This window comes from Pseudomonas arsenicoxydans (genome assembly GCF_006438915.1).
Lineage (GTDB): Bacteria > Pseudomonadota > Gammaproteobacteria > Pseudomonadales > Pseudomonadaceae > Aquipseudomonas > Aquipseudomonas arsenicoxydans_A.
On sequence record NZ_RCZE01000017.1, the window covers coordinates 55,586 to 113,256 of the forward strand.

The window sequence follows — 57,671 nt, forward strand, 5'->3', positions numbered from 1 at the left end:
GCCATCAGTGGAGCGGCCAGCACACTGCAAAGGGTCAACAGGGCGAGCGGTGAAAGAAATTTCATAAAAGCTCCATGTGCAAAGGCAAGCGGGTCGGTGTGGCAATGGGCGTTGGAGCGCATCGGCCCTTGGGGGTTCCCGGTTGCCGTGGATTGCCGGTATCTAGAAACCGTCAATCCCGGCAACACGCAATGTTTCACTCAAGGCCAGGACCTGCGGGTCGCGGAAAAACGCGCTCAATTGCGCCGCGCGCCCGGGGCCGATACCGGCTTCAGCCTGCCATTGTTCGGTGTTTCGGTTCACAAGTGCCTGCCATGAATCGGCAAGCTGCGCCTGCCCCGTCGGTGGTAAACCCAAGGCTTTCAGCCAAAGACTGAAGGGGCGCTGTCGAGCACTGTTGAAACTGTTTAAAAGACGAGCACTGCTGCGTTCGCCGAAGCCGTTAATGGTAGCAAGCTCTTGAGCGTCGAAGGTCAACCAATCCAGAAGGCTATTCAGACGGCCTGTTTCTAAAAGTTTCTCCCAGGTGCCGGGGCCGACATGAGGCAAGGCCAGACCCTGCTTGCCGCTGAGCCAGGTTAGTCGTGCGAGGAATTGGCTCTCGCACCCCGGCGTCGGCTGCCAGCAACTCAAAGTATGGAAGTCGGCTGCCAGCGGAATCTTCAGCTCGGGGCGTTCGGTGCTGCGATGCACAACGCTGTCGAGTCTGGGAATGGTCAGTCCGGCCAGGCTGATGGACACCTGATCGCCGGGGCGGATGTCCAGTTTCTCCCAGCGTTGCAGGGAGCTGACGCTTACGCGTTTGACCTGCCGGTCATCGAGCGTCACCGGTTTCAGGTTCAGCACCGGTGTGATTCGTCCGGTACGTCCTACCTTGAAGTCGACTTTTCGGACCTCGGCCAGTACCTGCGCGAAAGGGTATTTCCAGGCGACGGCCCAGTAGGGTGACTTCGCCTGCCAGCGTTCGGCCGAGGGGCGCAGGCTTTGGCGAAGGACGACCCCGTCACTGGCAAACGGCAGCGGCGAGCGATACCAGTGATCGCGCCAGCGTTGGGCGTCGGCCAATGTCTGTATAGGTTGGCTGTAAGGCGCAGCGCTCGGGAAACCCAGCTCATCCAGGGCAGCGATACGTTCGGGCAGATCGGCGGGGCCTTCTGGCCAGTCCCAGGCAAATAGCCTGATGTTGGTGGCGTGTTCAGGGGCGAGCGTTTTGCGGCCCATTAGACCGGCCACGGTGGAACGGGCATTTTGGCTCCCGGCTTTGGCTTGTACGTGGTCGGTCAACTGCCAATAAAGTTCGCCTTGCACCAGCATGTCTACAGGTTGCACAAGTTTTTGGGGGATGCCGGGGATCAGTCGCGCCGAGGCCGTCCAGTCCTGGCCATTGATGCCATCGCCACGGCTGATCGCCTGATGCAGCAAGCCGTTGCGATAAGTCAGCGTCACGGCCACCCCATCGATTTTGGGTTGTATCCAGATGTCCTTGCGATCGCGCAGCCAGTTTTCCACAGCCTGACCATCGCGCAGTTTGTCGAGGCCGGTGTGGGCGATCGGGTGGGCGATCTTGCCGCCGGCAGTGCGCAAGGGTTCGGGGGCGAGACCCAAGTCAAAGCACTTGCGCCATTCGATCAGTTGCGCGCGGGACTGATCGTAGATTTCGTCGGCGACCAGTGAGCGTCCTCCCCTGTGGTAGTGGTCGTCCCAGAGGTCGATCTGTTTTTGCAGCGAGTTGATTTCGTCCAGGGCGCGGGCGGATGGCCAGTCGGGGCAGTCTGTTGCGTTCGAGTTCAGGCTGAACAAGGCCAGGAGGAAAACGGAAAACAGGCGCAGAAGCATCGTGAGCGTCCTTGCTCAAGTGGGGTGTTTGAAGGCTAGTCAAAATTTTCGGGCGGGAAGGGTGGGTGTTTTGCCTGGTGTTTCCGGGTGACAAGGCGGGCCCCTTCGCGAGCAGGCTCGCTCCCACAGGTACGCGGTGCAAAGCAAAACCCAATAAAAAGCCCCGCACGGCGAACCGTGCAGGGCTTTGGGTACCGCCGGGGAAGTCTTACAGGCCAGCAGCCAGACGCAGGTCGTCGGCGCGGTCGGTTTTTTCCCAGGTGAACGTGGTGAAGGTGTCTTCGCCCACGGTCTTGGTGGCCGGGGTGCGACCGAAGTGGCCGTACGCAGCGGTTTCCTGGTACATCGGGTGCAGCAGGTCGAGCATGGTGGTGATTGCGTATGGACGCAGGTCGAACACTTCGCGAACCAGTTTGACGATTTTGTCGTCGCTGATTTTGCCGGTGCCAAAGGTGTTCAACGAGATCGACGTAGGCTCGGCAACACCGATTGCGTAGGAAACCTGAATCTCGCAGCGCTCGGCCAGGCCGGCAGCGACGATGTTCTTGGCCACGTAACGACCGGCGTAGGCGGCCGAACGGTCAACCTTCGATGGATCTTTACCGGAGAACGCGCCGCCGCCGTGACGGGCCATGCCGCCGTAGCTGTCGACGATGATCTTGCGACCGGTCAGGCCGCAGTCGCCAACCGGGCCACCGATGATGAACTGGCCAGTCGGGTTGATGTGGAACTGGGTGTCTTTGGTCAGCAACTCGGCAGGCAGCACGTGCTTGACGATCAGCTCCATCACGCCTTCGCGCAGGTCTTTGTACGACACTTCCGGGTTGTGCTGGGTCGACAGTACAACGGCGTCGATACCAACAACCTTGCCGCCTTCGTAACGGCAAGTCACTTGCGACTTGGCGTCCGGGCGCAGCCAAGGCAGCAGGCCGGATTTACGGGCTTCGGCTTGGCGTTGCACAAGCTGGTGGGAGAAGGTGATCGGTGCTGGCATCAGCACGTCGGTTTCGTTGCTCGCGTAGCCGAACATCAGACCCTGGTCGCCGGCGCCCTGATCTTCAGGCTTGGCACGGTCAACACCCTGGTTGATGTCTGGGGATTGCTTGCCGATGATGTTCATCACACCGCAAGTGGCGCCGTCGAAGCCGACATCGGAGCTGTTGTAGCCGATGTCCAGAATGACGTTACGGACGATTTCTTCCAGATCGACCCAGGCCGACGTGGTCACTTCACCGGCGATGATTGCAACGCCGGTTTTTACCAGAGTCTCGCACGCCACACGGGCGAACTTGTCTTCAGCAATGATGGCGTCCAGCACCGCATCGGAAATCTGGTCGGCGATTTTGTCCGGATGTCCTTCAGACACGGACTCGGAGGTGAAGAGGGAGTATTCGCTCATCTCGATGTTTTCCTGAATTTACCGATGGTGAGTGTCGCCAGCCGGTCGCTGAAAATGGCGGACCTGGATCTGGAAACCATTGCGTAAGCCTACATAGAGGCTTTCCCCGGGAACGAGTCCCGCAGCGGTGGCCCAACGGGCCAAATCGTCCTGTTCAAACCCCAACCAGAGATCACCGCAGGCCTCCCTGGCCCAACTCTGGTTGTGGCTACATAACTCTGTCACGAGCAGGCTACCGCCCGGTTGCAGCAAGTCGGCCATGTGCTTGAGTGCTTCGGCCGGCGCAGCAAAATGGTGCAATACCATGTTCAGTACAACGCAATCGGCCTGAAGGCTTACACCGTTCAATGCATCGGCCAATTGCAGGCTGACGTTAGCCAGCTTTTCACGTTCGCAGACCTGGCGTGCCAGTTCGAGCATCGCCGGGCTGTTGTCCAGCGCGGTGACTTCCGTGAAGCGGCGCGCCAGTTCCGGCAGAAACTCGCCGTCACCGGGGCCGACTTCAATAGCCGTGGCGCCTTTGCCGAAACTCAACTTGTCGAGCAAGGCCACCACGCTTTCGCGGTACTGCGGCAGGCCGGCGATCAGGTCTTGCTGGGCGCGAAATTTCTCCGCAACCCGTGAGAAAAAGTCCTGGCTGGCCGCCGCTCGCTGCCCGTGCACCTGACCGATCCGCGACTGCACATCGGCAGGCAGGGTCAGGTTGTCCACTTCTTCCAGCAGGGCGGCGTGCAGCTTGCCGCCCAGCAGGTCGGTGTGAGGCAGGGCGCGACGGTAGAAAATCGCGTTGCCTTCACGGCGGGTCGCCACCAGGGCGGCCTGGGCCAATACCTTGAGGTGATGACTCATGCCGGATTGGCCGATGCCGAAGATCTGCGCCAGTTCCAGTACGCCGAACGAATCGTTGGCCAGGGCGCGCAATACATTCAGACGCAGAGGGTCGCCGCCGGCCTTGCAGAGGGCCGCCAGCTCGTCGCAATCGTCATGTTGAATGGAAGGCACGCGTAAATTCATAAGGCCAGCAGTCTAGTGACGGGTCGAAATCACTGCAAGAGCAATATCAAAAAGTTTTGATATTGCTCGATAGATGGCACTTCTTGACGTTAGGTTCAGTCAACAATCGGACAGCGGAAAGGTTTCACCCGTCGAAACCGCCGTTATCACATGGAAAAACGCCTCCAGATGACTATCTGTCATTGCCCCGAGGCGGCCCGGTGAGGGAAAATGCTCGCCTTTTTTCCGATTCGTTTTATTCACTCTCGATTCAATATCCGCAGGAGAACAGCGATGCCCAGCCGTCGTGAGCGTGCCAACGCCATTCGTGCCCTCAGCATGGATGCCGTGCAAAAAGCCAACAGCGGCCATCCCGGTGCCCCTATGGGTATGGCGGATATCGCCGAAGTACTTTGGCGTGACTACCTGAAGCACAACCCGAGTAATCCATCGTTCGCTGACCGTGACCGCTTCGTGCTGTCCAACGGCCACGGCTCGATGTTGATCTACTCGCTGCTGCACTTGACCGGCTACGACCTGTCGATTGATGACCTGAAAAACTTCCGCCAGCTGCACAGCCGCACCCCGGGTCACCCGGAATTCGGCTACACCCCAGGCGTTGAAACCACCACCGGTCCACTGGGCCAAGGCCTGGCGAACGCCGTCGGTTTTGCCCTGGCAGAAAAAGTCCTGGCGGCGCAGTTCAACCGTCCTGGCCACAACGTTGTCGACCATCACACCTACGTGTTCCTGGGTGATGGCTGCATGATGGAAGGCATTTCCCACGAAGTCGGCTCCCTGGCCGGTACGTTGGGCCTGGGCAAGCTAATCGCTTTCTACGATGACAACGGTATCTCCATCGACGGCGAAGTCGAAGGCTGGTTCACCGACGACACCCCGAAGCGTTTCGAAGCCTACAACTGGCAAGTGATCCGCAATGTCGACGGTCATGATCCTGAAGAGATCAAGACCGCCATCGAGACGGCGCGCAAAAGCCCGCTGCCAACCTTGATCTGCTGCAAGACCACCATCGGTTTCGGTTCGCCGAACAAGCAGGGTAAAGAAGACTGCCACGGCGCCCCGTTGGGTGATGCGGAAATCGCCTTGACCCGCAAGGCGCTGAACTGGAACCACGGTCCGTTCGAAATCCCGGCTGACATCTACGCCGAGTGGGACGCCAAGGAAGCCGGCAAAGCGGCCGAAGCCGAGTGGGATCAGCGTTTCGCTGCTTACTCCGCTGCGTTCCCTGAGCTGGCCAATGAACTGGTCCGTCGCCTGAGCGGCGAGCTGCCGGCTGACTTCGCGGAAAAAGCGTCGGCTTATATCGCTGAAGTCGCGGCCAAGGGCGAAACCATCGCCAGCCGTAAAGCCAGCCAGAACGCACTGAATGCCTACGGCCCGCTGTTGCCTGAATTGCTGGGCGGCTCCGCTGACCTCGCCGGTTCCAACCTGACCCTGTGGAAAGGTTGCAAAGGTGTGTCGGCTGAAGACGCCAGCGGCAACTACATGTACTACGGCGTTCGCGAGTTCGGCATGAGCGCGATCATGAACGGCGTGGCGCTGCACGGCGGTCTGGTGCCTTACGGCGCGACTTTCCTGATGTTCATGGAATACGCGCGCAACGCAGTACGCATGGCTTCGCTGATGAAGAAGCGCGTGGTGTTCGTCTACACCCACGACTCCATCGGTCTGGGCGAAGACGGCCCGACTCACCAGCCAATCGAGCAACTGACCAGCCTGCGCAGCACGCCGAACCTCGACACCTGGCGCCCAGCCGACGCCGTTGAATCGGCCGTGTGCTGGAAGCTGGCTCTGGAACGCAAGGACGGCCCTTCGGCGCTGATCTTCTCGCGTCAGAACCTGCAGCACCAGGATCGCAACGCCCTGCAAATCGCCGACATCGCCCGTGGCGGTTACGTGTTGAAGGACTGCGACGGCGAGCCTGAGCTGATCCTGATCTCCACCGGTTCCGAAGTGGGCCTGACCGTTCAGGCGTACGACAAGCTGACCGAACAGGGTCGCAAAGTGCGCGTTGTCTCGATGCCTTGCACCAGCGTGTTCGATGCTCAGGACGCCGACTACAAGCAGGCTGTTCTGCCGTTGCAGGTCAGCGCCCGTATCGCTATCGAAGCCGCTCACGCGGACTACTGGTACAAGTACGTGGGCCTGGAAGGTCGCGTGATCGGCATGACCACCTACGGCGAGTCGGCGCCTGCGCCTGCCTTGTTCGAAGAGTTCGGCTTCACCCTGGAAAACATCCTGGGTCAGGCTGAAGAGCTGCTGGAAGACTGATCCGGAAGTTGCTTTGTCTGGACTGCCGCTTTCGCGAGCAAGCCCGCTCCCACATCGGAATGCATTTCCCTGTGGGAGCGGCGGTGCGACGGTTCGACTTGCTCGCGAAGGCGTCGGTCCGGCCAACGCTGAAATAACGGTTTCACCACGGTAATCGAGAACCCCATGCCTCAACCGCGTCCTTACAAAGTTGCACTCAACGGCTACGGCCGGATTGGTCGTTGCGTCTTGCGTGCGTTGTTTGAGCGAGGCGAAAAGGCCGGGTTTGAAATTGTCGCGATCAACGATCTGGCGGACATGGCCAGCATCGAATACCTGACACGCTTCGACTCCACTCACGGGCGTTTTCCCGGCGAAGTGCGGGTTGAGGGTGATTGTCTGCATATTAATGGTGACTGCGTGAAGGTCCTGCGCAGTGCCACCCCCGAAGGCATCGATTGGGCGTCGCTGGGCGTCGATCTGGTGCTGGAGTGCTCCGGCGCTTATCACACGCGTGCCGATGGTCAGCGCTTCCTCGACGCCGGAGCGCCGCGTGTGCTGTTTTCCCAGCCGATGGCCAGCGAGGCGGATGTCGACGCCACCATCGTCTACGGCGTGAACCAGGATTGCCTGACCGGCGACGAACTGCTGGTGTCCAACGCGTCCTGCACCACCAACTGCGGCGTGCCGCTGTTGCGTTTGCTGGATCAGGCCATCGGCCTGGAATACGTGTCGATCACTACCATTCACTCGGCGATGAACGATCAGCCAGTGATCGACGCCTATCACCACGAAGACCTGCGCCGCACCCGTTCGGCGTTCCAGTCGGTGATCCCGGTGTCCACCGGTCTGGCACGCGGCATCGAACGCCTGCTGCCGGAACTTGCCGGGCGAATTCAGGCCAAAGCCGTACGGGTGCCGACGGTTAACGTGTCTTGCCTCGACATTACGATGCAGACCGTCAGCGACACCGACGCCACCGAGGTCAACCGGATTCTGCGCGAGGCCGCCACCAGTGGCCCGCTTAAAGGCTTGCTGGCCTACACCGAGCTTCCCCACGCAAGCTGTGATTTTAATCATGACCCACATTCGGCCATTGTCGATGCCAGTCAGACTCGAGTTTCCGGCCCGCGGCTGGTGAACATCCTGGCCTGGTTCGACAACGAATGGGGGTTTGCCAACCGAATGCTGGACGTTGCAGAACACTATCTGCAAACAGCTACTCCAACAGCTTCTCCAAAACAGTAACTCAGGAATTGCGACCCATGACCGTGTTGAAGATGACCGACCTCGATCTGCAAGGTAAGCGCGTACTGATCCGCGAAGACCTCAACGTCCCAGTCAAGGACGGTGTTGTCACCAGCGATGCGCGAATCCTGGCCTCGCTGCCGACCATCAAGCTGGCCCTGGAGAAAGGCGCGGCCGTGATGGTCTGCTCGCACCTTGGCCGCCCGACCGAAGGCGAATTCTCGGCCGAGAACAGCCTCAAGCCAGTGGCTGACTACCTGAGCAAGGCCCTGGGCCGCGAAGTGCCGCTGGTTGCTGACTACCTGGGCGGCGTCGACGTGAAAGCCGGCGACATCGTGCTGTTCGAAAACGTGCGCTTCAACAAAGGCGAGAAAAAGAACGCTGACGAACTGGCCCAGCAATACGCCGCCCTGTGCGACGTGTTCGTGATGGACGCCTTCGGCACCGCTCACCGTGCCGAGGGTTCGACCCACGGCGTGGCCAAGTTCGCCAAAGTCGCTGCCGCTGGCCCGTTGCTGGCTGCCGAGCTGGACGCACTGGGCAAAGCCCTCGGCGCCCCGGCCCAGCCAATGGCGGCCATCGTTGCCGGTTCCAAGGTGTCGACCAAGCTCGACGTGTTGAACAGCCTGAGCCAGATCTGCAACCAGTTGATCGTTGGCGGCGGCATTGCCAACACCTTCCTCGCGGCTGCCGGTCACCCGGTCGGCAAGTCCCTGTACGAACCGGACCTGCTGGACACCGCTCGCGCTATCGCTGCCAAAGTCAGCGTGCCGCTGCCGGTGGACGTTGTGGTTGCCAAGGAATTCGCCGAGAGCGCCACTGCGACCGTCAAGCTGATCGCTGACGTGGCTGCCGACGACATGATCCTGGACATCGGCCCGCAGACCGCGGCCAATTTCGCCGAGCTGCTGAAGTCGTCCAAGACCATTCTGTGGAACGGCCCGGTCGGCGTGTTTGAATTCGACCAGTTCGGCAACGGCACCAAAGTGCTGGCCCAGGCCATTGCAGAAAGCTCGGCATTCTCCATCGCTGGCGGCGGCGACACCCTGGCGGCCATCGATAAATATGGCGTTGCCGATCAGATCTCCTACATTTCTACCGGCGGCGGCGCGTTCCTCGAATTCGTCGAAGGCAAAGTGCTGCCAGCCGTTGAAGTCCTGGAAAGCCGGGCCAAGGCCTGAGGCCGCCCATTGACCAGGCAAAGGAGTGTTTACATGGTCAAGACCTTAACGCTGTTGATCGCAGCGGGCATGCTGGCGGCTTGCGGGAGTAACCCGAAAGCCACGCCGGAGCCCGCGCCGCAATCGCAGGAAAAAGGCTGCTACCAGGCCGACTGGCAAGCGGAAACCAATCCTGTGCTCAACAAGCGTTCCGGACCCGATGGCCTGGATAAATACGAGACACAGACACCCGCCAAGGAACATGGTTGTCCTTGACGGGTCTGACTCATTACTCAGGGCTGGCGGCGTGCGCCGTCAGTCGAGGAACATGGATGAAAGGTTTTATCGCCGTTATGGCGTTGGCGTTGTTGGCCGGTTGCGCTCAGTTGAACCTGTTCCAGTCGTCCGCCCCTGTGGATAACTGGACCACCTGGACCTGCGACAGCCAGGCCAAAGTGCTGTGGCGCTACACCGACGACAGCCGCAAGGAAGTCGACGTGCGCCTCGGCGGGGCTGATCAGGTGTACCGCTTGAAGCAGGAGCCGGGCGCCGAAGGTTCGCTGTACAGCAATGACATGCTGGCGTTTCACGTAAAAGGTGAGGAAGGCCTGGTGTACTGGGTCGCCACCAATGATTTGATTGGCCGCGGTTGTAAAGCGCAGTAATTGACACACCACAGGCCTAATGTGGAAGCGAGCTTTTGTGGCGAGGGGGCTTGCCCCCGTTGGAGTGCGAAGCGCTCCCGAAGCCAGCGGACGCGATACATCAGTTAAACCGCGACATTCGATTTGCGACTGCTTCGCAGCCGAACGGGGGCAAGCCCCCTCGCCACAAGGTTCCGCGTTACAAGGATTTTGGCAGCACCGAATTCGCAGCCCGGGCCAACCCCCGATCTGCAATAACTTGAATAGCCGCCGCCGCTACGGCAGGCTGGCACGATTAACGACCCAAACCGGGAGAGACACACACAATGGCACTTATCAGCATGCGCCAGATGTTGGACCACGCAGCCGAGTTCGGCTACGGCGTTCCAGCCTTCAACGTCAACAACCTTGAGCAGATGCGCGCCATCATGGAAGCCGCTGACAAGACTGACTCCCCGGTGATCGTCCAGGCCTCGGCCGGTGCTCGCAAATACGCCGGCGCTCCGTTCCTGCGTCACCTGATCCTCGCGGCAATCGAAGAATTCCCGCACATCCCGGTGTGCATGCACCAGGACCACGGCACCAGCCCTGACGTCTGCCAGCGCTCCATCCAACTGGGCTTCAGCTCGGTGATGATGGACGGTTCCCTGGGCGAAGACGGCAAGACCCCGACCGACTACGACTACAACATCCGCGTCACCCAACAAACCGTGGCCATGGCTCACGCCTGCGGCGTTTCGGTAGAAGGCGAGCTGGGCTGCCTGGGTTCGCTGGAAACCGGCATGGCCGGTGAAGAAGACGGCATCGGCGCCGAAGGCGTTCTGGATCACAGCCAGATGCTGACCGACCCGGAAGAAGCTGCTGACTTCGTCAAACGCACCCAGGTCGACGCCCTGGCCATCGCCATCGGCACCAGCCACGGCGCGTACAAGTTCACCAAGCCGCCTACCGGCGACGTGCTGGCCATCGACCGCATCAAGGAAATCCACAAACGCATCCCGAACACCCACTTGGTGATGCACGGTTCTTCTTCGGTTCCACAAGACTGGCTGGCGATCATCAACCAGTACGGCGGCGACATCAAAGAAACCTACGGCGTGCCGGTTGAAGAAATCGTCGAAGGCATCAAGCACGGCGTGCGCAAGGTCAACATCGACACTGACCTGCGCCTGGCATCCACCGGTGCGATGCGTCGCCTGATGGCCACCAACCCGAGCGAGTTCGATCCGCGTAAGTTCTTCGGCGCGACTGTGACGGCGATGCGTGATGTGTGTATCGCTCGTTATGAAGCGTTTGGTACGGCGGGTAACGCTTCGAAGATCAAGCCGATCTCGTTGGAAGGGATGTATCAGCGTTACTTGAAGGGTGAGTTGAACGCTAAGGTTAACTAAGACCTTTAGTGTTTGAGTTACATAAAAAACCCGCCGAGAGGCGGGTTTTTTGTGGGCGACTTTTTCAGATCTCCGAGGTAGCACTTCACATCATTTGGCTCCGTGAATGCAGCTTGCATGTTGTGGATTCGTTACACGACACGATGCGGATGATTGGTAGCACAGCACGCACGCTGAGCCTATTGCATCTTTAGTTATATGTATTACTGCAAAAAAATATTAAAAACTGTCAACTATTACAGGTGATTTAATGCCGGGCGTTACCTATTGTTTAATGCGTTACACATGAAGATAGAGTTAGGTGTATTAAATAGATTTGTCCGCTTTTTTATTGTGTGAGAGGAGACTGGAATGAAAATTTATATGAAGGATCAGAGCGAAAAAGTTTTTACATTAGATGTTCGGGCTTCGGATTCAATTGAGAATGTAAAACAGAAGATTCAGGATGAAGCCCAAATTCCTCCGGACCGGCTGCGTTTGATTTTTGCGGGCAGGCAGATGGAGGACGGGCGCACACTGGCGGACTACAATGTTAAAGAAGAGGATACTCTTAATTTTGTTATTCGATTAAAGGGTGGTTTATAGGATTTCCAGAAAATATATTTGCCTTGTTCGTTAAGCGTAAAGAAGGCGGGTGACAGTCCGCGTGAATATCGCTGACAGATAGAGGGCGAAGTACTGTTTTTGACTAATTAGATCTGCCTTCCCCATTTGTTCTTTAAGTAAGTCTTTTGGATCTAACAGTAGAGCCACTCGTGCCTTTAGGGCTACGAACCCTATCACCGACCGCAACCAGCAGACGGGGTGAACTAAAAGCGCCGACTTTGATGGCTGCAACCGGGGTGTAGGACCAAAACGCGGTTTTTAGTGGCGAGGGAGCTTGCTCCCGCTCGGCGGCGCAGTCGTCGTAAATGGGGTGTTGTGGTTTGTCTGTGGGAGTGGGGGTGGCAGGGAGTGGGGCTGCTTCGCAGCCCAGCAGGAGCAAGCTCCCTCGCCACAGGAACCAAAGATCTAAAGTTCGCGGTCAGGCTATTTATCGTGATCAATATCCAGCTTGCTGAACGTCACTTTGCCGCCCTCGCTGGTGTACCCGGTGTGGTCTTGCACATAGACCCCGGCCTTGAAATACAGCGGCTTGTCGCGCCACGTCGCGCTGATGTTGGTGTCCCACTGATAGCCTGCCGCGCTGATGCCCAGCGCACCGCCAGGACTGAGGTGGATGAGGTAGGAAAACTCCTGATCCATCTTCACGCCGGTCGCGATGGTGATCACCCGACCTTCACCGTCATCCGGATGCATCCGCACTTTGGCGACGATGTTGCCCGTAGAGGTGCTGGTCTTGTACTGATACTCGACCTTCACCAGCGGTTTTTGACTTTCATAAGCATGAATCTGGCCGATAACGATCTTCCCTGAACTCGGCACCTGATTCACCGCCAGCGTCGCGCGAAGGGTGTTGTCAGCGTCCGGATAAAGCCAATTACGCAAGGTGCCATTGCTGTAGGTTTCGCGAAGTTCAGTGCGGGGATATTTGGCATTGGCCGTTTTGGAGCCGGTAACCGGTGCCCAGAAAAACAAGGTGCCGGTGTCGGAGTGGAAGTATTGGTCCTTGAAGCCTTTCACCAGTTTGGCGGTTTCAACGGTGTACGGCGGATTGCCAACGGGAACGCTGAGGTTCCAGGTTGCGAGATCGATCATAGACAAAGCTTCCACAAATTTTTTGCTGCACGCCCGTGCCAGAAGCTCTGGCACGCGCATCGGGGGGCGGTCTTTATAAGCGTACGAGGCCCCTTTGTTAATGCTCGTCCGGCAGATATTTGGCGTCAGCGTCCTGTCGAAAGGCCATCTTTCCCGGTTTTCGGGGCTCTCAGGACCGACCGTTAGTCGGCAAATGAACGCGTTAGTTAAATGATGGCGCTCTGATGGCTTCTGCTTTTGTGGATCCCGGTCTAGAGTGAAGGCCTGGTAATTGTCCGGTTTTCACGAGAAACCGGCCTGACGTCCCCGAACAAGAGAAGCAGCATGGAATGCGCGCAACCCACGCCAGTCGAAGGCCACTCGATCCTTTTAATCGTTGATGATTACCCTGAAAACCTGATCAGCATGCGCGCGTTGCTCCAGCGCGAGGACTGGCAGGTGATGACCGCCGCCTCCGGCTTTGAAGCGCTAAACCTTTTGCTCGAACACGATGTCGACTTGGTGCTGCTCGATGTGCAAATGCCGGGCATGGACGGTTTTGAAGTCGCGCGCCTGATGCGCGGCAGCCAGCGAACCCGCCTCACGCCCATCATCTTCCTCACTGCCAACGAACAGTCCCAGGACGCCGTGATCAAGGGCTACGCCAGTGGTGCGGTGGATTACCTGTTTAAGCCCTTCGATCCGCAAATTCTCAAGCCGAAAGTTCAGGCGTTGCTCGAGCATCAGCGCAATCGCCGGTCGTTGCAGCGCCTGAGCCACGACCTGGAAGTCGCGCACGCGTTTAATGCCTCGGTGCTGGAGAATGCAGCCGAAGGCATTCTGGTGGTGAGTGAGGAAGGGGTAATCCGTTTTGCAAACCCGGCCATATCGCGCCTGCTGAATGCCACGGTGCAGGAACTGCAAGGCAAGGATTTTCTGGATTTCTTGCAAAAGCCGCACATCCCGCTCTGGCTGGAATCCGAGATTTATACCGGTTACAAACGTGGCGAAACCTTGCGCCTGCATGATGCGCTGTTGCGTACTGCGCCCGGTCAGCAAGTGCCGGTGGCGCTGTCGTGCGCGCCATTGCCCGCTGAACAGCGCGCCATGGTGGTGACGGTGCTGGACATGTCGGTGGTGCGCCACCTGCATCAGCAGCTGGAATATCAGGCCGTGACCGATCCCTTGACCGGCCTGCTCAATCGCCGGGGGTTCTACCAGACTGTGGAAAACCTGTTGCTGCGCGGTGAACGCACCGACAGCGCCTGGGTGCTGCTGTACCTGGACCTCGACGGCTTCAAACGGGTCAATGACTCCCTCGGCCACGATGCCGGCGACCGCGTGCTGCGCTGGGTGTCCGAGCAGTTGAAGGCCTGCTTGCGGCCCTTCGACATTCTGGCGCGCATGGGCGGCGATGAATTTACCGCGCTGCTGGACCTGGAGTTTCCCGAGCAGGCGGCGAAGATTGCGGAAAAACTCATCGAGCGGGTATCGATCTGTCAGCAGATCGATGGCCTGGAAATCACCTTGGGCGCCAGCATCGGGATTGCGACGTTTCCGGATTGCGGGGCCAACCTCGACGGTTTGTTGCGCGCCTCGGACATTGCGATGTACGAAGCCAAGCGCGCGGGCCGTCAGCAGTACCGTTTCTACGATCACGAGATGAACGGCCGGGCACGCTCGCGGCTGATGCTCGAAGAGAGCGTGCGCACGGCCATCGAAAACCGCGATTTCAATTTGGTGTACCAGCCTCAAGTGTCCATTGCCAATGGGCAGGTCCGCGGCTTCGAGGCGTTGCTGCGTTGGCAGCACCCGAGTGTCGGCGACGTCCCGCCGGGGCTGTTTTTGCCGTTGCTGGAAGAAGCGCGACTGATCAGTCGGCTGGGTAGCTGGATTTACCATCGTGGGGCCGGGCAGCGAAAGGCCTGGGAAACCCTGTTTGCCGAGGACCTGGTGCTTGGCGTCAGTTTGAGCAGCACTCAGTTCGGCATGCCCAACCTGGTCACCGAGTTGCGCCAGGTGCTGGAGCGCCATGGCTTGCAACCGCGGCATCTGGAAGTCGAAGTGACGGAAGAAGCGCTGATGCAGAACCCCGAAGAAACCCTCAAGACCCTGCGTCTGCTGCGCAATCTTGGGGTGCGGGTGGCACTGGATGATTTTGGTTCCGGGCCCTGCTCGCTGTCGCATCTGCGCGACCTTGAACTGGACACGCTTAAGTTCGACCGGCATTTGATTGCCCGCCTGCCTGACTCCACGCGGGATGCCGCGTTGGTGCGCAATGTGATCGACCTGTGCAAGCAATATGGAATGCTGGTGATCGCTGAAGGGGTGGAAACCGTTGCCCAGTACCAATGGCTGCAAGCGAATGGCTGTGAGTACGTGCAAGGTTTTCTGGTGGCGCGGCCGATGATGGCCGAGGACGTCGGCGACTTTGTGCGGCCGTTCGACTGGAGCGCACTGAGCAGTTGAATTCGCTACACTGGCGACCTTTTCGTGATTCGCGTTGCCGCCCCAATGACCGCGTTGAAATACCTCCAGGCCTATCCTGCTGCATTGCAGGATCAAGTGCGCCAGCTGATCGCCGACGATCGGCTGGGCGACTACTTGACCCAGCGCTATCCGGAAAAGCACGGTGTGCAGAGCGACAAGGCGCTGTACACCTACGCGCTGGACCTCAAGCAGGAATACCTGCGCAACGCCCCGGCCATCGACAAAGTGCTGTTCGACAACCGTCTGGACCTCACGCATCGCGCCCTTGGCTTGCACACCACGATCTCGCGGGTGCAGGGCGGCAAACTCAAGTCCAAGAAAGAAATCCGTGTGGCCTCGCTGTTCAAGGAAGCGCCTTCCGAGTTTCTGAAAATGATCGTGGTGCATGAACTGGCGCACTTTAAAGAGTCGGATCACAACAAGGCGTTCTACAAACTCTGCGAACACATGCTGCCGGGCTATCACCAGGTGGAGTTTGACCTGCGGGTGTACCTGACCTGGCGGGACATGCAATAACGGATCAACGGTCGGGAGTGTTTGAATGGAAGTCAGCAAGACCAAGAGCAGTTTTTACCGTCGGTTGTACGTGGCGTACTTGATCGACAGCGGGCTGGCGAGCAGCGTCCCGGCCTTGACCGAAGTCACCGGCATGCCCCGGCGCACGGCGCAGGACACGATTGCAGCGCTGGCGGACCTGGACATCATTTGCGAGTTCGAGCAGGAAGAGGGCGCGCGCAATCATGCGGGGCGTTATCGGATTCGGGAGTGGGGGGCGATTGATCGGGGGTGGATCGAGCGCAATTTGCGGCAGATCAAAGCGGTGCTTGAGTACCCCTGATCTCTGCGGTGCCGCGACTGACGCCTTCGCGAGCAAGCCCGCTCCCACATTTAACCGCGTTCCTCCAAGAGAATACGGTCGAATGTGGGAGCGGGCTTGCTCGCGATGGGGCCGTTAAGGCCGACGCATCCCAATGTGCGGAATACCGTCCTCGACATACTCCTCACCCGCCACCACAAGCCCGTACTTCCCGTAATACCCCTGCAAATGCGCCTGCGCCGACAGGTAAACCGGCATGTCCGGCCAGTGTTTCCCAGCCTGCTTCAACGCCTGCGCCATCAGCTCGTGCCCAATTCCGGCGCCACGGGCCGACGGTGCAACAATCACCCGACCAATCACCACATCACCACCCTGCAACTGCGGGTCGAGTAATCGCAAGTAACCCACCAGCCGATTCTCGTCCCATGCCATCAAATGGCAGGTGTCACCTTCCAGGTCCTGGCCATCGATGTCTTGATAGACGCATTTCTGCTCGACGACGAACACCTCTGCGCGCAGTTGCAGAATGGCGTACAGCTGTTCTTTGCCCAAATCGCTGTGGTGTTTGCAGATCCAGTCAATTGTCATTTTCACTTTCCTTGAACATCGTCGCACCGATACTAAGCGTCCTGAGGATCGTTGTCTTTATGGCGGGGAAATCTGTGACAAAGGCCAAAATGCCATCATTCATTTCGCGCGGCGCCTTCTTCTTTGTGTAATCTTCGATGACGCGCTGTGCAATGGCTTCAATGAGCTAATGTTGAGTACTGGCTGCCGATACACGGGTCTTGGAGTTTGGGCTGAAAAACACGTCGGGCCACCCGCCCGTTAAGGATTTTCTAGCATGCCGCGATTGCATCGAGCTTGCGCTTTGATCGTATTGCTGTTGCTGACACAGAGCGCGGCAGCGGAAAAGCTGCGTCTGGTCGCTGACGCCTGGCCGCCTTTTACCGACGCCACGCTGGTCAACGGCGGGTTTGCGACGGACATCGTCACGACCGCGCTGGCACGCGCAGGCTATGCCAGTGATTTTGAACAGGTGCCCTGGGCTCGAGCGTTATTGGGCGTGGGCGAGGGGCGTTATGACGTATTGGTCAACGCCTGGTACACCAACGATCGGACCAAGCTTGGCCAGTTCTCCGGTGAGTACCTGCTTAACCGCGTGCGTTTTCTGAAACGCAAAGACGCGCCCATCGAATACAACAACTTGCAGCAACTGCACACGTATCCGATTGCGATCGTGCGCGGCTACGCCTATTCGCCGGAATTCGATGATGACGCGTCGCTGCAGAAAGTCCCGGTGCATAATTTTTCGATGGCAGTACGCATGGTCGCGGCGGACCGGGTCAAGTTGACGCTGGAAGATGAATACGTCGCCCGCTATTACCTGGCGCGTGAATCATCCAAAGTGCGTAATGCGGTGGAGTTTTTGCCCAAGCCGTTGAGCGAGAACAGTCTGCATATATTGGTCAGCTTGAAGAATCCGCAGCATGAGCAGATCGTCGCCGGGTTTGATCGTGAGATTGCCGAGATGAAGGCTGATGGGAGTTATGCGCGGTTGATGAAGCAGCATGGGATGTGAGGCTGATCCGATGTCTTAGGTGTAGTTGATGGCCCCTTCGCGAGCAAGCCCGCTCCCACATTCGACCGTATTGTTCTGGAGGGACGCCGTTAAATGTGGGAGCGGGCTTGCTCGCGAAGGGGTCGGCCCAGGCAACATACATCTCAAGTCTCGTCGGTGTCTTTGATCAAATGCGCCGCCAATGTCCGCAGCGGCCCCAGTTGCCGACAAATCAACGCCAACTGCGTCTGCACCAGCCGCTGCCCTTCATCGATTTCATCGGGCATCTGCTCCAGCGAGTTGGCCAGCGCCTCTTCCTCGTCACTCTGAATCGCCACGGGCGTTTTGCTCGCCAGACCTTGGGCGATTTCGTCGATGCTCGCCGCCAGGCTTACGCCGGCACCCTCAATCAACTGCTCGCGTACATCCGCGGGTAGCGGCGTCTCACGGTGCGCTCCCAGCCCGGACAAATAGCTGAGCAACGTGTGCGACAGCACCAGAAAACGAAACCCTACATCCGCTTCCTTACGGAAGTGCCCAGGCTCCATGAGCATATTGGCCAGCGTCGTCGACAACGCCGCGTCGGCGTTGTGCGCGTTGCGTCGGGCCAGTCGATAGGCCAGGTCGTCGCTTTTGCCGGCGGCGTATTGCTGCATGATCTGGCGCAGGTAAATGCTGTTGCAGGTCAGGGTGTTGGCCAGCACTTTGTTCAGGCGTCGGCCCTGCCAGTCCGGCAGGAACAGGAACACCGCGAGCCCGGCGATCAGGCTGCCGAGCAAGGTGTCGAGCAGTCGCGGCAGGAACAGCCCGTAACCGTCGCCGACCTGGTTGAAGCAGAACAGCACCATCAAGGTGATCGCGGCCGTGGCCAGGGTGTAGCGGGTGGTCCGGTTGATAAAGAACACCACGCCTGCGGCGATGGCGAAGCACGACTGGATCAACGGATTCGGGAACAGATCGAACAGTGCCCACGCCAGGGTCAGGCCGATCGCCGTGCCGATGATCCGCTGACCGAGTTTGCGTCGGGTGGCGCCGTAGTTCGGCTGGCATACGAACAGCGTGGTGAGGATGATCCAGTAGCCTTGCGACGGGTGAATCAAGTGCACCATGCCGTAGCCGATGCTCAGCGCCAGGGGCAAGCGCAGTGCATGGCGGAACAGCAGCGATGTCGGCGTCAGTTGTGTGCGCAAGCGCATCCACACATCTTTGAGGCTGCGCGGCGAACGGTCGAGCAGGCTGCTGTCGGTGGCATCGGCCAAGGCGTCCGGGTTGCTCGCGTCGCTGAGCAAGCGGTCGAGTGTCGAGAGGTTGGCCGTGAGTGCCCGCAGCGAGCGCAACAGGCCGCGCCAGGCCGGGTTGCTCTGAATACGCAGGTGTTCGATGGAGGCGTTCAGGTCGCCCAGGGCTTCGGCGAAGCTTGCGTCGTAGACGAACGGCTGGCGCATCTGGATCGACTCGGCCAAGGCGCGGCACGCCTTGCCTTGCTGACGCAGCAGGCGCTGACAGCGGAACAGCACGTCGCTGTGGAAAAACGCCTCGGCCAGTGCGTTGTAGGGGTAGTGCGACGAACTGGCGCGCTCGTGGATGTCCTGAGCGAGGAAGTACAGTTTCAGGTAGCGGCTGACTTTCGACCCCGGCCGTCCGTTGCCGACGCGGTGCAAAATAATTTCCTTGGCGGCGTTCAATGCTGCCACCACACGGCCGTTCTGCTGGGCCAGTTCCAGGCGCCGCGCTTCCACGTCCATCTGCCGGATCGGCTCGAACAGCGACGATTTGAGTTTCAGGTAGAAACCCAACTCACGGAACAACCGCGCCAGGCTCTGCTGCACCGGCTGGTTGGAAAACATCGCCTGCCACAGCACCGACAGCAAACCGTACCAGGCCGCACCGGCCACCAGCAGCACCGGTTCGTGCCAGAAGTCGGTGACCGCGCCGCCGCGCTGGTCCACGCCGATCATGGTGTAGACCGACAGAATCAGTGTCGCCGAGGCAATGGCGCCATAACGTTCGCCGAGGGCGCCGAGCATGGTCAGGCCGAAACTGGCGAGGGCCAGGGCGATGATAAAAATGTAGGGGTAGGGGAACAGCAGTTCGACGGAGAAGGCGGCAACGCTGAAGCACACCAGCGTCACGGCGAGCGCGTTGAGGCGGCCCTGCCAACTGTCGTCGGTTTCGGCCAGGGCGCTGGCGATGATCCCCAGGAACAACGGGATCAGCAGACCCATTTCATCCTGATACCAACAGACCGCCATGCTGCCGGTCAGGGCGATGAACACCCGCACGCTGTAGCTGAATTTATCCAGCGCCCAGAGGCGACGCAGAGACTGACTGAGAGGAGTCGATGACATGAAGTGCGAAGGCCTTCCGAGGCAATGACGCTAAATTGAGCCAGTAATGACGCCGACGCAATGGCGTCGATCACATCTGACAGCAAAATCTGTTCCTTTACCGGTCACCACGTCACCCATGTGGGAGCGGGCTTGCTCGCGAAAGCGGTGTGTCAGTCAATATCTATGTCGACTGACAGATTGCATTCGCGAGCAAGCCCGCTCCCACATTTTATTTGTGTACAACCATTGATCAGGCGTATTGCGCGGCGGCGTAGCCTGACGCCCAGGCCCACTGGAAGTTGAAGCCGCCCAGATGCCCGGTCACGTCGAGCACTTCGCCGATGAAGTACAGGCCAGGGCTTTTCAGCGATTCCATGGTCTTGGACGACACTTCGTGGGTGTCGACGCCGCCCAAGGTCACTTCCGCCGTGCGATAGCCTTCAGTGCCGGCCGGTACCACTTTCCAGCTCGCCAGTTTTTCGGCGATGTCGGCAATTTCCGCGTGGGTGTACTGCTTCATCGGTTTGGACACGAACCAGTTGTCCGCCAGCAGGTTGGCCATCTTCTTGGTGAAGATTTCCCCCAGCAGGGTTTTCAGTTCGCTGTTCGGGCGCTCGGCCTGCTGCTGTTGCAGCCACTCATGCGCGTTGTGGTCCGGCATCAGGTTGATCTCGACCGTGTCGCCAGATTCCCAGAACGAAGAAATCTGCAAAATCGCCGGCCCGCTGAGGCCACGGTGAGTGAACAGGATGTTCTCGCGGAAACTCTGCTCGTTGCAGCTCACCAGGCAATCCACCGACGTGCCGGACAGTTCGGTGCAAAGCTCTTTGAGTTGATCGGTGATGGTGAACGGCACGAGGCCAGCGCGGGTTGGCAGCAGTTCATGGCCGAACTGTTTGGCGACCTGATAACCGAAACCGGTCGCGCCCAGCGTCGGGATCGACAGTCCACCCGTGGCGATCACCAGAGACTCGCAGGTGATCTGGCCCATCGTGGTGTCCAGCAAGTAACCGCTTTCGAGTTTTTCGATGGTCTGGATCGAGGTGTCCAGGTGCAGGCTGACGCCAACCTGATCGCACTCGTTGAGCAGCATCTCGAGGATGTCGCTGGATTTGTTATCGCAGAACAGCTGCCCGAGTTTTTTCTCGTGATACGGCACGCCGTGTTTGGCGACCATGCCGATGAAATCCCACTGGGTGTAGCGCGCCAGTGCGGATTTGCAGAAGTGTTCGTTCTGCGAGAGGAAATTGCTCGGTTCGGTGTACATGTTGGTGAAATTGCAGCGGCCACCGCCCGACATCAGGATTTTTTTGCCGGCCTTGTTCGCATGGTCGAGCAACATCACTTTGCGCCCACGCCCGGCGGCGGTCAGCGCACACATCAACCCTGCGGCGCCAGCGCCAATGATCACGACTTCGGTAGAGCGCAAAACGGTGTCCTCATACAGATTTCAGATTCAACGACAAACCAATGTGGGAGCGGGCTTGCTCGCGAAGGGGTCGGTACATTCAACATAGATGTTGTCTGTCAGTCCGCCTTCGCGAGCAAGCCCGCTCCCACATTTGATCTCTGTCGGGCAGAAGATCGTTTACAAAATGCGAACGCGCAGCGAACGGCCTTTGATCTTGCCGTCGTTCAGGCGCTGCAAGGCTTGCTTGGCGATCCCGCGTTCCACGGCCACATACGCCTGGAAGTCGAAAATCGCGATCTTGCCGACCTGGGCGCCCGGAATGCCGGCATCGCCAGTCAGTGCACCGAGGATGTCACCCGGACGAACCTTGTCTTTACGGCCAGCGCCGATGCACAACGTGCTCATGACCGGCAGCAGCGGGCCACCGCCTTGGGACGTCAGGTTGTCCACCAGATCCCAGGTCAACGGCGTCTGCTGGAGGTGTTCGATGGCTTGGGCGCGCTGCGCTTCGGGCGGTGCAACCAGGCTGATCGCAATACCTTTCTCGCCAGCGCGGCCGGTACGGCCGACACGGTGGATGTGAATTTCCGAATCACGGGCCAGTTCGACGTTGATCACCATGTCCAGCGAGTCGATGTCCAGACCGCGAGCGGCGACATCGGTGGCCACCAGGACCGAAGTGCTGCGGTTGGCGAACATCGCCAGCACCTGGTCACGGTCACGCTGTTCCAGATCGCCATGCAGGCCGACGGCGGAGATGCCTTTGGCGGTCAGGTGATCGACGGTTTCCTGAACCTGTTGCTTGGTGTAGCAGAAGGCAACGCAGGACGCCGGGCGGAAGTGGCCCAGGACCTTTGTCACGACGCTCATGCGCTCTTCTGGGGAAATTTCGTAGAAGCGCTGCTCGATCTGCGTGTCGTCATGGAACGCCTCGGCCTTGACGATCTGAGGATTGCGCATGAACTTCGCGGCGAGTTGCTTGATGCCCGACGGGTACGTGGCGGAGAACAGCAAGGTCTGGCGACGTTCCGGGGTCTGGGCAATGATTTCTTCGATGGAATCGTAGAAACCCATGTCGAGCATGCGGTCAGCTTCGTCGAGGATCAGCGTGTTCAAGCCGTGAAGGACCAGCGAACCCTTGCGCAGGTGCTGCTGGATGCGTCCCGGGGTGCCGACGATGATGTGCGCGCCGTGTTCCAGCGAGCCGATCTGTGGGCCGAAGGACACGCCGCCGCACAAGGTCAGGATCTTGATGTTGTCTTCGGCGCGGGCCAGACGACGGAGTTCCTTGGCGACCTGATCCGCGAGTTCGCGAGTCGGGCAGATGACCAGCGCCTGGCAACCGAAGAAGCGCGGATTGATCGGGTTCAGCAGGCCGATGCCGAAGGCGGCGGTCTTGCCGCTGCCGGTCTTGGCCTGGGCGATCAGGTCCATCCCTTTGAGGATCACCGGCAAGCTTTGCGCCTGGATCGGCGTCATCTGGGCATAACCGAGGGAGTCGAGGTTAGCCAGCATGGCGGCGGACAGCGGCAAAGTATTAAAAGCGGTGGCAATGGTGGTCACGGGACTGGCCTGCAAAACAAAATGTCGCGCAGTGTATCAGTCCCGTGGCCATTGGCCCTAAGGTTCGATGTGTTCTTCCGGACGTTTGACGCGCCGTCCGTCTTCCTTTGACAGCTGCGAGAAGATCGTTGCCGCCAGCATGGCCATGATTCCGACCGTGACAAACGTCAGCTGGAACGCGCCCAACACCGTGTCGACGCCATCATTGCCAATTTCTGCGGTGAAGCCACCGAGCAACGCACCGGCGCAGGCAACGCCCAGGCTCAAGGACAATTGCGCGACCACCGACAGCAGGCTGTTGCCGCTGCTGGCGCTGGCGTCGTCGAGGTCGATCAGGGTGACGGTGTTCATCGCGGTAAATTGCAGCGAGTTGATCGCCCCGAGAATCGCCAGCAGGCACAGCAGCAGCCAGTACGGTGTCTGTTCGCTGACCAGGCCCATGCTCGCGAGCATGATGCCCAGCGCCAGGGTGTTGCCGGTCAATACGATGCGATAGCCCAACCGTTCGATCAGCGGCCGCGCCACCCACTTGGCGATCATCGCCGCCGCGGCCAGCGGCAGCATGCTCATCCCCGCCTGTGACGGCGAATAACCCAGCGCCACTTGCAGCAGCAACGGCACGAGGAAGGGCAGGGCGCCGCTGCCGAGGCGGGCAAACAGGTTGCCGAGGATGCCCACGGCGAAAGTCCGGGTCTTGAACAGCGACGGCGCGAACAGCGGGTTTTCAGTATGCCCGGCGCGCAACCAGTACGCCGCGAGGCAGGCCATGCCGGCAAACAGCAGCAGCATGACGCGCAGGTGGGGCAGGCGCAGTTCGCCCAGGCCTTCCATGGCGACGGTGATCAGAATCATCGCCGCGCCGAACAGCACGAACCCGAGGCTATCGAAACGGGTGCGCTCGGTGCCGCGCAGGTCCGGGATGAATTTCCACACGGCGTAGCAGCCGACCAACCCGACGGGCAGGTTGATCAGGAAGATCCAGTGCCAGGTCAGGTATTCAACCATCCAGCCGCCCATGGTCGGGCCGATCAAGGGGCCGAGCAGCCCGGGAATGGTGATGAAGCCCATGATCCGCACCAGTTCCGAACGCGGGTAGGCGCGCAGCACCACCAGTCGTCCGACCGGCAACATTAGCGCACCGCCCAGGCCCTGAATCACTCGGGCGCCGTTCAGCATGCTCAGGCTGCTGGACAATGCACAGAGCAACGAGCCTAGGCTGAAGAGAAGAATAGCGCTGAAGAAGATTTTCTTGGTGCCGAAACGGTCGGCGATCCAGCCGGAGGCGGGGATCAGCAAGGCGACGGTGAGCATGTAGGCAATGATCACGCCCTGCATGCGCAACGGGTCCTCCGCCAAGTCCTTGGCCATGGCCGGCAGGGCGGTGTTGAGGATGGTGCCGTCGAGGGATTGCATGAAGAAGGCAATGGCGACGACCCACGGAATCCAGCGGGCGGTGACAGCGTCGAGAGGCGGGCGGTTGGGCATGGGACCTCTTGCGGGTTGGAGTTAACGCAAAATCACTGTGTCTCACGGTCTATGTGGGAGCGAGCTTGCTCGCGAAGGCGGTAGATCAGTCAACATTGATGTTGAATTTAATGGCCTCTTCGCGAGCAAGCCCGCTCCCACAAGTTCTGGGTTTGCCTGGACTTTGTGTTTACAGCGTCAAGGTCAGTTTGCTGATCAGCGCCCCCGGCAATAGCGCCGAAGCCGTGGCCCTTTGACTGTAGGTGCTCGCCGACAGCAACAACTCCCGCTCCTCGGTCAACGCTTCCAGTTGCGAACCCAGCAAGCTGTAGGCGCTGTCATCAAAACGCATGGTGCTCACCGGTGCCTGAATCTCGCCGTTTTCGACCCAGAATGTCGCAAACCGCGTCATCCCGGTCATGCGTGCCCCCGGTTGGTCGGAGTAATTCAGGTACCAGAGATTGCTGATGTACAGCCCCGTGCCCAGTTGCTTGAGGATCTCGGCTTCAGGCAACGTCCCGGCCGCCATGTTCAATGCACTCGGCATTTCACCGCCGCCGGCCCCGTTGGCGGTCAGGCCGTACTCGGCCGCGCTGCGGGAACTGACCATTTGCGCGCCGGCCTTGCCTGCGACGATCAACCCCAGATCACTGCGCGGATAACCTTCGCCGGAGAATGCCGGGCTCAACGAACCACTGACTTTTTCATCAATGGACACCTGCGGGCTGAACGCACTGTCCCCTGCGTAAAGCTTTTGCAGCGGGCTGGTTTTGCTGGCAATCGACTGCGCTGAAAACCCGCCCCAGCCGAGCATGCCCATGATTTCTTCAAGGGCTGCCGGTGCGAGGTAGGCGCGGTATTGACCCGGTGCCAGCGTGCGTAACGGCCGACCGAGAAACGCCAACTGTTCACGCGCCAGAGCGAAGCGCTTGGCAAACCCTTCGCTGCTCCAGTCATGTCCGGCGTAGCTGGCTTTCACCGCTTGGCCGTTTTCGTGAAACAGGCTGAAGTCGAAGTTGAAACTGTTGGCCTGATGCCAGCCGAACGCTCCCGAGGAACTGGCGAAACCGCGACTGATTGGCCCGGCCGCATAGAAGCCCACCATGTCCAGCCCTTCGGCGGCCCGAGTGATTTCAGCGACCACTTGCTCGGTGTCTGGCAAAGGATGGTCCTGCACATTCTTGCTCTGCCAGCCGTTGTGGTTGAGCAGCAGGTACGGATCCTGCGGCAGCAGCGGCAAGGTTTCGCGCAACTGTTGCAGACCTTCGGCGAGACGCTGCACGTCCACTTCGGGGTCGCCGGCCAGCGTGATATCGAGGTCGGCATGCCGGCCATCGTTGATCAGCTTGAAACCGATGCTCGCTTGCTGCACCTGGCCGGCCTGACGCACCTTGGCGTGGTTGAAACGCACGAAGGCCGATGACTCGGCGGCGTAGCTGAGGGTGAATTGTTCCGGCTCGCGAATCGCCTCGCGCAGCCAGTTGACCAAGGCCTTGAATGCATCGGCCTGACTTTTCGACGTACTCATCAGGCGTCTCCCCCAAACACATCCACGTTGCTGAACACACAGGCCGGCGACGCATGGCCGACGCGGATCACCTGGTTCGGTTCGCCCTTGCCGCAGTTCGGCGTGCCCAACACCTTGACGGTGTTGGCGTCGCCGACGGCGCTGAGGCTTTTCCAGAACTGCGCGGAAATCGCCCGGTAATTCGGGTTTTTCACCACGCCCTTGAGCTCGCCGTTTTCGATCAACTGCGCCCATTCACAGCCAAACTGGAACTTGTTGCGCGCATCGTCGATGGACCACGAACGGTTGGTCGACATCATGATGCCGCGTTCGATGTTGCCGATCAGTTGCGCCAGCGGTTGATCGCCGGGCTCGATGTTGAGATTGGCCATGCGGTCGATCGGCGGGCGGTTCCAGCCACAGGCGCGACTGTTGGCGACGCCGTTCATGCCAGCGCGGAATTGCGAGAGCGCGCCACCCAATGGGCGCAGCAGCAATCCTTCCTTGATCAGAAATTGTTTGCTCGCGGCCGTGCCGTCGTCGTCATGGCCATAGCTGGCGAGCTGTTCCGGGATGTCCGGGTCGAACGTCACGTTGAGCAGCTTCGAGCCGTATTGCAGGTGACCGAAGTCTTCTGCCTTGACGAAACTGGTGCCGGCGTAATTGCGCTCATCACCGAGGATGCGGTCCAGTTCCAGCGGGTGACCGATGGATTCGTGGATCTGCAGCATCATCTGGTCGGGCATCAGCAGCAGGTCGCGCGGGCCTTGAGGGGTATTCGGCGCCAGCAGCAATTGCAGCGCCTGATCGGCAACTTGCGGGCCGGCTCCAATCAAGCCGCAACGGCTAATCACATCCGCGCCGCCCTGCTGGCCGAAGTTCTCGCGACCGAGGCTGCGGGTCTGGCTGTCGCTGCCGTCGTAGGCCGTGACGTCGAGGCCCGGGTAGACAAAACGTTGGGCCTGGCGCAGTTCGGCGCCGGCGCTGTTGAGGTAGATCTGCTCGACGTGGGTGAGGCCGATGCTGACCTGCCAGTTCACCAGCCGCTCGTCCTTGGGCACGGACGCCGATTCGGCGCCGAGCAATTGGTAGCAATCGCTCAGGGACGGGAAGGGCTGGTCGAGGTTCGGCGAAAAATAGTCGGCGCGGTCGCTGGAGACGGCCTGGTCACGCAGGTCGAGCAACGCGTGGGGCTTGAGTCGGCGGGCTTGTTGTTCGGCGCGGTCCAGCGCCGATTGCAGGCCTTGTTGCGACAGGTCGTTGGTGGCGGCGTAGGCTTCGACACCGTTGACGCGCACGGTCAGCATCGCGCCTTCATCACGGCTCAGGCTGGGAGGTTCGGCGACATTCTTGCGCACCGACAGGTATTGGCCGGACTCGCGCACATAACGCAGCGAAAAGAATTCAGCGCCCGTACGCAAGGCAGCGAAGCGCTGCTTGAGCTGGGGGTGGAAATCGAACATTCGGGAACCTCCTTGGTATGGAGTGGCGGTGCAGCGGTGTTGCGAAGGGGGAGGTGAAACGTTTGCGTGGCGCTAGATTAGGCCTGCGCGGGGGGTGGGATCAAGCTTGGATCGGTGTAGGAAAACATTACCGGGAGAGGTGTGGTGTTATGAAGGGCCCCTTCGCGAGCAAGCCCGCTCCCACATTTGACCGCGTCGTTATCTGGCGACTCGGTCAAATGTGGGAGCGGGCTTGCCCGCGAAGGCAGCACCGCGGTGTAACTGTCTTACTGCGCGGTCAGGCTCACTTCCCGCAACGGCTTGCCCCGCACCGGTGCATCACCGGCCACGAAGTAGGCAGCCTTGCTGCGCGGCAATGGCTGGCGGCCACGAATCTTGTCGGCGATTTTCTCGGCGATCATGATCGTCGGCGCGTTCAGGTTGCCGGTGGTGATGATCGGCATGATCGAGGCATCGACCACACGCAGACCTTGCATGCCGTGCACACGGCCTTCGCCATCAACCACGGCCATTTCATCGGTGCCCATCTTGCACGAGCAGGACGGGTGGAACGCGGTTTCGGCGTGCTCGCGGATGAATTTGTCGAGCTGCTCATCGGTTTGCACGTCGATGCCCGGGCTGATTTCGCGGCCACGGAAAGCGTCCAGTGCGGGCTGCTGCATGATTTCACGGGTCAGGCGGATGCCGTCGCGGAATTCCTGCCAGTCCTGCTCGGTGGCCATGTAGTTGAAGAGGATGCTCGGGTATTCGCGCGGGTCTTTCGACTTCGCTTGAATACGGCCACGGCTCGGCGAACGCATGGAACCCATGTGCGCCTGGAAACCGTGCTCTTTCACACCGTTGCTGCCGTTGTAGTTAATCGCGACCGGCAGGAAGTGGTACTGGATGTTCGGCCAATCGAATTCCGGACGGGTACGAATGAAACCGCCGGCTTCGAACTGGTTGCTGGCGCCGATGCCGGTGCCGTTGAACAGCCACTCTGCACCGATGGCCGGCTGGTTGTACCAGAGCAGCGACGGGTATAGCGAAACCGGCTGGGTGCAGGCGTATTGCAGGTACAGCTCAAGGTGATCCTGCAGGTTTTCGCCGACGCCTGGCAGGTCATGGACCACCGGGATGTCGAGCTTGTTCAGCAGTTCAGCCGGGCCGACACCGGAGCGTTGCAGAATCTGCGGCGAAGCGATGGCGCCGGAGCACAGCAGCACTTCTTTGCGGGCGCGGGCTTCAACGCGCTCTTCGGCAGCGCCGATCAGGTAACGCACGCCGACCGCACGCTTGCCTTCAAACAGGATCTTGTCGGTCAGGGCGTGGGTGACGATGGTCAGGGTCGAACGCTTCTTGGCCGTGTCCAGGTAACCGCGAGCGGTGCTGGCGCGACGGCCGTTCGGCGTCACGGTACGGTCCATCGGGCCGAAGCCTTCCTGCTGGTAACCGTTGAGGTCTTCAGTGCGCGGGTAACCGGCTTGCACGCCGGCTTCAACCATGGCGTGGAACAGCGGGTTGTTGCCGGCTTTCGGCGTGGTCACGCTGACCGGACCTTCGCCGCCGTGATAATCGTTCGGGCCGATGTCGCGGGTTTCGGCTTTGCGGAAATACGGCAGGCAGTTCAGGTAGTCCCAGTCTTCCAGACCTGGCAGCTTGGCCCAGTTGTCGTAGTCCATCGCGTTGCCACGGATGTAGCACATGCCGTTGATCAGCGAAGAACCACCGAGGCCCTTGCCGCGACCGCATTCCATCCGGCGACCGTCCATGTGTGGCTCTGGATCGGTTTCGTACGCCCAGTTGTAGCGACGGCCTTGCAGCGGGAACGCCAGGGCGGCCGGCATTTGCGTGCGGAAGTCGAAACGATAGTCCGGGCCGCCCGCTTCGAGCAGCAGGACGGTGACGCCTTCGTCTTCAGTCAGACGGGTCGCCAGGGTGTTACCGGCCGAGCCGGCACCGATGATGATGTAATCGAATTCTTGGGACATTGAATGCACCCTCTTAATGTTTGGTCAGGTCGCGATCGCCTATGCACCGCTTGATTGTGGCGAGGGAGCTTGCTCCCGCTCGGCTGCGCAGCAGTCGCAAAGTCAGCGACCGTGTTCTGTCTGAATGAGCGCGGAGTCTGAAGTCGGGGCCGCTTCGCAGCCCAGCGGGAGCAAGCTCCCTCGCCACAAGAAGCCCCAGCCTCAGGTTCCGCGTCAGATCAGAAAACCGAGGCGTAATCGCCCAGTTCGACCTGTACCGATTTGATGCGGGTGAAGTTGTTCAGCGAGCTGATGCCGTTCTCACGGCCAACACCCGACTGCTTGTAGCCACCCACCGGCATCTTCGCGTCGGACTCGCCCCAGGCGTTGATCCAGCAGATACCGGCTTCCAGTTGATGAATCACGCGGTGCGCGCGGTTCAGGTCCTTGGTCACGACACCAGCGGCCAGGCCGAAATCGGTGTCGTTGGCACGACGGATCACTTCTTCTTCGGTTTCGTAAGTCAGGATTGCCATAACCGGGCCGAAGATTTCTTCGCGCACGATGGTCATCTCGTCGGTGCAGTCGGTGAACACGGTCGGGGCCACGAATGCGCCTTTGGCGAATTCGCCGTCGGTCAGACGACCACCGCCGCACAGCACACGAGCGCCTTCTTCCTTACCTTTGGCGATGTAGCCCAGCACGCTTTCCATGTGGGCGAAGCTGACCAGAGGACCGAAGTTGGTGTTTTCGTCTTCCGGGTTGCCGACGCGGATGCGTGCAACGCGTTCAACGATCTTGGCTTCGAAAGCGGCTTTCAGGTGGCTCGGCACGAACACGCGAGTGCCGTTGGTGCAGACCTGACCAGAGCTGTAGAAGTTGGCCATCATCGCGGTGTCGGCGGCGCGATCAAGGTCGGCGTCGTCGAAAATGATCAGCGGGGATTTGCCGCCCAGTTCCATGGTCACGTCTTTCAGCGACGAGGCAGAAGCGCTGGCCATGACCTTCTTGCCGGTGTCGGTGCCGCCGGTGAAGGAGATTTTTTCGATGCGTGGGTGTTCGGTCAACCAGGTGCCGACTTCACGGCCGCTGCCGGTCAGTACGTTGAACACGCCGGCTGGCAAGCCTGCTTCGGTGTAGATCTCGGCCAGTTTCAGCGTGGTCAGGGAAGTGACTTCGCTTGGCTTGAAGATCATCGCGTTACCGGCGGCCAGGGCTGGCGCGGATTTCCACAGGGCGATCTGGATCGGGTAGTTCCACGCGCCAATACCGGCGACGACGCCCAACGGCTCGCGACGGGTGTAGACGAACGAGGTGGTGCGCAGCGGAATTTGCTCGCCTTCGATGGCCGGGACCAGACCTGCGTAGTACTCCAGCACGTCAGCACCGGTGACGATGTCGACGTACTTGGTTTCCGAGAACGACTTGCCGGTGTCCAGGGTTTCCAGGGCAGCCAGTTCATCGTTGCGCTCGCGCAGGATGTCGACGGCGCGACGCAGGATGCGCGAACGCTCCATGGCGGTCATTGCAGCCCAGATTTTCTGGCCCTTTTCGGCGCTGACCACAGCGCGCTCAACGTCTTCCTTGGTCGCGCGTTGTACGGTTGCGAGGACTTCACCGTTAGCCGGGTTGATGGCTTCGAAAGTGGCGTCGCTGCTGGCGTCACTGTAGCCGCCATCGATGTAGAGTTTTTGCAGTTCGAAACGGGCCATAAAGTCCTCGCAAGTGCATAAGTGGTTGGCGTTGACCACTGGGCGTACCGTGTTGCGCTGGCACGCTGTTCAGTGGCGGTTCGGGGGGTTGAGCGTTCTGTGTGTGCTCTAACTCACCCGCTTGGCCAGTTGGAAATCCATGTATTCGTAAGCGATCTGTTGCGCCTGCTCGGTGTCGAAAGCATCTCCCGACAGCGCGCCGCGCAGCCACAAACCGTCAATCAACGCTGCCAGGCCACGGGCTGCACTGCGCGCATCATCGAGCGGCAATACGCGGCGGAACTGGCAACACAGGTTGGAATACAGACGGTGATCGTTGATCCGCTGCAACCTGTGCAAAGACGGCTGGTGCATGCTGGTGGCCCAGAAGGCCAGCCAGGTTTTCATTGCCGGTCCATTGACCTGGCTGGCGTCGAAGTTGCCTTCGATGATCACCTGCAGATGTGCCCGTGGGCTTTCATCTGTCAGCGCTTGGCGGCGCAGGGTGACGTTCTCGCTGAGGACACTCATCAGGTACCGCATCGTGGCGGCGATCAGGCCGTTCTTGTCCTGAAAGTAATGACTGATGATGCCATTCGAGACACCGGCCAAACGGGCGATCAGCGCAATGCTGGCGTCCCCCATGCCGACCTGGTCGACGGCCAGCAATGTGGCTTCGATCAGTTGCTGGCGGCGGATGGGTTGCATACCGACCTTGGGCATCTTGCACATCTCCTTAGGCCTTCCGGTGGACGTCAAACGGCTACCGGATTGAGGGCCAGTCTATTTTGTTTTGATTGAACGTTCAATCAACAAAGAATAAGATCTGCGACAAATCGTCGCTGCCTACAGGTTTTTCCTACGCGCAGTGGCGGAAAAAACGACTTCCGAAAATGCTCGAAACCTACGCGCACTGGCGCTTCCGGGGTTTCGGGCTTTTTTCGGGGTGTCTTTATATCACCCGCCGGTCGGCTGCCCACTAACCGATTGGTCGGGTAACGCGTTGCCTTGTGTTCTTCTCTCGCACTGCCTGGAGCATCTGTGCCATGAGTTCTGCCTCTCTTATAAAGACCCCACCCGATAAGGTGACGGTCAACGGTTGGGTGTTCTACACCTCTACCGCGCTGATCCTGTTGTTGACCGCCATTCTGATCATCGCCCCGCAAGAGGCCGGCAGATTGCTCGGCATTGCCCAGGCCTGGTTGTCCCGCAGCTTCGGCTGGTACTACATGGTGGTGATCGCCGCCTACCTGGTGTTCGTGGTCGGTCTGGCGTTTTCTTCCTACGGCAAACTGAAACTGGGCAGCAAGGACGACACCCCGGACTTCAGCTACGGCGCCTGGGCGGGGATGCTGTTCTCGTCGGGTATCGGCATCTCGCTGTTGTATTTCGGTGCTTCCGAGCCGCTGGACCACTACTTCAACCCGCCGGAAGGCGTGGCCGCCAGCAACATGGCCGCCCGTCAGGCCGTTCAACTGACGTTCCTGCACTGGGGCCTGCATGGCTGGGCGATTTACGCACTGGTCGGTCTGGCCGTTGCTTACTTTGCTTATCGTCATAACCAGCCGTTGGCGTTGCGTTCGGCGCTGTATCCGCTGGTGGGCGAGCGCTGGGTCAAAGGCGCAGCCGGTCATGCGGTGGACGGCTTTGGCATGTTCGTGACCCTGCTGGGGCTGGTGACGAACCTGGGGATTGGTTCGCTGCAGGTGTCGTCGGGGCTTGAAAACCTGTTCGGCATGGAACACAGCAACACCAACCTGCTGATCGTAATCATCGTGATGAGCACCGTGGCGACCATTGCTGCCGTGTCCGGTGTGGAAAACGGTATCCGTCGTCTGTCCAACCTGAACATCGTGCTGTTCAGCGGCCTGCTGATTTTCGTCCTGCTGTTCGGCCCGACCCTGCACCTGCTCAACGGCTTCGTGCAGAACATCGGTGACTACTTGAACGGCGTGGTCCTGAAGACCTTCGACCTGTATGTGTACGAAGGCGACAGTGAGAAGTCCGACCGCTGGTTGGGCCTGTGGACCCTGTTTTACTGGGCGTGGTGGATTTCCTGGGCACCATTCGTGGGCATGTTCATCGCGCGTATTTCCCGTGGTCGCACGGTGCGTGAACTGGTGGCCGGCGTGCTCCTGATTCCGCTGGGTTTCACCTTGGCGTGGCTGTCGATCTTCGGTAACTCGGCCCTGGACCTGGTGATGAACCATGGGGCGGTGGAGCTCGGAAAGACGGCGCTCGAACAGCCGTCCATGGCGATCTACCAATTGCTTGAGCATTACCCGGCGTCGAAAGTTGTGATCGGCGTGTCGATCTTTGTCGGTTTCGTGCTGTTCCTGACCCCGGCGGATTCCGGCGCGGTGATGATGGCCAACCTTTCGTGCAAGGGCGGCAATGTCGACGAAGATGCGCCGCACTGGCTGCGGATCTTCTGGTCGGCGGTGATCACCCTGGTGACCATCGGCCTGCTGTTCGCCGGTAACTTCGAAGCCATGCAAACCATGGTGGTGCTGGCCGGCCTGCCGTTCTCGGTGGTGTTGGTGTTCTTCATGTTCGGCTTGCACAAGGCCATGCGCCAGGACGTGCAGATCGAGCAGGAACAAGCGGAGTTGGCGGCGCGCGGTCGTCGTGGTTTCAGCGAGCGTTTGACTCAGCTGGACCTGCAACCGAACCAGTCGATTGTTCAGCGTTTCATGGACAAGCAAGTCAGCCCGGCGCTGGAAGATGCGGCGGTGCAATTGCGTGGTCAGGGTCTGGAGGTGCAGACGTTGCTGGGCAAGTCGAAACGCTGCATGGGCGTGCGGATCGAAATGGAAGAGGGCAACCCTTTTGTCTACGAAGTGAGCCTGGACGGCTATCTGGCGGGGGCGAGTGACATGGCGTCGGCTGAAAGTGCTGATGAACCGCGCGCACGCTACTACCGCGCCGAGGTGTACCTGCACAACGGCAGCCAGGATTACGACTTGATGGGCTTCACCCAGGATCAGATCACCCGTGACGTGCTCGATCAGTTTGAAAGCCATCGGCAGCTCCTTGGCCGTGTCTATAGCTAAACCTTGAGGTCATGCGGTAAAGCTGTTGTGGCGAGGGAGCTTGCTCCCGCTTGAGTGCGTAGCGCTCACAAGTTCTTGGGGTCGCTTCGCAACCCAGCGGGAGCAAGCTCCCTCGCCACAGTTGTCAGCATTCCAAACCTGATGTCTGCACTAACAAAAACGCCGCGATCCTCTCGCGGCGTTTTTGTGTCTGCTGCCTTACCCCAGATTCTTGCCGAGCAGCGCGTGATACAGCTCGCTGTCCCCGAGAATCCCGACCACTTTGTTGTTGTCGTGCAACACCAGTTTGTTGCCTGTCTGATAACGAATCTGCAGCGCATCGCGCATGCCGATGTTCGAGTCCACCAGCGTCGGCCGACGGCCCAAACCTTCCACCGCTTGCCCTGGAATCCAGTTCTGCAGGTCCAGGCTCGCGCCGTTCTGGCGAGCGCCCTTGATGGTGTTGCCTTCAGCCAGGTCCAGCCACGAATCGCCGCCTGGATCCAGGCACACCGAACCGTTGATGCGCTTGCAGTTGTCCAGCGTGCGCATCAGGCTGCGGCCGCACAACACGTTCAGCGGGTTGGTGTGCGCGACGAAGGTCCGCACATAGTCGTCCGCCGGGTTCAGCACGATCTCTTCCGGCTTGCTGTACTGGATGATCCGGCCGTCTTTCATGATCGCGATGCGGCTGCCGAGCTTCAGGGCTTCATCAAGGTCGTGACTCACGAAGACGATGGTCTTGCTCAGCTTGCGTTGCAGTTCCAGCAATTCGTCTTGCAGGCCCTGGCGGATCAGCGGGTCGAGTGCCGAGAACGGTTCGTCCATCAGCAGGATGTCGGCGTCCATCGCCAGTGCGCGGGCCAGGCCCACACGTTGTTGCATACCGCCGGACAGCTCGTTGGGTTTCTTGTTGCGCCATTGGGTCAGGCCCACCAGTTCCAGCTTGTCGTCCACCAGTGTGCGCCGTTCCTTCTCGGGACGACCCTGCATCTCCAGGCCGAAACTGATGTTTTCGCGAACGGTCAACCAAGGCATCAGGGCGAATTTCTGGAACACCATCGCAATGCGCTTGGTGCGCATCATTTTCAGTTCTGCCGGGGTGCAGGAGGCGATGTCGATCTGCTTGCCTTCGTGCTCGACAAACAACTTGCCACGGCTGACGGTGTTGAGGCCGTTGATGCAGCGCAGCAGGCTGGACTTGCCGGAGCCGGACAGGCCCATCAGTACGCAGATTTCACCTTTTTCGACGTCCAGGCTGGCCTTTTCCACACCCACGATCTGCCCGGTCTTTTTCAGGATCTCGTTACGCGTCATGCCTTGATCCAGCAGCTTGAGTGCCTCGCGTGGATCCTTGGAGAAGATTACGTCGACGTTATCGAAGCGAATAATGCTCATGCGTCACCCCCTACTTTGGCGTCGGGTTGTTTGCAGATACGGTCGAGCATGATCGCCAGCAGTACGATCGCCAGGCCCGCTTCGAAGCCCAGGGCGATATCAGCAGTGTTCAGTGCGTTGACCACGGGTTTGCCCAGGCCGTCGGCGCCTACCAGTGCCGCGATCACCACCATCGACAACGACAGCATGATGCACTGGGTGATGCCGGCTGCGATGCTTGGCATCGCGTGGGGCAGTTCAATCCGTGAGAGCAGCTGACGGCGCGAGCAGCCAAAGGCCTTGCCAGCGTCCATCAATTCTTCCGGAACATCGCGAATGCCCAGGTAGGTCAGGCGGATAGGCGCGGCAATCGCGAACACTACCGTCGAGATCAGGCCCGGGACCACACCCAGACCGAAGAGGGTCAGGGTAGGAATGAGGTACACGAACGTCGGTACGGTCTGCATCAGATCGAGCACCGGACGCATCAGTGTGTAGAACATCGGTTTGTGCGCGGCGACGATGCCCAACGGCACGCCGATGACCACGCAGACCAGGGTGGCGAACAACACCTGGGCGAGGGTTTCCATGGTTTCCTGCCAGTACCCCAGGTTGAGGATCAGCAGGAAGGAGGCGATGACGAAAACGGTCAGTCCCCACTTGCGTTGAATGAAGTGTGCCAGTAGCGCGATGAGGCCGATCAATGCCAGCGGGTTGAACCAGGTCAGCGCAAAAGTCACGCCGTGGATCATCGTTTCCAGTGTCACGGCGATTGCGTCGAAGGTGCTGGCGCCGTGTTGCGTCAACCATTCAACGAAGCCCGCGATGTACTGGCCTAAAGGGATTTTCTGATCAATCAGCATGGTAGTGAACGTCCGCATGCAAGGAAATAAACAGCCCGGACGGCCGAAGCCGCCCGGCGTAAGCGATTACTGCGCGAGCTTGGCTTTCACGGCCTCCAGGCCTGGTTTACCGTCAATGGTGGTCACGCCAGCGAGCCAGGTATCGAGGACCTGTGGATTCTTTTTGAGCCAGGCCTTGGCGGCCGCGTCAGGCTTCATCTTGTCGTCCAGGATGTTGCCCATCAGAGAGCTTTCCATGTCGACGTTGAATTCCAGGTTCTTTAGCAGTTGGCCGACGTTGCTGCATTCCTGGGCGTAACCCTTGCGGGTGTTGGTTGCCACGGTGGCGGCGCCGAAGTCGGGGCCGAAGAAGTCGTCACCACCGGTGAGGTATTGAATCTTGAAGCGCTTGTTCATCGGGTGTGGCGCCCAGCCGAGGAAGACCACGGCGGTGTCGCGCTTCTGCGCGCGATCGACCTGCGACAACATGCCGGCTTCGCTGGACTCGACCACTTTGAAACCAGCGTCTTTAAGGCCGAAGGCGTTCTTGTCGATCATACTCTGGATCAGGCGATTACCGTCGTTACCAGGTTCGATGCCGTAGATCTTGCCGTCGAGCTCTTTCTTGAATTTGGCGATGTCGGCGAAGTCATGCAGCCCTTTGTCGTACAGCGCTTGTGGCACGGCGAGGGTGTACTTGGCGCCGGTCAGGTTGGTGCGCACCACGTCGACGGTGCCGGCATCGCGGTAAGCCTTGATGTCGTTTTCCATGGTCGGCATCCAGTTACCCAGGAAGACATCCATGTTTTTGCCGTCGGCCAGGGACTTGTAGGTCACCGGCACGGAAATCATCGTGGTTTTGGTCTTGTAGCCGAGGGCGTCGAGCACGACGCTGGTGGTAGCGGTTGTCGCGGTAATGTCGGTCCAGCCGACATCGGAGAAGTTTACGGTACTGCACTGAGCGGGTTCTGCAGCTTGAGCCAGTAACGGCAGACTCAGCATGGCGGCCAACAACAACGACGGGGAACCTTTCATGGATGGACTCCTTGGTGTTTTTTTTGGCAGTGTTCCGACTGGACCACCGCACTTATAGGTTGCGGTTGGATGGCGTTTTGGAGACAGCTCTACCACGGCGCCTTGCAATCGAGTCGATACGATCATGTACCAGTGAAAATCTGACGCCTACAGGGGGCGTCGTAACCAGTACAGGGATGGTCGCATCCAGTGTCGGTGACGTCGTTTACAGCTTTTTTCAGCCCTCTTTCCCCCTCTGATCCGCTAAAAAACGGCGAAAACATTGCGTCACCGCCCTGCGGCGTTAGTGGGCATGAGTGCGTCGGTGTGAGACGTCGAACGACATGACAAAAGCCTGATGATGCGGCCATCTCGGCGGATTGCAGCTTGAGCGTAGCAGCTCCGCCACTGGGCGCCTTTGCGTCTGGAGTCGGCACATCCAGGAGTTCGGCAGTAATGGCTATCAGTGTTTTCGACCTGTTCAAAATCGGCATCGGCCCTTCCAGTTCGCACACCGTGGGGCCGATGCGGGCCGCCGCGCTGTTTGTCGAGTCGCTACGGGACAAGCATCTACTGGAACAAGTGCGACGCGTCGAAGTTCAACTTTATGGTTCGCTGTCGGCTACCGGCATCGGTCACGGCAGCGACAATGCGGTGATCATGGGCCTGATGGGCGAGTGGCCCGACGTGATCGATCCGTCGCAAATCGGCATCCGCATCGAAACCCTGCGCGAAACCCACACGTTGCTGCTCGACGGTCGTTTGTCGGTGCCGTTCATCTGGGCACGGGACATGCGCCTGATCGACGAAAACCTGCCGTTCCACCCTAATGCCATGACCCTGATCGTCGAAGGCGATCACGGTGAGCTGCATCGCGACACCTACTATTCCGTCGGCGGTGGGTTTGTCGTGGATGAGGCCCAGGCCTCCAGCGGCGTGGTCGATCTGGACCGCACCGTGTTGCCGTACGACTTCTCCAGCGCCGTCGAACTGCTGAGCCTATGCCAGACGCACAACCTGCGCGTGGCTGAATTAATGATGGCCAACGAGAAAGTCTGGCGCAGCGAAGAAGAAATTCGCGCCGGCCTGATGAAGTTGTGGCGCGCCATGCAGGATTGCGTCGACCAGGGCCTCAAGCACGAAGGCATCCTGCCCGGCGGCCTGAACGTGCGCCGTCGCGCGGCGAAGTTGCACCGCAGCTTGCAGGAGCTGGGCAAGCCGAACGTGATCGGCTCGACCTTGAGCGCCATGGAGTGGGTCAACCTGTTCGCCCTGGCGGTCAACGAAGAGAACGCTGCGGGTGGGCGCATGGTCACGGCGCCGACCAATGGCGCGGCGGGAATCATTCCGGCGGTGTTGCACTACTTTATGAAGTTCAGCGAGGCGGTGACAGACGCCAACGTGGTCGACTATTTCCTCAGTGCTGCGGCGGTGGGGATTCTGTGCAAGAAGAACGCCTCGATCTCCGGCGCCGAAGTCGGTTGCCAGGGCGAAGTGGGTTCGGCCTGCGCGATGGCGGCAGCGGGGCTGGCGGAGATTCTCGGTGCGACGCCGGAGCAGTTGTGCAATGCGGCGGAAATCGGCCTGGAACACAACCTCGGCCTGACGTGCGACCCGGTGGGCGGACTGGTGCAAGTGCCGTGCATCGAGCGCAATGCGATTGCGGCGGTGAAGGCAATCAACGCGGCGCAGATGGCGCTGCGTGGGGATGGTCAGCACTTTATCTCGCTGGACCGGGTGATTCGCACCATGCGCGATACCGGCGCCGACATGCATGACAAATATAAAGAGACTTCGCGGGGTGGGTTGGCGGTTAGCGCGGTTGAATGCTGATACCGGGTTGACCCTGTGGCGAGGGAGCTTGCTCCCGCTGGGTCGCGAAGCGGCCCCAACAAATGGGCCTGCTGCGCAGTCCAGCGGGAGCAAGCTCCCTCGCCACAAAAAACTCATTTGCCAGAGAAGACCAGTCAAAATTGCGCGCTAAATGAACACCCGATCCCAAACACGCCACCTTTTAGCGCGTCGCTTACAGATAAGCCCCGTTCCGAATCACAGGGATCCAAACCACCCCTGACCACTCGTAACCCGTGCCTGCGGTGACACTCTTTCCCGGCACTTCGCAGCCCTGTTCCCACAAGTGCTACCGATTTGCTCACGCCCAACGGGGCAGGGCGTCTATCGCCGATAATGGCACTTATATCCCCCCTTCGCCGCGCGGCTTATATAGACATGTCGCGACGTCGTTTTCAGGAGTTATTGAACGCGCATTCAATTTAGGCATGGCAATTGCTCTGTCATTACAAAGCCCGTCTCCCACGCGAGAACGATGGCAATAACAAGAGCCTCCGCCTGAGGCCATCACCCGCTTTGTGTGAGGAGATACCGCGATGACGACGTCCAACTCCGGGGCCCAACCCCAGAACCGTGCGCCTCAATCCATCGGCTTTCTGCTGTTGGACAATTTCACGCTTATTTCTCTGGCCTCCGCAGTTGAACCCCTGCGCATGGCCAACCAATTGTCCGGCCGCGAGCTGTATCGCTGGTCCACACTCACCGTCGATGGCGGCCAGGTCTGGGCCAGTGACGGTTTGCAGATCACGCCCGACTGCTCCATGCACAAAGCCCCGCCACTGGACACCATCATTGTCTGCGGCGGTATCGGCATCCAGCGCACCGTTACCCGTGAACACGTGTCATGGCTGCAAAGCCAGGCGCGTCAGTCCCGTCGCCTCGGCGCGGTCTGCACCGGCAGCTGGGCCCTGGCCTGCGCCGGCCTGCTGGACGGTTTCGATTGCAGCGTGCACTGGGAATGCCTGGCCTCGATGCAGGAAGCCTTCCCGCGTGTGGCCATGAGCACCCGCTTGTTCACCCTCGACCGTAACCGTTTCACCAGCTCCGGCGGCACCGCGCCACTGGACATGATGCTGCACCTGATCAGCCGCGATCACGGCCGTGAACTGTCCGCCGCGATCTCGGAAATGTTTGTCTACGAACGTATCCGCAACGAGCAGGATCACCAGCGCGTGCCGCTGAAACACATGCTGGGGACCAATCAGCCGAAGTTGCAGGAAATCGTGGCGCTGATGGAAGCCAACCTCGAAGAACCGATCGACCTCGACGAATTGGCGGTGTACGTCGCCGTGTCGCGTCGTCAGCTTGAGCGGTTGTTCCAGAAATACCTGCACTGCTCGCCATCGCGCTACTACCTGAAGCTGCGCCTGATCCGCGCCCGGCAGTTGCTCAAGCAGACGCCGATGTCGATCATCGAAGTGGCGTCGGTGTGTGGCTTCGTGTCCACGCCGCACTTCTCCAAGTGCTACCGCGAATACTTCGGCATTCCACCGCGTGACGAGCGCGTAGGCTCCAACACCACGCAACAGGTGGCGATGATGCCACTGCCGCAGGCGCTGGTGCTGTCACCGTTGTCCGGGCCGTTGTCGGCGTTGAGTCAGGCGCGCAACGAGTCGACTTTCGCCAGCGTACGGCTCTAGACCGAGGCGCCCCATTCGCGAGCAAGCCCGCTCCCACATTCGACCGAGTTTTCTCAGGGGAGCGCGGTTGAATGTGGGAGCGGGCTTGCTCGCGAAGGCGGTTTGTCAAGTTCGGGGACTTTGCTGATACTCCGCCAACGCTGGCAGCAATTGCCTGTCGATTGCCTGACGCACCGCCGGCAGGATGGTCGCGCTGCTGGTGTACATCTGCTTGACCATGGTCCGCAGTTCCATTGCCCGTTCGTTGTTCAAACCCCGTACCGCGCATTCGCAGGCCTGTTCGGCGGTGGCGCCAGGGGGCACTGCAAAGCCCAGTGCCTTGAGCTGGCCCAACAGATCCTCCTGGTCAATCAAATCGGCGTACATCATGACGCAATCCTTCTTCAGGGAACGGTGTCTTGGCTCGATTCTGGTAGGGGGACGAAGTGGCGGCAAGGGCGATTTGTCGCAATGGCCGCAATACCTATGAACAGGTCGTTTTCGGCTAACTTGTGAATCAAGGGAGTGGGCACACTGGACTCAGCTGGCAACACGAAGGTTTGGTCACCCTCGCGCAACGGCTCCTCAACAGTACCCTCCTCAGCTCCGATCCTGTCACGGCTTGATCGGGGTTTTTTTTGCCTGTGAATCAGGGAGATTTGAGGTGTATTGACTGACGCCTTCGCGAGCAAGCCCGCTCCCACATTCAACCGAGTTCTAACAGCAGAATACGGTCGAGTGTGGGAGCGGGCTTGCTCGCGAAGAACGATGACGCGGTTTTAGCGTTGCAATACAAGAATCCGCGACAACAATTCATCACGATCGACATAGCAGCCCTGAAAATGCCGCGCACCGCTGGCAGGATCAAACGCATTGCGCGCATGCAGCGTGCGACGGTTATCAAAGCACCACAGCTCACCCGGATTCAGCCGCGTCATCAGCCGAAACCGCGCTTCCCGGGTCATCGCAATGAACCGACGGTAAGCGTGATACAGCTTGGGCATCTGCTCCACGGACGCATCAAACGGCCCACGCAGAAAATTCGCCATGCGGATTTCCGACACTTGCCCGCGTGCATCCAGCGCGATGATTGGCGCCAGGCAGCGGTAGTCGCTGTGACGGTCCTTGTTGCGAAATTCCACGGGGATTTCACAAAGGCTTTTAAACGCCTCGGGATCCTCGCTGCGCAAGGCATTGGCGATGGCAAAACCGTCGACAAAAATACTCTCGCCACCGTCGGCATCATTGACCAGGCAGTGCAGGAATTGCAGCCCCGGTTGCAGCTCCCGGGTCGGCAGATCGCTGTGCAACGGCAGGTTGAAAGCGGTGTAGGCATTGCTGTCGGCATCGGCTTTGGATTGCACGTTGAACAGCACGCCGAAATTGCTCTCGCGGATGAAGGAAATCCGCTGGGCGATCAACTTCAGCGAACCCGGTTCAGTGGGGACGCCGCGCACTTGCGTCAGGCCGATATCTCGCACCGCGAGCAGCCATTGCAGCAGGGCGTCGTTGTCATTCATCAGTGCCTGGTAATCGAACACCGGCAACTGCAAATCCTGCTGCCAAAGCCTGGCCTTGGGTTTGCGGGCCTCACGTTCGGCGCGGGATTCATCGTCATAGGCATGGGCGCGCAGCCAGCCCGGATCAAAGCGGCTGAGATGACCGTCCTGCCAATCAACGCACAGACAACCTTCAGCATCAACGCGCGAGTCGGTCGGCAACAGGGTTTCGGCGACATCGACGATTTCCAGCACTTGCTCGCGGGTCACGGTGTAGACGCATTGCGGGCAGGGACAGTTGTCGCGCAACCACTGATGATGGAAGGGGCTGACACGCCCGTCTGCCCAGTTCACTTGAATTCGGTCCGCCAGGGTTTGTACGGCGGTCAACGCGCTGATCAACGGGTAGGTACGGAAGTCGGCAAAAGCGGCGGCGGTGTTCAATGGCGATCTCCTTCTTATTTTTTTGAGGGTAAAGCGATCACTCGGCCAATGTACGCGGGGGTGGACAGGTCGGTTTGTTCGGCGACGATGGCTTGCAGCTTGCTCAGCGACAACTCACTGAATGGCGCGGATCGCGGCCCGGCGAGGTCGACATGCAGCAACATCTGCTCGTTCCCGGCCAGTTCCTTGTCGTCTCCGACCCGATGCAGACTGTGGTAGAGGTGCAGGCGTTTACTGTCGTGGCCAATGATTTGCGTGTGCACTTCGACGTCGGCGTCGAGCTTCACTTCGTGCAGGTAATTGAGGTGCAGTTCGAGGGTGAACAGCGAGTGGCCGCTGGCTTCGCGGTTGTCGCTGTCGAGCCCTAGGCGATCCATCAGCGCATCGGTGGCGTAGCTGAAGATCAGCAGGTAGAAGGCGTCGCGCAGGTGGCCGTTGTAGTCGACCCAGTCGGGGATGATGCGGGTTTGGTAGGTGGTTAGGGCGGGCATGATGTCTGTTCCAGAATTAAGGGTGACTGGACCGTCGTCTTCGCGAGCAAGCCCGCTCCCACAGGGGATTTGTGGTGTGAACACTGTCTATTTCACAACGCAGAACCAATGTGGGAGCGGGCTTGCTCGCGAAGGGGCCAGACCTGCTGATGGGTTATTCGCTGAAGGCCATCCCATGCTTCTCTTTGGTGGTCTTCACCGCCTCCAGCACCGCCAGCAGGCAATCATCACGATAGCGCTCCAGCGCCGAAATGCTGTGCGTGCCCAACTGATCAGTGGTGCCATCCACCACATCATCGATCAATTTGTCGGTCAACTCCGGCGCAGGCAGATAGGTCCACGGCAACTGCAAGGCCGGCCCGAACTGCGCCATGAAGTGGCGCATCCCCGCGTCACCGCCGGCCAGCGTGTAGGTCAGGAACGTGCCCATGAACGACCAGCGCAAACCCGCGCCAAAACGAATCGCGTCGTCGATTTCACCGGTGGTCGCCACGCCGTCGTTCACCAGGTGCAGCGCCTCACGCCAGAGCGCTTCGAGCAAGCGGTCGGCGATAAAACCGGGTACTTCCTTGCGCACATGCAGCGGACGCATGCCCAAGGATTCGTACACTTTCATCGCCGCTTGTACGGCTTCTGGCGCGGTGTTTTTGCCACCGACCACTTCCACCAGCGGCAGCAGGTAAACCGGGTTGAACGGGTGACCGACCACGCAGCGTTCCGGGTGCGTCGCGCTCTCGTAGAACTCGCTCGGCAACAGGCCCGAAGTACTGGAGCCGATCAAGGCATTAGGTTTGGCTGCCGCGCTGATTTTGCTGTGCAGTTCCAGTTTCAGGTCGAGGCGCTCAGGGGCGCTTTCCTGAATGAAATCCGCATCGCGTACGCATTCTTCAATCGTCGCGACAAAGCGCAGACGATCCTGCGAAGCGCCAGGCGCCAGGCCCTGTTTCTCCAGTGCGCCCCAGGCGTTGGCGACGCGTTTGCGCAGGGCGGCTTCGGCACCGGGCGCCGGGTCCCAGGCGATGACGTCAAGGCCGTGGGCGAGGGCGCGAGACACCCAACCGCTGCCGATGACACCGCTGCCCAGGGCTGCGAAAGTTTTGATTTCGGTGATAAAAGTCATGGCGACGTCCTGAAAGAATTCGGTGATCCCCTGTGGAATCTGGCTTTTGTGGCGAGGGGGCTTGCCCCCGTTCGGCTGCGAAGTAGTCGCAGAGATTCTAGGGCCGCTTCGCGACCCAACGGGGGCAAGCCCCCTCGCCACAAAAGCTCGCTCCCACAGTTGGAAAATATTGTTAGCCGTTAACCGCGCTTGGTCAGGCCCATTTTTGCCCGGCCTTCCGCCGGCGTCAGAACCCGGGCGCCGAGGCGGCTGAGGATTTCGCCGGCGCGTTCGACCAGTTGGCCGTTGGTCGCCAGTACGCCCTTGTCCAGCCAGATGTTGTCTTCCAGACCGACCCGCACGTTGCCGCCAAGCAGCACCGCTTGCGCCGCCATCGGCATCTGCATGCGACCGATGCCGAACCCGGCCCACACCGCATTGGCTGGCAGGTTGTCGACCATGGCTTTCATGGTGGTGGTGTCGGCCGGTGCGCCCCATGGGATGCCCAGGCACAGCTGGAACAATGGGTCGTCGAGCAGGCCTTCCTTGATCAACTGTTTGGCGAACCACAGGTGACCGGTGTCGAAGATTTCCAGCTCGGCTTTCACGCCCAGCTCTTGAATGCGTTTGGCGCCGGCACGTAGCTGGGCCGGGGTGGACACGTAAATGGTGTCGCCGTCGCCGAAGTTCAGGGTGCCGCAATCGAGGGTGCAGATTTCCGGCAGCAGTTCTTCGACATGCGCCAGACGGGTCAGCGGGCCGACCAGGTCGGTGTTCGGGCCGAACTCCATCGGGTTCTCGCCGGCGCCGATTTCAAGGTCGCCGCCCATGCCGGCGGTGAGGTTGACGATGATGTCGACGTCGGCCTCGCGGATCCGCTCCATCACTTCACGGTACAACGCCACGTCGCGGCTGAACTTGCCGGTTTCGGGGTTGCGCACGTGGCAGTGGACCACGGTGGCGCCGGCCTTGGCGGCTTCCACGGCGGCGGCAGCGATTTGTTTCGGGGTGACCGGCACGTGTGGGCTCTTGCTGGTCGTGTCGCCAGCACCGGTGAGTGCGCAGGTGATGATGACGTCGTGGTTCATTGGGCGGTTCCTTACAGGCAAGTGTTTTTCAGGAGAAAGGCCAGGCGTAGTGGCCCCGTTCGCAGCCCGGTCGGGCTGCGAATCGGTGGTTCGGTCCGGTTTTATTTACTGGTCAGTTGCAGATTTTCAGCCGCCGGTTTGCCATCGAAGGTGGTCACGCCTTCGAGCCAGCGCTGTTTGTCTTGCGGGTGATCTTTCAGCCATTGCTTGGCCGATTCGAAGGCGTCCTTGTGATCCAGCAGCGGCTGCATCATCCGGCTCTCGTCTTCGGCGGTGTAAGTCAGGTTGCTCAGCAAGCGACCGATGTTCGGGCACTGCTCGGCGTATTTCGGCGCGGTGACAGTCCAGACCGTGGCCATGCCTTCGTTCGGGCCGAGGGCGTCGTCACTGCCGGTGAGGTAGGTCATTTTCACGTTGACGTTCATCGGGTGCGGCGCCCAGCCGAAGAACACCACGGCCTCGTTGCGGCGCACGGCGCGATCCACTGCGGCCAGCATGCCGGCTTCGCTGGACTCGACCAGCTGGAACTTGCCGAGGCCGAACTGGTTCTTGGCGATCATCGCCTTGATCTGAGTGTTGGCGCCTGAACCTGGCTCTATGCCGTAGATCTTGCCGCCCAGTTCTTTCTCGAACTTGGCGATGTCGGCGAAGGTTTTCAGGCCCTTGTCGGCCAGGTATGTAGGTACGGCGAGGGTCGCGCGGGCGTCTTTCAGGCTTGGAGCTTGCAGCACTTTGACCTGGTTGCCATCGACGAACGGGGTGATGGTCTGGGTCATCAGCGGGTTCCAGTAGCCGAGGAACAAGTCCAGGCGCTGGTCGCGGATCCCGGCGAAGATGATTTGCTGGGAAGCGCTGGTTTGTTTGGTGTTGTAGCCGAGGCCATCGAGCAGGACCTGGGTCATGGCGCTGGTGGCGATTACGTCAGTCCAGTTCACTACCCCCATGCGCACGTTCTGGCACGATGCAGGTTCGGCGGCCATGACGCTGGCGCTCAGCAATGCGGTACCACTGAGTGCAAGAACACAGCTGCTGATCAGTCGTTTCATCTCAGGTTCCTCGGCAGTTCGTTTATTGTGGGTTCCGGTGTCTGATGCGCCGGTGATGCCAAGTTACGCAGCTCAAGGCCCGTGAAAGCGCACCACGGCGACCAGCTCTTGCACTGCAGCGACCTGCACTCTTGAATGCCGCGTGCAAGTGGCGTATCAACATCTTCACGCCGCCTATCGAGTGCGCTCCATGTCCCAGGATTTCTACTTCTTGTTGATGCCGGGTTTCTCGGCGATTGGATTTATCTCGGCCATCGAGCCGCTGCGGGTCGCCAATCGCTTCCGCGGCGAGCTGTATCGCTGGCACGTATTGAGCGCCGATGGCGGGGCGGTGCTGGCCAGCAACGGCATGTCGGTCAACGCCGACGCGGCGCTGGAGCCGCTGAAGAAAGGCGCGACGCTATTGGTGGTCGCCGGCTTCGAACCGCTGAAATTCGCCACGCCGGCACTGGAGCACTGGTTGCGCCGTCTCGACAATGAAGGCGTGACCCTCGGCGCCATCGACACCGGCAGTTTCATTCTCGCCGAGGCCGGCCTGCTCGACGGCCATCGTCTGACCCTGCACTGGGAAGCCATCGACGCCTTCAAGGAATCCTATCCACAGCTCAGCGTCACCCAGGAGCTGTTCGAGATCGACCGCCGACGCATCACTTCGGCCGGCGGCACCGCCTCTATCGACCTGATGCTTGACCTCATTAGCCAAGCCCACGGCCCGGAACTGGCGATTCAGGTCAGCGAGCAATTTGTGCTCGGCCGCATTCGCCCGCGCAAAGACCACCAGCGCATGGAAGTCGCCACGCGTTATGGCATCAGTAACAAGAAACTGGTTCACGTGATTGGGGAGATGGAGCAGCACAGCGAACCGCCGCTGAGCACGCTTGCGCTGGCCGAATCGATCAAGGTCACGCGCCGGCAGCTGGAGCGCCTGTTTCGGCTGCACTTGAACGACACACCGAGCAATTTCTATCTGCGGTTGAGGTTGGAGAAGGCGCGGCAGTTGCTGCGCCAGACCGACATGAGCGTGCTGGAAGTGAGTATTGCGTGCGGGTTTGAATCGCCGTCGTATTTCACCCGCAGTTATCGGGCGAAGTTTGAACGGTGTCCGCGGGAGGATCGTAGAGGAACGGCAGCGCAAGCCTAGGCTTCGGCACGCGTGCGGCTCCTCAATAATCCTGAGGCGTGCGGGATAGGCATTTTTTCTAATGCACCACCCGAGGACGTAACGGCTGACTCGGTTTCTGTGCCATTAACATTGGAGGCGGCGGTGGCGGCGCAAACGCCGCCGGTTCGGAGCGCGTTTTTCTGGTAAACACGTTGGGGTCCTGGTCATGACTGTCTTCCCCCAACTCACCCGACAAGTAGTCATAAATGGCATTCCCCCACCTAGGTGGCAGCACGCTGACTTGATGCGTCCGGGTGAGGACTCCTCCGCTGCTTTCCGTCACGAATTTATATTTCTGCAGATCTTTTTGATCGACATAACTCAGTCGGTCATTCGAGTCATCATCAACAAGCGGAGTGTTTTGGCTGGACCGTGACATGAAGGTCATGTTGTAGATGCCGCGATTCAGACCGCTACTCAAGGCGAAACCAACCGCGTCTTTTTGATCAAGACCTACACGTTGAGCCAGCTGCGTATGACTTGGGTTCTCGCCACCGCCCTGATGTGCTATTGGCGGGTTAGGTACTTTGCCCAGGCGAGTGTGGGTGACGAAGGATTCGGTTCGGGTTCGATTGGTGGGCGGCAGGCTCCGAGCGTTTGACTCCAGTGGGGAAAAGTAAATATCTCCTGTGTAGACATTGGCGATCGCCGTAAATGCTGTTCCAGGACCGGCGTTTTTGAACGTTTCGCGGCTCATGTTATCGAGCTTGAACTGTTTGGGCAGGCTGATCTGATGCACGATTGTTCCCGTTAACATCGCCCCTTTGCCTTTGGATAATTGAATAGTCTCGATTTGCTCGAGGGTCATATCGCTCGGCAACTTGATATCGTCCGGTCCATCGCCATTGATGACCGATTGCGCCCCTGTGAAGTCTTTGTAGGTAACGGGGTTGTTCCTACAAAACCGGAAGTGGTTCAGACCGTCGACCGACCCCGCAGGGTCAGGATTAATCCAGCGAAACAGCCAAGGTGCGTAGTACCGATACCCGTAGTAGACCAGCCCGCTGCTATCCCGTGTTTTACCACTGTAGTGAATACTTTTGTGCCTGGACTCGACGTCACTGCGGGCAGCCCACCACGCCGTACCGCCAAACGCGTAATAGCCTTCTTGCGTCAGCAAGCCTGCATCTTCGTCCACCTCAAGAGTGCAGGAACCTTGATTGTCAACCAGGTTGTAGCGAATCTGATTATTAGCCATGCCTTCCGGCGGGTCAGTGAGCCAGTGCAGCGACTGAACCCGGCTGTGGCTCGCTTCGATATTGACGACATGACGGGTTTCTCCGTCAGGGTCGTAATGAATATCCAGCCCCGGCAAAAAACGAACTTCGGCTGTTCGCATCAAGGCGCTGGTCTTGGTATGTATGACTTTGCGTAATCGTTGTCCGTCGCTGTCATACCAATAGGATTCAGTGTCGTTCTGGTCTTGTCGACGCGCGACTTGGATGACTTCAGTCAGTCTATTACGGGCGTCCCATCGCATTTTTTCCGCCCCTGGCGACAACATCAGCAGGTTGCCATTACTGTCGAAGCTGCCCGTGAAATCAGGTTCACCCACGTCAGGTTTTTTCAGGCTGCGATTGCTTGCGGGGTCAATGGCCATTTCGACGGAGTAGGGGTGACTTCCTGCATGGCAAAGGGTTTTCAGGTTTCCCGCCGGGTCGTAGGTAAATGTCTGCTTGTAGTTGCCCATTCGAGTGGGATCGATAGTCGGTTTATGCAATTCGGGAAGGGCCGGACCCTGAGCATTGGGTACGGATTCGCGACCTGTAGCTTCGATCAGTTGATAGCGGGTGTCGTATTTGAACGTGCTGACAGCCGCGGTCCGCTGGTTTCGGAAGTAACGCGTCGGTTGTGCCAGGTCCTGGATTTCGCAGATATTGCCAACTCGGTCGTAGCGATAGAAACAATTTTGAAAGTCGTGATCCGGACCCGCGACAGTGTATTGAATCAATCGGTCGGATTCGGGTTCATACAGGCGAGTCGTCTGTACGCCGTTACCTGTCGTCTCCTTTTCTACCTTGCCTGTTGCGCTGTAAGTGATGTGGCTAAGCAATGTTTTGACGGGTAGATTCGGGCGTTTTAGCTGAACCTTTTGAAGTTGTCCTGCGATGTCGTAGAGCCTTATCTGCTGATTGTTTCGCGCATCGGTCTGATTCTCCACGGCACCCAGAGCGTTGTATTTCTTGCGAGTGATGTTTGATTCAATTTCGAGCCTTGGGGTGTTTTCATCCGGGTTGGATGACCAGTCTGGTGTCTGCAAGTCGCTCAAGAAACGTCTGGTTTCGCTCAGTCTCCGACCCTGTATGTCGAACTCCGCAATCTCAAGATGTCCTGCTGAATCAAATTGGCTGATCAGTTGACCGCATTGATTGTGTCGAGCATGTTCGGGGCGACTATCGGCATAGATCAGTCGCTCGGTCACAGAGGGCGCTTCATTTTGAAGGTATTCTGTCACTTCAGTTCGGCGCAGCAGTCCGTCGTACTTGATCTGTTGCTGACTATGACGACCATCCCACGCGCGCAGGAGTTGATGGGCGGGGCCCAGAAGCAGCACGCGCCAGCCGCAATCAACGCTTCTTGTGAGTATTGGTTGGGCTGACAACGTGAAAATGGTCGAGAGGTTCGGCCCCCCCCCGTTTTCCAGAAGCCTGGAATCCCATTGTGAATTCAAGCGTCCGTGTGCATTGAACTCCTGGCGAGAGATGCGTGCCTGAGCGAGACCGGAATCACGACGCTCATAAGCCACGGTCCTGATGGTCAGGCCGCGCGGATCGTTCCCCCAGAGCAGGGGGGTATTGTGATGAATGTTGGCCGTCGAATCGCTCATCATTGGTCTGGAGCACCTGACTGGAAACCAGACCTATGCTTACCTCATTCGAAGTTCCCGTCTACTGTCAGAAATTACAGGTGGACACCGCTGCCTACCGGCTTTTCATCAACATTGAACAGGCGGCTTTGAAGGCTTCATGCTGATACTTGTTCAGCGTCTCCGGCAGCGCAAAGTCAAACTTCTTGTTCTGCGCATTAATGGTCTGCGGCGACAGCAACGTCACCTCGCAACTTTCCAGCAGTTGAAAAACGCCCTCAATCTTGAACGTGGTCGGCCCACCGGCAAACTCACCTTTCTTGCTGCGCTTCTTGATCGCGATCCGGTCGATGGAATTCTCCCGCACAAACGACGCCACCAGAGCGGCAAAAAGTTTGACGTTGGCGGCTTCGTCATCATCGTCGAGGGCGATTTTCTTGGTGGCCAGGGCGACGTGGCTCAGTGCCTGACCGTCGAGGGAGGCTACGGCGATGATCGCTTCGCTGCCTTTGATTTCGATGCCGCAGATTTTCATTTCAATCCCTTTCACAAATGGTGGTTTGCAGCCTACAGCTCAAGTTGATTGGCCGTAATGCCAAGCGCCACGGCAATCTTCTCGCGGGTGCCCTTGCGCGGCTTCGCAACCGTCTCTTGCTGAGCGAAGGCCGGTTGGGAAATACCCATGCGTTTGGCAACTTCATCCTGGGTAAGGTTCAGGTGTTCGCGCCAAGCGCGAATCGGCGTCGAGCCATCAACGATGCGGCTGACGACTTCGTGGGGAATCAGGTCGGGCTCAATCTTTTGCGCCACATATTGCGCGTAGGGAATGACCACGAAAGCAGGGTTGCCCTCCGCGTCGTTGATGATTTGAACGTCAGTAGGTGCGTTCATCGCGTTTTTTGACCTCTTGAATACTGACCACTTTGATTGCTCCATCCCAGTCGAACATGACTCGATAGTTGCCCACTCGAAGTCTATAGGCGTAGTCATGACTGACCAGTGCTTTGACATTGCCTATATCAGGCATGCCAGTCAGCACCGTGACGGCATCACGGACCTGGATCTGGTGAGCGGAATGCAATTTCAGAAGCTGCTTAACGGCCTTTCGAGTCCAGTGAATCCTGTTCATGGGAGAATATAAGTCTTTTATAAGAATTGCGAATATTTACTTATATTTTCAAGGCCGCCAATAAACGAACAATGTCGGCATGTTGCATAGTCGATGCGGTTGTTTATGGGACAAAAAGACAGTTGTAGGGGGGGTATGCAAGTGCTGTGGGAAAAGGAAACTACTTGGTGTTGAAAGCTGGCGGTGGTGCCAGCTTCCGACGACTAATCAGCCTCACTCCTGCCCAATCGACTCCAAAAACTCCGACCGCTCATCACTCATCCGCGCCACGCAATCATTCTGCGCAATGGTGAACGCCTTGCTACCACTCGTCGCGGGAAACGCTTCCACCGCGCAATCCGCATCCCGAGTCTTCAGCCACTGCTGCTGAGCGGCCTTGAGTTTGGCGGTGATGTCGGCCAGTTGGGACGGGTTCTTGCCGTAGGCCGTTTGCATGCGTTCGGCCAGGCCCTTGTAGTTGTCTTTGAGCAGGTCTTCGGCAGTGGTTCGGCTGAAGGTCGAGCATTCGAGCGTCTGGACGTCGTTTACGACGTTGTCGCAGGGGTTGTCGTCGGATTCCTCAGCGGCGTGTACGCCGGTCGCTATCAGTGCCAAAGCCAGAAAGATCGATTTCATTGCGTCGCCGCCCCAATCCAGTTGTGCATTCAGTAATGCCGCGAATTCTGGCCTATGCGCAGCCCCTTGAACAGGTGGGCAATCGTGCCCGGCGGCGACCCTTTGTCGCGGATTGACGCTTTCGGCAAACCCCCTGTCGTTTTTGCACCCGGCTGCCCCGTCCCTCAGGCATATGCTGGCCCCAAAGCGCCGGCACACGATTCGGCGCATGAATTGCTAATAGGGGACAGCCTGATGAGCCCAGCCGAATTGCACGCCGACAGTATCGTTATCGACGGGCTGATTATCGCCAAGTGGAACCGTGAACTGTTCGAAGACATGCGCAAGGGCGGTCTGACCGCAGCCAACTGCACCGTGTCGGTGTGGGAGGGCTTCCAGGCCACCGTCAATAACATTGCCGCCAGCCAGAAGCTGATCCGCGAGAACAGCGACCTGGTGATTCCGGTGCGCACCACCGCCGACATCCGTAAAGCCAAGGAGCAGGGCAAGACCGGCATCCTGTTCGGCTTCCAGAATGCTCACGCGTTTGAAGACCAGATCGGCTATGTCGAGGTGTTCAAGCAGCTCGGCGTCGGCATCGTGCAGATGTGCTACAACACCCAGAACCTGGTAGGTACCGGTTGCTACGAGCGCGATGGCGGCCTGTCGGGTTTCGGTCGCGAAATCGTCGCCGAGATGAACCGTGTGGGCGTCATGTGCGACCTGTCCCACGTCGGCTCGAAAACCTCCGAAGAAGTCATCCTCGAATCGAAGAAGCCAGTGTGCTACTCGCACTGCCTGCCGTCGGGTCTGAAAATCCACCCGCGCAACAAGTCCGATGAAGAACTGAAGTTCATCGCCGATCACGGCGGTTTCGTCGGCGTGACCATGTTCGCGCCTTTCCTGGCCAAGGGCATCGATTCGACCATCGACGACTACGCCGAAGCCATCGAATACACCATGAACATTGTCGGCGAAGACGCCATCGGCATCGGCACCGACTTCACCCAGGGCCATGGCCAGGACTTCTTCGAATACCTGACCCATGACAAGGGCTACGCCCGCCGCCTGACCAGCTTCGGCAAGATCATCAACCCGCTGGGCATCCGCACCGTCGGCGAGTTCCCGAACCTGACCGAAACCTTGCTCAAGCGCGGTCATTCCGAGCGCGTGGTGCGCAAGATCATGGGCGAGAACTGGGTGAACGTCCTCAAAGACGTCTGGGGCGAATAAGCCACCGCACCTCTGAATCCTTTCCCCCGGCCGTCCGCGCCGGGGGCAACACCAAAATTTTTCTGGAGTTAAGTTTCCATGGCCAAGATCGCCCCGCAATTGCCAATCGAAGTCGACAGCGAAACCGGTGTCTGGACCTCCGACGCCCTGCCAATGCTGTACGTGCCACGTCACTTCTTCGTGAATAACCACATGGGCATCGAGGAAGTATTGGGCGCCGAAGCCTACGCCGAGATTCTCTACAAGGCCGGCTACAAATCCGCCTGGCACTGGTGTGAAAAAGAAGCCGAATGCCACGGCCTGGAAGGCGTCGCGGTGTTCGAGCATTACATGAAGCGCCTGTCGCAACGCGGTTGGGGCCTGTTCAAGATCCAGGACATCGACCTCGACAAAGGCACCGCCAGCGTCAAGCTCGAACACTCGGCGTTCGTCTACGTCTACGGCAAGGTCGGGCGTAAGGTCGACTACATGTTCACCGGCTGGTTTGCCGGTGCCATGGATCAGATTCTGCAGGCTCGTGGCAGCAAGATTCGTACGGTTGCCGAGCAAGTCTACGGTGGCTCCGAAGAAGGCCACGACGACGGTTTGTTCACCGTCAAGCCGTTGTAAGTCGAGGACCCCGCCATGGCTTTCGAAGCAATGTTCCAGCCGATCCAGATCGGCAAACTGACCATCCGTAACCGCGTGCTCAGCACCGCGCACGCCGAGGTCTATGCCACCGACGGCGGCATGACCACCGACCGGTACGTCAAGTATTACGAAGAGAAAGCCAAGGGCGGGATCGGCCTGGCGATTTGCGGCGGTTCCTCCAGTGTGGCCATCGACAGCCCGCAAGGCTGGTGGAAATCGGTCAACCTGGCCGACGATCGGATCATTCCGCACTTCCAGAACCTGGCCGATGCCATGCACAAGCATGGCGCCAAGATCATGATCCAGATTACCCACATGGGCCGTCGTTCGCGCTGGGACGGCGAGCACTGGCCAACCCTGCTGTCGCCGTCGGGTATCCGTGAACCGGTGCACCGTGCGACCTGCAAAACCATCGAGCCGGAAGAAATCTGGCGAGTGATCGGCAACTACGCCAGCGCTGCGGCACGCGCCAAGGCCGGTGGCCTGGACGGCGTTGAACTGTCCGCCGTGCACCAGCACATGATCGACCAGTTCTGGAGCCCTCGCGTCAACAAACGTACCGACGAATGGGGCGGCAGCTTCGAGAACCGTATGCGTTTCGGCCTGGAAGTATTGAAGGCCGTGCGGGCTGAAGTCGGGCCGGATTTCTGCGTCGGCATCCGTCTGTGCGGTGACGAGTTCCACCCGGACGGCTTGTCTCACGAAGATATGAAGCAGATCGCCAAGTACTACGACGACACCGGCATGATCGACTTCATCGGTGTGGTCGGCTCGGGTTGCGACACCCACAACACCCTGGCCAACGTTATCCCCAACATGAGTTATCCACCGGAGCCATTCCTGCATTTGGCGGCCGGTATCAAGGAAGTGGTGAAGGCGCCGATTCTGCACGCGCAGAACATCAAGGACCCGAACCAGGCGACCCGTATTCTGGAAGGCGGTTACGTTGACATGGTCGGCATGACCCGCGCCCACATCGCGGACCCGCACCTGATCGCCAAGATCAAAATGGGCCAGGTCGACCAGATCAAGCAATGCGTCGGCGCCAACTACTGCATCGACCGTCAGTATCAGGGCCTGGACGTGCTATGCATCCAGAACGCCGCGACCTCTCGTGAATACATGGGCGTGCCGCACATCATCGAGAAGTCGACTGGTGTGAAACGCAAGGTTGTGGTGGTCGGTGCCGGTCCTGCGGGGATGGAAGCTGCACGCGTGTCCGCCGAACGTGGCCACGACGTGACCTTGTTCGAGAAGAAAGAATTTATCGGTGGGCAGATCACTACCGCCTCGAAAGCTCCGCAACGGGACCAGATTGCCGGTATCACTCGCTGGTTCCAACTGGAGCTGGCGCGTCTGAAAGTCGACCTGCGCCTGGGCGTGGCGGCCGATGCAGCGACCATTCTCGACCTGCGTCCGGACGTGGTGGTGCTCGCTGTTGGCGGCCATCCGTTCCTGGAGCAAAACGAACACTGGGGCGCGGCTGAAGGCCTGGTGGTCAGCAGCTGGGACATCCTTGATGGCAAGGTTGCGCCGGGCAAAAACGTGCTGGTCTACGACACCATTTGCGAGTTCACCGGGATGTCGACCGCCGACTTCCTCGCCGACAAGGGCAGCCAGGTCGAGATCGTCACTGACGACATCAAGCCGGGCGTGGCGATTGGCGGCACGTCGTTCCCGACGTACTACCGCAGCATGTACCCGAAAGAAGTGATCATGACCGGGGACATGATGCTGGAGAAGGTCTACCGCGAAGGCGACAAACTGGTGGCGGTGCTGGAAAACGAATACACCGGCGCCAAAGAGGAGCGGGTGGTGGACCAGGTCGTCGTCGAAAACGGCGTGCGTCCGGACGAAGAAATCTACTACGCGCTCAAGGAAGGCTCGCGCAACAAAGGCCAGATGGACATCGAAGCCCTGTTCGCGATCAAGCCACAACCTTCTCTGAGCCAGGCGGGCGACGGCTATTTGCTGTTCCGCATCGGCGACTGCGTGGCGCAACGCAACACCCACGCGGCGATCTATGACGCGCTGCGGTTGTGCAAGGATTTCTAACGGATTTACCACCATCACCTGTGGCGAGGGAGCTTGCTCCCGCTGGGCTGCGAAGCGGCCCAAAAACCTGCAGTCGAGGTGTATCAGGTGTACACCTGAGACTGTTTTGGGAGCGCTTCGCACTCCAGCGGGAGCAAGCTCCCTCGCCACAAGTAGGTGCGTCGCTCTCATCGGCACGCACATGACCCCGAGGTCTTTGGGAGCTCCACCATGTTGAACACCCTTCTTCCAATCCTGTTGTTCGCTGCCCTGGGCCTGTCTGTCCTGGGCGCGTTGCGGCGGGTGGCCATGTGGCGCCGGGGTCGAGCCTCGAAGGTCGACCTGATCGGCGGCCTGTTCGCCATGCCCAAGCGCTACATGGTCGATTTGCACCATGTCGTCGCGCGGGACAAATACATCGCCAACACCCACGTTGCCACGGCCGGTGGTGCGGTGGCGTCCATTGTGCTGGCGATTCTGGTGCACGGTTTCGGCCTGCATAACCGCATCTTGGGTTATGCGTTGCTGTTGATGACGGCCGTGATGTTCGTCGGTGCGATCTTCGTTTACCTGCGTCGGCTCAACCCGCCGGCCCGTTTGTCGAAAGGCCCGTGGATGCGCCTGCCGAAAAGCCTGTTGGCGTTCTCGGCATCGTTCTTCCTGTTGACCCTGCCGGTCGCCGGCATCCTTCCGGAAAACTTCGGTGGTTGGCTGGTGGCGGCGGTCCTCGGCGTCGGTGTGCTGTGGGGCGTCAGTGAACTGTTCTTCGGCATGACCTGGGGCGGGCCGATGAAGCACGCCTTCGCCGGTGCGCTGCACTTGGCCTGGCACCGTCGCGCCGAGCGCTTTAACGGCGGCCGTTCCACCGGTTTGAAACCGCTGGACCTCAACGACCCAACTGCGCCACTGGGCGTGGAAAAACCCAAGGATTTCACCTGGAACCAACTGCTCGGCTTCGACGCCTGCGTGCAGTGCGGTAAATGCGAAGCCGCGTGCCCGGCCTATGCCGCCGGTCAGCCGCTGAACCCGAAAAAACTGATTCAGGACATGGTCGTCGGCCTGGCCGGCGGCACCGATGCCAAGTTCGCCGGCAGCCCGTATCCAGGAAAAGCCATTGGTGAACACGCCGGCAATCCTCATCAACCGATCGTCAACGGTCTGGTGGACGCCGAAACCCTGTGGTCCTGCACCACCTGCCGCGCCTGCGTCGAGGAATGCCCGATGATGATCGAGCACGTCGACGCCATCGTCGACATGCGCCGCCATCTGACCCTGGAAAAAGGCGCGACCCCGAACAAGGGCGCCGAAGTCCTGGAAAACCTGATCGCCACCGACAACCCGGGCGGCTTTGCGCCGGGCGGGCGGATGAACTGGGCGGCGGACCTGAACCTCACGCTGATGAGCGAGAAGAAATCCGTCGACGTGCTGTTCTGGGTCGGCGACGGTGCCTTCGACATGCGCAACCAGCGCACCCTGCGCGCCTTCGTCAAAGTGCTGAAAGCGGCCAAGGTCGACTTCGCGGTGCTCGGTCTGGAAGAGCGCGACAGCGGTGACGTGGCCCGACGTCTGGGCGACGAAGCAACGTTCCAGTTGTTGGCCAAACGCAACATCCAGACCCTGGCCAAGTACAGCTTCAACCGCATCGTTACCTGCGACCCGCACAGCTTCCACGTGCTGAAAAACGAGTACGGCGCCTTCGACGGCAACTACCTCGTGCAGCACCACAGTACTTACATGGCAGAAATCATCGGCGCTGGTGCCCTGAACCTCGGCCAGCACAAAGGCAGCAGCGTGACTTATCACGACCCGTGCTACC

The 57,671-nt window shown here is 59.6% G+C and carries 48 protein-coding genes (2 of these 48 running past the window's edge); 19 read left to right on the forward strand and 29 right to left on the reverse strand.

Going from position 1 to position 57,671, the window contains the following annotated elements; all coding sequences use genetic code 11:
• The 4 genes from EAH78_RS28435 to EAH78_RS28450 form a co-directional block, all read right to left on the reverse strand.
• Positions 1-65, reverse strand: the 5' end (the start) of a protein-coding gene (locus EAH78_RS28435; protein ID WP_140671164.1) for a DUF1090 domain-containing protein. The gene continues 331 nt to the left of window position 1, outside the view; 65 of the gene's 396 nt are visible here — the first part of the coding sequence; the start codon lies at positions 63-65; its stop codon lies beyond the left edge, outside the window.
• Positions 66-162: 97 nt separating this feature from the next.
• Complete coding sequence (gene ligB / locus EAH78_RS28440; protein WP_140671165.1) at positions 163-1,836, reverse strand: NAD-dependent DNA ligase LigB; 1,674 nt, start codon at positions 1,834-1,836, stop codon at positions 163-165.
• A gap of 208 nt (positions 1,837-2,044) precedes the next feature.
• A complete protein-coding gene (metK, locus tag EAH78_RS28445) occupies positions 2,045-3,235 on the reverse strand; it encodes a methionine adenosyltransferase (RefSeq protein WP_140671167.1) in 1,191 nt (396 codons plus the stop codon).
• 18 nt (positions 3,236-3,253) lie between these two features.
• The gene (locus tag EAH78_RS28450) at positions 3,254-4,249 is read right to left on the reverse strand and encodes an ArsR/SmtB family transcription factor (protein WP_140671170.1); all 996 of its coding nucleotides are present in this window, start codon (positions 4,247-4,249) and stop codon (positions 3,254-3,256) included.
• A gap of 273 nt (positions 4,250-4,522) precedes the next feature.
• Between EAH78_RS28450 and tkt the strand changes: the two genes are divergently transcribed.
• The 7 genes from tkt (at position 4,523) to EAH78_RS28490 (ending at position 11,527) form a co-directional block, all read left to right on the forward strand.
• Positions 4,523-6,520: a transketolase gene (gene tkt / locus EAH78_RS28455; protein ID WP_140671172.1), complete on the forward strand. Its 1,998-nt coding sequence runs from the start codon at positions 4,523-4,525 to the stop codon at positions 6,518-6,520.
• Between the two features lie 165 nt (positions 6,521-6,685).
• Positions 6,686-7,747, forward strand: a complete 1,062-nt coding sequence (epd, locus tag EAH78_RS28460) for an erythrose-4-phosphate dehydrogenase (protein WP_140671175.1) — start codon at positions 6,686-6,688, stop codon at positions 7,745-7,747.
• A 17-nt stretch (positions 7,748-7,764) separates the two neighbouring features.
• Positions 7,765-8,928, forward strand: coding sequence for a phosphoglycerate kinase (locus tag EAH78_RS28465; protein WP_033060390.1), 1,164 nt, complete (start codon positions 7,765-7,767; stop codon positions 8,926-8,928).
• A gap of 33 nt (positions 8,929-8,961) precedes the next feature.
• Positions 8,962-9,183, forward strand: a complete 222-nt coding sequence (locus EAH78_RS28470) for a hypothetical protein (protein WP_027926617.1) — start codon at positions 8,962-8,964, stop codon at positions 9,181-9,183.
• A gap of 56 nt (positions 9,184-9,239) precedes the next feature.
• The gene (locus EAH78_RS28475) at positions 9,240-9,572 is read left to right on the forward strand and encodes an MliC family protein (protein ID WP_140671177.1); all 333 of its coding nucleotides are present in this window, start codon (positions 9,240-9,242) and stop codon (positions 9,570-9,572) included.
• Positions 9,573-9,877: 305 nt separating this feature from the next.
• Positions 9,878-10,942 (forward strand): class II fructose-bisphosphate aldolase, encoded by a 1,065-nt coding sequence (gene fba / locus EAH78_RS28485; protein ID WP_008151974.1) that lies wholly within the window; start codon positions 9,878-9,880, stop codon positions 10,940-10,942.
• A gap of 351 nt (positions 10,943-11,293) precedes the next feature.
• Positions 11,294-11,527 (forward strand): ubiquitin-like protein, encoded by a 234-nt coding sequence (locus EAH78_RS28490; RefSeq protein ID WP_140671182.1) that lies wholly within the window; start codon positions 11,294-11,296, stop codon positions 11,525-11,527.
• Between the two features lie 444 nt (positions 11,528-11,971).
• Here the strand turns inward: EAH78_RS28490 and EAH78_RS28495 are convergent, their stop codons facing one another.
• On the reverse strand, positions 11,972-12,640 hold the full coding sequence (locus tag EAH78_RS28495) for a polysaccharide lyase family 7 protein (RefSeq protein ID WP_140671185.1): 669 nt from the start codon (positions 12,638-12,640) through the stop codon (positions 11,972-11,974).
• Positions 12,641-12,964: 324 nt separating this feature from the next.
• Here EAH78_RS28495 and EAH78_RS28500 point away from each other — a divergent pair, with 324 nt between their 5' ends.
• The 3 genes from EAH78_RS28500 to EAH78_RS28510 are packed head-to-tail and all read left to right on the forward strand — an operon-like array spanning position 12,965 to position 15,947.
• Positions 12,965-15,088 (forward strand): putative bifunctional diguanylate cyclase/phosphodiesterase, encoded by a 2,124-nt coding sequence (locus EAH78_RS28500; protein WP_140671187.1) that lies wholly within the window; start codon positions 12,965-12,967, stop codon positions 15,086-15,088.
• Between the two features lie 45 nt (positions 15,089-15,133).
• Entirely contained in the window at positions 15,134-15,625 is a 492-nt protein-coding gene (locus tag EAH78_RS28505) for a M48 metallopeptidase family protein (RefSeq protein ID WP_140671311.1), read from the forward strand.
• Between the two features lie 25 nt (positions 15,626-15,650).
• Positions 15,651-15,947: a winged helix-turn-helix domain-containing protein gene (locus tag EAH78_RS28510; protein WP_123434675.1), complete on the forward strand. Its 297-nt coding sequence runs from the start codon at positions 15,651-15,653 to the stop codon at positions 15,945-15,947.
• A 114-nt stretch (positions 15,948-16,061) separates the two neighbouring features.
• Here the strand turns inward: EAH78_RS28510 and EAH78_RS28515 are convergent, their stop codons facing one another.
• Positions 16,062-16,514, reverse strand: a complete 453-nt coding sequence (locus EAH78_RS28515; protein ID WP_140671189.1) for a GNAT family N-acetyltransferase — start codon at positions 16,512-16,514, stop codon at positions 16,062-16,064.
• Between the two features lie 256 nt (positions 16,515-16,770).
• Here EAH78_RS28515 and EAH78_RS28520 point away from each other — a divergent pair, with 256 nt between their 5' ends.
• Positions 16,771-17,508 (forward strand): substrate-binding periplasmic protein, encoded by a 738-nt coding sequence (locus EAH78_RS28520; RefSeq protein ID WP_140671191.1) that lies wholly within the window; start codon positions 16,771-16,773, stop codon positions 17,506-17,508.
• A gap of 143 nt (positions 17,509-17,651) precedes the next feature.
• Here the strand turns inward: EAH78_RS28520 and yccS are convergent, their stop codons facing one another.
• The 9 genes from yccS to betI form a co-directional block, all read right to left on the reverse strand.
• Positions 17,652-19,835: a YccS family putative transporter gene (gene yccS, locus EAH78_RS28525; protein ID WP_140671194.1), complete on the reverse strand. Its 2,184-nt coding sequence runs from the start codon at positions 19,833-19,835 to the stop codon at positions 17,652-17,654.
• Positions 19,836-20,067: 232 nt separating this feature from the next.
• The gene (locus EAH78_RS28535; protein ID WP_140671198.1) at positions 20,068-21,246 is read right to left on the reverse strand and encodes an NAD(P)/FAD-dependent oxidoreductase; all 1,179 of its coding nucleotides are present in this window, start codon (positions 21,244-21,246) and stop codon (positions 20,068-20,070) included.
• 159 nt (positions 21,247-21,405) lie between these two features.
• A complete protein-coding gene (gene dbpA / locus EAH78_RS28540) occupies positions 21,406-22,791 on the reverse strand; it encodes an ATP-dependent RNA helicase DbpA (protein WP_123434670.1) in 1,386 nt (461 codons plus the stop codon).
• A 57-nt stretch (positions 22,792-22,848) separates the two neighbouring features.
• Entirely contained in the window at positions 22,849-24,276 is a 1,428-nt protein-coding gene (gene mdtD, locus EAH78_RS28545) for a multidrug transporter subunit MdtD (RefSeq protein ID WP_140671200.1), read from the reverse strand.
• A gap of 169 nt (positions 24,277-24,445) precedes the next feature.
• Complete coding sequence (locus EAH78_RS28555; RefSeq protein ID WP_140671204.1) at positions 24,446-25,783, reverse strand: TldD/PmbA family protein; 1,338 nt, start codon at positions 25,781-25,783, stop codon at positions 24,446-24,448.
• Entirely contained in the window at positions 25,783-27,225 is a 1,443-nt protein-coding gene (locus EAH78_RS28560) for a TldD/PmbA family protein (RefSeq protein ID WP_140671206.1), read from the reverse strand. The genes EAH78_RS28555 and EAH78_RS28560 overlap by 1 nt, the downstream gene beginning before the upstream one ends.
• A 266-nt stretch (positions 27,226-27,491) precedes the next feature.
• Entirely contained in the window at positions 27,492-29,195 is a 1,704-nt protein-coding gene (betA, locus tag EAH78_RS28565; protein WP_140671209.1) for a choline dehydrogenase, read from the reverse strand.
• Positions 29,196-29,413: 218 nt separating this feature from the next.
• Entirely contained in the window at positions 29,414-30,886 is a 1,473-nt protein-coding gene (betB, locus tag EAH78_RS28575; protein ID WP_140671212.1) for a betaine-aldehyde dehydrogenase, read from the reverse strand.
• Between the two features lie 108 nt (positions 30,887-30,994).
• Positions 30,995-31,588, reverse strand: a complete 594-nt coding sequence (gene betI / locus EAH78_RS28580; RefSeq protein WP_123434663.1) for a transcriptional regulator BetI — start codon at positions 31,586-31,588, stop codon at positions 30,995-30,997.
• A 380-nt stretch (positions 31,589-31,968) separates the two neighbouring features.
• Here betI and EAH78_RS28585 point away from each other — a divergent pair, with 380 nt between their 5' ends.
• On the forward strand, positions 31,969-33,918 hold the full coding sequence (locus EAH78_RS28585) for a BCCT family transporter (protein WP_240051947.1): 1,950 nt from the start codon (positions 31,969-31,971) through the stop codon (positions 33,916-33,918).
• A 198-nt stretch (positions 33,919-34,116) separates the two neighbouring features.
• On the opposite strand, the gene choV is transcribed toward EAH78_RS28585, so the two are convergent.
• The 3 genes from choV to EAH78_RS28600 all read right to left on the reverse strand — a co-directional run bounded on the left by choV (position 34,117) and on the right by EAH78_RS28600 (position 37,151).
• Positions 34,117-35,295, reverse strand: a complete 1,179-nt coding sequence (gene choV, locus EAH78_RS28590; RefSeq protein WP_027926638.1) for a choline ABC transporter ATP-binding protein — start codon at positions 35,293-35,295, stop codon at positions 34,117-34,119.
• The gene (gene choW, locus EAH78_RS28595) at positions 35,292-36,137 is read right to left on the reverse strand and encodes a choline ABC transporter permease subunit (RefSeq protein ID WP_140671217.1); all 846 of its coding nucleotides are present in this window, start codon (positions 36,135-36,137) and stop codon (positions 35,292-35,294) included. The genes choV and choW overlap by 4 nt, the downstream gene beginning before the upstream one ends.
• A gap of 66 nt (positions 36,138-36,203) precedes the next feature.
• On the reverse strand, positions 36,204-37,151 hold the full coding sequence (locus tag EAH78_RS28600; RefSeq protein ID WP_140671219.1) for a choline ABC transporter substrate-binding protein: 948 nt from the start codon (positions 37,149-37,151) through the stop codon (positions 36,204-36,206).
• A 435-nt stretch (positions 37,152-37,586) separates the two neighbouring features.
• On the opposite strand from EAH78_RS28600, the gene EAH78_RS28605 reads away from it, so the two are divergent.
• A complete protein-coding gene (locus EAH78_RS28605; protein ID WP_140671222.1) occupies positions 37,587-38,963 on the forward strand; it encodes an L-serine ammonia-lyase in 1,377 nt (458 codons plus the stop codon).
• Positions 38,964-39,517: 554 nt separating this feature from the next.
• Positions 39,518-40,621, forward strand: coding sequence for a GlxA family transcriptional regulator (locus tag EAH78_RS28610; RefSeq protein ID WP_027926642.1), 1,104 nt, complete (start codon positions 39,518-39,520; stop codon positions 40,619-40,621).
• A 105-nt stretch (positions 40,622-40,726) separates the two neighbouring features.
• Here EAH78_RS28610 and EAH78_RS28615 read toward each other — a convergent pair whose 3' ends face one another.
• The 6 genes from EAH78_RS28615 to choX form a co-directional block, all read right to left on the reverse strand.
• Positions 40,727-40,990: a hypothetical protein gene (locus EAH78_RS28615; protein ID WP_140671226.1), complete on the reverse strand. Its 264-nt coding sequence runs from the start codon at positions 40,988-40,990 to the stop codon at positions 40,727-40,729.
• Positions 40,991-41,379: 389 nt separating this feature from the next.
• Complete coding sequence (locus EAH78_RS28625) at positions 41,380-42,543, reverse strand: gamma-butyrobetaine dioxygenase (RefSeq protein ID WP_140671231.1); 1,164 nt, start codon at positions 42,541-42,543, stop codon at positions 41,380-41,382.
• Positions 42,544-42,557: 14 nt separating this feature from the next.
• Positions 42,558-43,034 (reverse strand): thioesterase family protein, encoded by a 477-nt coding sequence (locus EAH78_RS28630; RefSeq protein WP_140671234.1) that lies wholly within the window; start codon positions 43,032-43,034, stop codon positions 42,558-42,560.
• Positions 43,035-43,188: 154 nt separating this feature from the next.
• Positions 43,189-44,154, reverse strand: a complete 966-nt coding sequence (locus EAH78_RS28635; RefSeq protein WP_027926646.1) for an L-carnitine dehydrogenase — start codon at positions 44,152-44,154, stop codon at positions 43,189-43,191.
• A gap of 179 nt (positions 44,155-44,333) precedes the next feature.
• Positions 44,334-45,221 carry a 3-keto-5-aminohexanoate cleavage protein gene (locus EAH78_RS28640; RefSeq protein ID WP_123434654.1) on the reverse strand — a complete coding sequence of 296 codons (888 nt, stop codon included), beginning with the start codon at positions 45,219-45,221 and terminating at the stop codon, positions 44,334-44,336.
• A 101-nt stretch (positions 45,222-45,322) separates the two neighbouring features.
• Positions 45,323-46,267 carry a choline ABC transporter substrate-binding protein gene (gene choX / locus EAH78_RS28645; protein WP_027926648.1) on the reverse strand — a complete coding sequence of 315 codons (945 nt, stop codon included), beginning with the start codon at positions 46,265-46,267 and terminating at the stop codon, positions 45,323-45,325.
• A 190-nt stretch (positions 46,268-46,457) separates the two neighbouring features.
• Between choX and EAH78_RS28650 the strand changes: the two genes are divergently transcribed.
• The gene (locus EAH78_RS28650) at positions 46,458-47,408 is read left to right on the forward strand and encodes a GlxA family transcriptional regulator (protein WP_140671236.1); all 951 of its coding nucleotides are present in this window, start codon (positions 46,458-46,460) and stop codon (positions 47,406-47,408) included.
• A gap of 58 nt (positions 47,409-47,466) precedes the next feature.
• Here the strand turns inward: EAH78_RS28650 and EAH78_RS28655 are convergent, their stop codons facing one another.
• The 5 genes from EAH78_RS28655 to EAH78_RS28675 all read right to left on the reverse strand — a co-directional run bounded on the left by EAH78_RS28655 (position 47,467) and on the right by EAH78_RS28675 (position 51,979).
• The gene (locus EAH78_RS28655; protein WP_140671238.1) at positions 47,467-50,259 is read right to left on the reverse strand and encodes an RHS repeat-associated core domain-containing protein; all 2,793 of its coding nucleotides are present in this window, start codon (positions 50,257-50,259) and stop codon (positions 47,467-47,469) included.
• Between the two features lie 91 nt (positions 50,260-50,350).
• Entirely contained in the window at positions 50,351-50,770 is a 420-nt protein-coding gene (locus EAH78_RS28660) for a DUF3010 family protein (RefSeq protein ID WP_140671241.1), read from the reverse strand.
• Between the two features lie 32 nt (positions 50,771-50,802).
• Positions 50,803-51,126, reverse strand: coding sequence for a helix-turn-helix domain-containing protein (locus EAH78_RS28665; protein ID WP_140671244.1), 324 nt, complete (start codon positions 51,124-51,126; stop codon positions 50,803-50,805).
• The gene (locus tag EAH78_RS28670) at positions 51,110-51,364 is read right to left on the reverse strand and encodes a type II toxin-antitoxin system RelE family toxin (RefSeq protein ID WP_140671246.1); all 255 of its coding nucleotides are present in this window, start codon (positions 51,362-51,364) and stop codon (positions 51,110-51,112) included. The genes EAH78_RS28665 and EAH78_RS28670 overlap by 17 nt, the downstream gene beginning before the upstream one ends.
• Positions 51,365-51,577: 213 nt before the next feature.
• Positions 51,578-51,979: a lysozyme inhibitor LprI family protein gene (locus EAH78_RS28675; protein WP_140671313.1), complete on the reverse strand. Its 402-nt coding sequence runs from the start codon at positions 51,977-51,979 to the stop codon at positions 51,578-51,580.
• A 234-nt stretch (positions 51,980-52,213) separates the two neighbouring features.
• Here EAH78_RS28675 and EAH78_RS28680 point away from each other — a divergent pair, with 234 nt between their 5' ends.
• The 4 genes from EAH78_RS28680 to dgcB form a co-directional block, all read left to right on the forward strand.
• Entirely contained in the window at positions 52,214-53,191 is a 978-nt protein-coding gene (locus EAH78_RS28680) for a dipeptidase (protein WP_008033250.1), read from the forward strand.
• 78 nt (positions 53,192-53,269) lie between these two features.
• On the forward strand, positions 53,270-53,800 hold the full coding sequence (locus EAH78_RS28685; protein ID WP_007947752.1) for a DUF5943 domain-containing protein: 531 nt from the start codon (positions 53,270-53,272) through the stop codon (positions 53,798-53,800).
• A 15-nt stretch (positions 53,801-53,815) separates the two neighbouring features.
• On the forward strand, positions 53,816-55,876 hold the full coding sequence (dgcA, locus tag EAH78_RS28690; RefSeq protein ID WP_140671250.1) for a dimethylglycine demethylation protein DgcA: 2,061 nt from the start codon (positions 53,816-53,818) through the stop codon (positions 55,874-55,876).
• 210 nt (positions 55,877-56,086) lie between these two features.
• Positions 56,087-57,671, forward strand: the 5' portion of a protein-coding gene (dgcB, locus tag EAH78_RS28695; protein ID WP_140671253.1) for a dimethylglycine demethylation protein DgcB. The gene runs 365 nt beyond the window's last position; 1,585 of the gene's 1,950 nt are visible here — the first part of the coding sequence; its start codon is at positions 56,087-56,089; the stop codon falls past the right edge of the window.

Excerpts from the sequence above, each read along its gene's own strand:
- EAH78_RS28495 (WP_140671185.1), bottom strand. The coding sequence starts at position 12,640 with ATGATCGATCTCGCAACCTGGAACCTCAGCGTTCCCGTTGGCAATCCG.
- mdtD (WP_140671200.1), bottom strand. The coding sequence starts at position 24,276 with ATGCCCAACCGCCCGCCTCTCGACGCTGTCACCGCCCGCTGGATTCCG.
- epd (WP_140671175.1), top strand. The coding sequence starts at position 6,686 with ATGCCTCAACCGCGTCCTTACAAAGTTGCACTCAACGGCTACGGCCGG.
- betB (WP_140671212.1), bottom strand. The coding sequence starts at position 30,886 with ATGGCCCGTTTCGAACTGCAAAAACTCTACATCGATGGCGGCTACAGT.
- fba (WP_008151974.1), top strand. The coding sequence starts at position 9,878 with ATGGCACTTATCAGCATGCGCCAGATGTTGGACCACGCAGCCGAGTTC.
- EAH78_RS28450 (WP_140671170.1), bottom strand. The coding sequence starts at position 4,249 with ATGAATTTACGCGTGCCTTCCATTCAACATGACGATTGCGACGAGCTG.
- EAH78_RS28675 (WP_140671313.1), bottom strand. The coding sequence starts at position 51,979 with ATGAAATCGATCTTTCTGGCTTTGGCACTGATAGCGACCGGCGTACAC.
- EAH78_RS28615 (WP_140671226.1), bottom strand. The coding sequence starts at position 40,990 with ATGATGTACGCCGATTTGATTGACCAGGAGGATCTGTTGGGCCAGCTC.
- choV (WP_027926638.1), bottom strand. The coding sequence starts at position 35,295 with ATGAGCATTATTCGCTTCGATAACGTCGACGTAATCTTCTCCAAGGAT.
- dgcA (WP_140671250.1), top strand. The coding sequence starts at position 53,816 with ATGGCTTTCGAAGCAATGTTCCAGCCGATCCAGATCGGCAAACTGACC.
- choX (WP_027926648.1), bottom strand. The coding sequence starts at position 46,267 with ATGAAACGACTGATCAGCAGCTGTGTTCTTGCACTCAGTGGTACCGCA.
- EAH78_RS28490 (WP_140671182.1), top strand. The coding sequence starts at position 11,294 with ATGAAAATTTATATGAAGGATCAGAGCGAAAAAGTTTTTACATTAGAT.
- EAH78_RS28505 (WP_140671311.1), top strand. The coding sequence starts at position 15,134 with ATGACCGCGTTGAAATACCTCCAGGCCTATCCTGCTGCATTGCAGGAT.
- betA (WP_140671209.1), bottom strand. The coding sequence starts at position 29,195 with ATGTCCCAAGAATTCGATTACATCATCATCGGTGCCGGCTCGGCCGGT.
- betI (WP_123434663.1), bottom strand. The coding sequence starts at position 31,588 with ATGCCCAAGGTCGGTATGCAACCCATCCGCCGCCAGCAACTGATCGAA.
- EAH78_RS28660 (WP_140671241.1), bottom strand. The coding sequence starts at position 50,770 with ATGAAAATCTGCGGCATCGAAATCAAAGGCAGCGAAGCGATCATCGCC.
- tkt (WP_140671172.1), top strand. The coding sequence starts at position 4,523 with ATGCCCAGCCGTCGTGAGCGTGCCAACGCCATTCGTGCCCTCAGCATG.
- EAH78_RS28680 (WP_008033250.1), top strand. The coding sequence starts at position 52,214 with ATGAGCCCAGCCGAATTGCACGCCGACAGTATCGTTATCGACGGGCTG.
- EAH78_RS28635 (WP_027926646.1), bottom strand. The coding sequence starts at position 44,154 with ATGACTTTTATCACCGAAATCAAAACTTTCGCAGCCCTGGGCAGCGGT.
- EAH78_RS28605 (WP_140671222.1), top strand. The coding sequence starts at position 37,587 with ATGGCTATCAGTGTTTTCGACCTGTTCAAAATCGGCATCGGCCCTTCC.
- EAH78_RS28470 (WP_027926617.1), top strand. The coding sequence starts at position 8,962 with ATGGTCAAGACCTTAACGCTGTTGATCGCAGCGGGCATGCTGGCGGCT.
- EAH78_RS28655 (WP_140671238.1), bottom strand. The coding sequence starts at position 50,259 with ATGATGAGCGATTCGACGGCCAACATTCATCACAATACCCCCCTGCTC.
- EAH78_RS28610 (WP_027926642.1), top strand. The coding sequence starts at position 39,518 with ATGACGACGTCCAACTCCGGGGCCCAACCCCAGAACCGTGCGCCTCAA.
- EAH78_RS28515 (WP_140671189.1), bottom strand. The coding sequence starts at position 16,514 with ATGACAATTGACTGGATCTGCAAACACCACAGCGATTTGGGCAAAGAA.
- EAH78_RS28465 (WP_033060390.1), top strand. The coding sequence starts at position 7,765 with ATGACCGTGTTGAAGATGACCGACCTCGATCTGCAAGGTAAGCGCGTA.
- EAH78_RS28650 (WP_140671236.1), top strand. The coding sequence starts at position 46,458 with ATGTCCCAGGATTTCTACTTCTTGTTGATGCCGGGTTTCTCGGCGATT.
- yccS (WP_140671194.1), bottom strand. The coding sequence starts at position 19,835 with ATGTCATCGACTCCTCTCAGTCAGTCTCTGCGTCGCCTCTGGGCGCTG.
- EAH78_RS28560 (WP_140671206.1), bottom strand. The coding sequence starts at position 27,225 with ATGTTCGATTTCCACCCCCAGCTCAAGCAGCGCTTCGCTGCCTTGCGT.
- choW (WP_140671217.1), bottom strand. The coding sequence starts at position 36,137 with ATGCTGATTGATCAGAAAATCCCTTTAGGCCAGTACATCGCGGGCTTC.
- EAH78_RS28555 (WP_140671204.1), bottom strand. The coding sequence starts at position 25,783 with ATGAGTACGTCGAAAAGTCAGGCCGATGCATTCAAGGCCTTGGTCAAC.
- EAH78_RS28630 (WP_140671234.1), bottom strand. The coding sequence starts at position 43,034 with ATGCCCGCCCTAACCACCTACCAAACCCGCATCATCCCCGACTGGGTC.
- EAH78_RS28670 (WP_140671246.1), bottom strand. The coding sequence starts at position 51,364 with ATGAACAGGATTCACTGGACTCGAAAGGCCGTTAAGCAGCTTCTGAAA.
- EAH78_RS28520 (WP_140671191.1), top strand. The coding sequence starts at position 16,771 with ATGCCGCGATTGCATCGAGCTTGCGCTTTGATCGTATTGCTGTTGCTG.
- EAH78_RS28665 (WP_140671244.1), bottom strand. The coding sequence starts at position 51,126 with ATGAACGCACCTACTGACGTTCAAATCATCAACGACGCGGAGGGCAAC.
- EAH78_RS28500 (WP_140671187.1), top strand. The coding sequence starts at position 12,965 with ATGGAATGCGCGCAACCCACGCCAGTCGAAGGCCACTCGATCCTTTTA.
- EAH78_RS28600 (WP_140671219.1), bottom strand. The coding sequence starts at position 37,151 with ATGAAAGGTTCCCCGTCGTTGTTGTTGGCCGCCATGCTGAGTCTGCCG.
- ligB (WP_140671165.1), bottom strand. The coding sequence starts at position 1,836 with ATGCTTCTGCGCCTGTTTTCCGTTTTCCTCCTGGCCTTGTTCAGCCTG.
- EAH78_RS28475 (WP_140671177.1), top strand. The coding sequence starts at position 9,240 with ATGAAAGGTTTTATCGCCGTTATGGCGTTGGCGTTGTTGGCCGGTTGC.
- EAH78_RS28685 (WP_007947752.1), top strand. The coding sequence starts at position 53,270 with ATGGCCAAGATCGCCCCGCAATTGCCAATCGAAGTCGACAGCGAAACC.
- metK (WP_140671167.1), bottom strand. The coding sequence starts at position 3,235 with ATGAGCGAATACTCCCTCTTCACCTCCGAGTCCGTGTCTGAAGGACAT.
- EAH78_RS28510 (WP_123434675.1), top strand. The coding sequence starts at position 15,651 with ATGGAAGTCAGCAAGACCAAGAGCAGTTTTTACCGTCGGTTGTACGTG.
- EAH78_RS28640 (WP_123434654.1), bottom strand. The coding sequence starts at position 45,221 with ATGAACCACGACGTCATCATCACCTGCGCACTCACCGGTGCTGGCGAC.